This is a genomic window from Lactobacillus acetotolerans DSM 20749 = JCM 3825 (assembly GCF_001436775.1).
Taxonomy (GTDB): domain Bacteria; phylum Bacillota; class Bacilli; order Lactobacillales; family Lactobacillaceae; genus Lactobacillus; species Lactobacillus acetotolerans.
Map to the genome: position 1 here is coordinate 14,509 of NZ_AYZC01000003.1, position 47,191 is coordinate 61,699.

Annotated in this window: 31 protein-coding genes and 1 other RNA gene; 24 read left to right on the forward strand and 8 right to left on the reverse strand. The window is 36.5% G+C overall.

Annotated elements, in window-relative coordinates:
* Window positions 1–150: 150 nt before the first annotated feature.
* The 3 genes from FC77_RS01050 (at window position 151) to FC77_RS01060 (ending at window position 9,772) form a co-directional block, all read left to right on the forward strand.
* Window positions 151–7,362 (forward strand): Rib/alpha-like domain-containing protein, encoded by a 7,212-nt coding sequence (locus FC77_RS01050; RefSeq protein ID WP_156641821.1) that lies wholly within the window; start codon window positions 151–153, stop codon window positions 7,360–7,362.
* Window positions 7,302–7,883 carry an SLAP domain-containing protein gene (locus FC77_RS01055; protein ID WP_225723726.1) on the forward strand — a complete coding sequence of 194 codons (582 nt, stop codon included), beginning with the start codon at window positions 7,302–7,304 and terminating at the stop codon, window positions 7,881–7,883. Before FC77_RS01050 ends, FC77_RS01055 begins: the two co-directional genes overlap by 61 nt.
* A gap of 515 nt (window positions 7,884–8,398) precedes the next feature.
* On the forward strand, window positions 8,399–9,772 hold the full coding sequence (locus FC77_RS01060; RefSeq protein WP_056969648.1) for a cation:dicarboxylate symporter family transporter: 1,374 nt from the start codon (window positions 8,399–8,401) through the stop codon (window positions 9,770–9,772).
* A 77-nt stretch (window positions 9,773–9,849) separates the two neighbouring features.
* On the opposite strand, the gene fni is transcribed toward FC77_RS01060, so the two are convergent.
* From fni to mvk, 4 genes are read right to left on the reverse strand one after another with little or no spacing between them, the layout of a single operon-like run.
* Window positions 9,850–10,866: a type 2 isopentenyl-diphosphate Delta-isomerase gene (gene fni / locus FC77_RS01065; RefSeq protein WP_056969650.1), complete on the reverse strand. Its 1,017-nt coding sequence runs from the start codon at window positions 10,864–10,866 to the stop codon at window positions 9,850–9,852.
* Between the two features lie 14 nt (window positions 10,867–10,880).
* Window positions 10,881–11,963, reverse strand: a complete 1,083-nt coding sequence (locus FC77_RS01070) for a phosphomevalonate kinase (protein ID WP_056969652.1) — start codon at window positions 11,961–11,963, stop codon at window positions 10,881–10,883.
* A gap of 42 nt (window positions 11,964–12,005) precedes the next feature.
* Window positions 12,006–12,968 (reverse strand): diphosphomevalonate decarboxylase, encoded by a 963-nt coding sequence (gene mvaD, locus FC77_RS01075; protein ID WP_056969654.1) that lies wholly within the window; start codon window positions 12,966–12,968, stop codon window positions 12,006–12,008.
* Window positions 12,968–13,876, reverse strand: coding sequence for a mevalonate kinase (gene mvk, locus FC77_RS01080; RefSeq protein WP_056969656.1), 909 nt, complete (start codon window positions 13,874–13,876; stop codon window positions 12,968–12,970). The genes mvaD and mvk overlap by 1 nt, the downstream gene beginning before the upstream one ends.
* Window positions 13,877–13,951: 75 nt before the next feature.
* Here mvk and FC77_RS01085 point away from each other — a divergent pair, with 75 nt between their 5' ends.
* From FC77_RS01085 to nth, 7 genes are all read left to right on the forward strand, one after another.
* Complete coding sequence (locus FC77_RS01085) at window positions 13,952–17,437, forward strand: PD-(D/E)XK nuclease family protein (RefSeq protein WP_056969657.1); 3,486 nt, start codon at window positions 13,952–13,954, stop codon at window positions 17,435–17,437.
* A complete protein-coding gene (gene addA / locus FC77_RS01090) occupies window positions 17,430–21,050 on the forward strand; it encodes a helicase-exonuclease AddAB subunit AddA (RefSeq protein WP_056969660.1) in 3,621 nt (1,206 codons plus the stop codon). The genes FC77_RS01085 and addA overlap by 8 nt, the downstream gene beginning before the upstream one ends.
* A 21-nt stretch (window positions 21,051–21,071) precedes the next feature.
* Window positions 21,072–23,885, forward strand: a complete 2,814-nt coding sequence (locus tag FC77_RS01095; protein ID WP_056969661.1) for a helicase C-terminal domain-containing protein — start codon at window positions 21,072–21,074, stop codon at window positions 23,883–23,885.
* Window positions 23,854–24,351: a hypothetical protein gene (locus FC77_RS01100; protein ID WP_056969664.1), complete on the forward strand. Its 498-nt coding sequence runs from the start codon at window positions 23,854–23,856 to the stop codon at window positions 24,349–24,351. The genes FC77_RS01095 and FC77_RS01100 overlap by 32 nt, the downstream gene beginning before the upstream one ends.
* 52 nt (window positions 24,352–24,403) lie before the next feature.
* Window positions 24,404–25,702 (forward strand): asparagine--tRNA ligase, encoded by a 1,299-nt coding sequence (gene asnS, locus FC77_RS01105; RefSeq protein WP_054681294.1) that lies wholly within the window; start codon window positions 24,404–24,406, stop codon window positions 25,700–25,702.
* A gap of 78 nt (window positions 25,703–25,780) precedes the next feature.
* Window positions 25,781–26,425 carry a DnaD domain protein gene (locus FC77_RS01110; RefSeq protein ID WP_054681295.1) on the forward strand — a complete coding sequence of 215 codons (645 nt, stop codon included), beginning with the start codon at window positions 25,781–25,783 and terminating at the stop codon, window positions 26,423–26,425.
* Window positions 26,426–26,428: 3 nt separating this feature from the next.
* A complete protein-coding gene (gene nth / locus FC77_RS01115; protein ID WP_056969667.1) occupies window positions 26,429–27,067 on the forward strand; it encodes an endonuclease III in 639 nt (212 codons plus the stop codon).
* A gap of 91 nt (window positions 27,068–27,158) precedes the next feature.
* Here nth and FC77_RS01120 read toward each other — a convergent pair whose 3' ends face one another.
* Together FC77_RS01120 and recU are read right to left on the reverse strand one after the other, a co-directional pair.
* Window positions 27,159–29,507 carry a PBP1A family penicillin-binding protein gene (locus FC77_RS01120; RefSeq protein WP_056969669.1) on the reverse strand — a complete coding sequence of 783 codons (2,349 nt, stop codon included), beginning with the start codon at window positions 29,505–29,507 and terminating at the stop codon, window positions 27,159–27,161.
* Window positions 29,497–30,129 (reverse strand): Holliday junction resolvase RecU, encoded by a 633-nt coding sequence (recU, locus tag FC77_RS01125; protein WP_054681296.1) that lies wholly within the window; start codon window positions 30,127–30,129, stop codon window positions 29,497–29,499. The genes FC77_RS01120 and recU overlap by 11 nt, the downstream gene beginning before the upstream one ends.
* Before the next feature lie 69 nt (window positions 30,130–30,198).
* Here recU and FC77_RS01130 point away from each other — a divergent pair, with 69 nt between their 5' ends.
* The 6 genes from FC77_RS01130 to FC77_RS01150 all read left to right on the forward strand — a co-directional run bounded on the left by FC77_RS01130 (window position 30,199) and on the right by FC77_RS01150 (window position 34,442).
* Entirely contained in the window at window positions 30,199–30,768 is a 570-nt protein-coding gene (locus FC77_RS01130; RefSeq protein WP_056969671.1) for an SLOG family protein, read from the forward strand.
* A 91-nt stretch (window positions 30,769–30,859) separates the two neighbouring features.
* Complete coding sequence (locus tag FC77_RS01135; protein ID WP_056969673.1) at window positions 30,860–31,300, forward strand: cell division regulator GpsB; 441 nt, start codon at window positions 30,860–30,862, stop codon at window positions 31,298–31,300.
* Window positions 31,301–31,327: 27 nt separating this feature from the next.
* An RNA gene (gene rnpB / locus FC77_RS07835) (RNase P RNA component class B) lies at window positions 31,328–31,687 on the forward strand.
* A gap of 67 nt (window positions 31,688–31,754) precedes the next feature.
* Complete coding sequence (locus FC77_RS01140) at window positions 31,755–32,879, forward strand: THUMP domain-containing class I SAM-dependent RNA methyltransferase (RefSeq protein ID WP_056969674.1); 1,125 nt, start codon at window positions 31,755–31,757, stop codon at window positions 32,877–32,879.
* On the forward strand, window positions 32,876–34,108 hold the full coding sequence (locus FC77_RS01145) for a metallophosphoesterase (RefSeq protein WP_056969676.1): 1,233 nt from the start codon (window positions 32,876–32,878) through the stop codon (window positions 34,106–34,108). Before FC77_RS01140 ends, FC77_RS01145 begins: the two co-directional genes overlap by 4 nt.
* A 1-nt stretch (window position 34,109) precedes the next feature.
* On the forward strand, window positions 34,110–34,442 hold the full coding sequence (locus FC77_RS01150) for an EbsA family protein (protein WP_063507809.1): 333 nt from the start codon (window positions 34,110–34,112) through the stop codon (window positions 34,440–34,442).
* Between the two features lie 24 nt (window positions 34,443–34,466).
* Here FC77_RS01150 and FC77_RS01155 read toward each other — a convergent pair whose 3' ends face one another.
* Window positions 34,467–35,390, reverse strand: a complete 924-nt coding sequence (locus FC77_RS01155) for a DegV family protein (protein WP_056969678.1) — start codon at window positions 35,388–35,390, stop codon at window positions 34,467–34,469.
* 191 nt (window positions 35,391–35,581) lie between these two features.
* Between FC77_RS01155 and FC77_RS01160 the strand changes: the two genes are divergently transcribed.
* The 5 genes from FC77_RS01160 to FC77_RS01180 are packed head-to-tail and all read left to right on the forward strand — an operon-like array spanning window position 35,582 to window position 42,874.
* Window positions 35,582–37,258 carry a formate--tetrahydrofolate ligase gene (locus tag FC77_RS01160; RefSeq protein WP_056969680.1) on the forward strand — a complete coding sequence of 559 codons (1,677 nt, stop codon included), beginning with the start codon at window positions 35,582–35,584 and terminating at the stop codon, window positions 37,256–37,258.
* Between the two features lie 10 nt (window positions 37,259–37,268).
* Window positions 37,269–37,733 carry a signal peptidase II gene (gene lspA, locus FC77_RS01165; protein WP_056969682.1) on the forward strand — a complete coding sequence of 155 codons (465 nt, stop codon included), beginning with the start codon at window positions 37,269–37,271 and terminating at the stop codon, window positions 37,731–37,733.
* Window positions 37,726–38,634, forward strand: coding sequence for an RluA family pseudouridine synthase (locus FC77_RS01170; RefSeq protein WP_054681298.1), 909 nt, complete (start codon window positions 37,726–37,728; stop codon window positions 38,632–38,634). Before lspA ends, FC77_RS01170 begins: the two co-directional genes overlap by 8 nt.
* Before the next feature lie 4 nt (window positions 38,635–38,638).
* The gene (locus tag FC77_RS01175) at window positions 38,639–39,694 is read left to right on the forward strand and encodes a carbamoyl phosphate synthase small subunit (protein ID WP_056969684.1); all 1,056 of its coding nucleotides are present in this window, start codon (window positions 38,639–38,641) and stop codon (window positions 39,692–39,694) included.
* 3 nt (window positions 39,695–39,697) lie between these two features.
* On the forward strand, window positions 39,698–42,874 hold the full coding sequence (locus tag FC77_RS01180) for a carbamoyl phosphate synthase large subunit (RefSeq protein ID WP_056969686.1): 3,177 nt from the start codon (window positions 39,698–39,700) through the stop codon (window positions 42,872–42,874).
* A gap of 74 nt (window positions 42,875–42,948) precedes the next feature.
* Here the strand turns inward: FC77_RS01180 and FC77_RS01185 are convergent, their stop codons facing one another.
* Window positions 42,949–44,640, reverse strand: a complete 1,692-nt coding sequence (locus FC77_RS01185; RefSeq protein WP_056969688.1) for an Rqc2 family fibronectin-binding protein — start codon at window positions 44,638–44,640, stop codon at window positions 42,949–42,951.
* Window positions 44,641–44,987: 347 nt separating this feature from the next.
* Here FC77_RS01185 and FC77_RS01190 point away from each other — a divergent pair, with 347 nt between their 5' ends.
* The 3 genes from FC77_RS01190 (at window position 44,988) to FC77_RS01200 (ending at window position 47,113) form a co-directional block, all read left to right on the forward strand.
* Entirely contained in the window at window positions 44,988–45,401 is a 414-nt protein-coding gene (locus tag FC77_RS01190; RefSeq protein WP_056969690.1) for a MarR family winged helix-turn-helix transcriptional regulator, read from the forward strand.
* 73 nt (window positions 45,402–45,474) lie between these two features.
* The gene (locus tag FC77_RS01195) at window positions 45,475–46,353 is read left to right on the forward strand and encodes a DegV family protein (RefSeq protein ID WP_056969693.1); all 879 of its coding nucleotides are present in this window, start codon (window positions 45,475–45,477) and stop codon (window positions 46,351–46,353) included.
* 136 nt (window positions 46,354–46,489) lie between these two features.
* The gene (locus FC77_RS01200) at window positions 46,490–47,113 is read left to right on the forward strand and encodes an NUDIX hydrolase N-terminal domain-containing protein (protein ID WP_056969695.1); all 624 of its coding nucleotides are present in this window, start codon (window positions 46,490–46,492) and stop codon (window positions 47,111–47,113) included.
* Window positions 47,114–47,191 lie beyond the last annotated feature (78 nt).

Genomic DNA, 47,191 nt, shown 5'->3' on the forward strand with positions numbered 1-47,191 from the left:
CACTCTCCATCAACTGAGGCTGTAGGCAAAACAATTACTGCATCCTCAAATGACAAGACAGCTGATACTGCCACAAAAAAGAATAAAGAAACAAATAGCACCAGTGTAAGTAACACGGGTGCTATTTCTGGTTCCAATGAAAAGCCAAATTTGAGCACATTTCCAGGTTTGACCTTATTCTTCCAAGCTAACAAGACTGATAATAATTCAGATATTGTTGAACAAAGTAGCTCAGTAAATAATAATCAAACAGCCGCAGAACAAAATAGTACTTCACAAAGTGAGCAGAACCAAGCTAACGAGCGAAATGCTCAAAGTACGGATAACACTGTAACTAATAGTTCCACTCAAAATAATAAGGAAACTAACTCAGTTGCAAATAATAAGCAAGCAAGTTCTACTGATAAAAAGCAGCTAACTAAGCCAGATTTGAGTACATTCCCAGGCCTATCCATGTTCTTCACTGACGTTAAAAATGTAGATGTAAAGGATAACGCCGCCAAGACACCAGCTCAAGATACAAATGCCGATAAAAGTAATCAAGATCAAACAAATGCAGAAAGTAAAACGCCGTCTGCTAGTTTGGTTCCCGCAGAAAAGACGCCAACTGCACCTAAGAAAGATGCTGCATTAACTGCCGCTGCTTCAGATTTACAAAGTGCCATTGAAAAAGGTGATACTTACGTAAATTCAGATAAATTTAACCAGATGACAGCTGAAAAACAAAAGCAGTTACGGGATGCCATTCAAACTGGTAAAGAATTGATGGCTAAGTACAATACAATGCAAGCTGCCATGAATTCTGCTGCCTTGAAAGTAGACCAAAACAATAAAGCTAAAGCAAAAGCAAACGACAATACTCCAGCTTTAACTGCTTTAAGTGTTAATGACAACACACCTGTAGATACTAATGTAAGTGTGGGTAATGCAACAACTGATACAAATTCTAAATCTGATAACGAACAAATTACTGCGCCTGAATTGAGTCAAGCTGCACAAAATATTATAGTTTTGTTGCCAGCACTTAATCCAGAACCAAGTGGGGTTGCAAATATTGGGGCAAATGATTGGGATAGATTCTTATTTGTTCTTGCTGATGACAAAACAGCTACGATTAATCTCACCGATAATCTAACAGCCCCTGATAATTCAGCTGGTACAATTCCAGTTAATTCTACTTATACTGCTGGTACGGATCCTAGTGGTACTCAAATGCATTTATCATTTATTAAAACTATTAATGGTAATGGGCATAATTTAAAACTTAATAATTATACTTTTACAGATGGCCACCCATCATATATGATGGGATGGGGACCTTCTTCAATAGGTTTTAGTGATATTAATATTGATGGTAGTAATACAGTTAAACCTACTTTTGACCGCTATTTTACTAATGTTACTTTAAATAATGCTCATACTACAGGAGCAATAAATTTTAGTGGCTTAGATAGTTCAGGCGCTTGTGGTGTAAGTCTAGTTGGTAATTCATCAATTGACTTTGAAACACCACATACAACTGGTAGTAATGCACTTTTTGATTCACCAGTTAGTATAGGGAGTTATTCTGAATCTGGAATAGTGAATCCGCAAACAAACGTTAGTATTAAAGTGGGTCAGCAAATAGATCGATTATTTGCACCTGTTAAATCTACCGATTTCAACAAAGAACCACAAATAAATTTATTGGATAATGTTGGTGGTTGTGATGTCATAGATAATGCAAGTAATCGAGATCTTACTGCATTAAAAATTAGTATGAGTAGTGTTCCCTTAATATTTTCAATTATAAGTACTAATCAGACTGTAGATACAAAATGGTTCATGTGGGGTGGGAAAACGAATTTTACAAGTAAAATACCTTTCGCTATGCAATATGTGCAAGCATATCCATCGAATAAGTATTTTATGTGGTTACTTAATCCTGTTACTAATATTAATTTAGCTGATACTTCAAATACTGATCCATCAAATGTAAACAATGTAAGCTTAATATCTGGTTCTGAACAAGAGACCCCTAAAGATGAGATTTTGAGTAAAGGTTATACAAATCGTACTTTTAATATATCTGTTGATCAATTGAACGATAAATCAGCTTTAGTGAATTATGATTATTCAAATAAATTCGATTATCTAATGTTTAGAAGAGCTGAAACTGATGCTGGTGGCTATGATGTAACTGCAGCAGATCAAAAAGTTCATAAAGGTGATGTTAATCCGCCTGACCCAAATGATGCTAGTGATAAAGCAATTTTAACATTTAAAGATAACACCATTACAGATGGTGACCAGAAACAAAATATTGCTACTTTAAAAGATACTGCTGATCTTTTTCGCCCTAATAATAAGACTATTCAAACGATCGATTGGGAACCCAATGCCATCATGGATGCTGATGGAGTCGTTAAAACTGATAGTGCTCTTAGTTTTATCAATTCAGATAAGAAATTGAATACTTCAGCCGGTCCTATTGGTGACAATATGAGTAATGCTGTGATTAAAATTACTTATGGTGACGGTACTACTGATGAGGTTCCAGTTAAGTTTTCTATTCAAACTAATGCTGACTTGTATAAGAATGCCAAGCCAACAATTACTACTCACCAAGTAAAAGATGCTTTAACTAGTGATACTGAAGCGATTAATAAGAGTGACTTAACTAGTTTAATCGATACAGATGGTACCGATGTTAAAGACAAAGTAGATAGTGTTAAATGGGATACTTCCACTGGTTTACCGAATTTATCCAGTACTGCACCAACTAGTACGAAATTAATTGTGCATTTTACAGGTGATCCAGCAACTACTTTTTGTACTTATCCAGCTGACCAAGTAACGATTACGACCCAACCAGTTGTAGCGGCTCAAGATAAAATACATACCAGGGTTGGTGTGCTTCCTTCAACAGATGACGCTAAGAAAGCACTTGATAGTACTGATGTTGGTAAATTAACTAAGTGGAATCCCGCGTTCAAATGGGTTAACTACACTACTGGCAAAGATTTAACTGCAGATGATGTAAATGCTGCAACGTCAACTGCTGGTAAAGAGGTTGGCATTAGAATTGATTACTACACTGATTCTAAGCAAAGTGATGGTTACCAAATTGTTCCAGTTAATTTAGTAGTTGATAATGATGCAACTTATTATTCTGATATTGATTCAGTTGATCTTACTGTACATGAAAATGATTTGTGGCCACCAAGGGATACACCAGATACAGCTGAAGCTCTTAGTTCATTAAATGGTCAAGTGACGGCTGCACATTCAACTAGTCATGGTAAGATTGATACTTCGATTATTGGTTATCAAAATGTAAAATATCAATGGCGGGGTACTTCATGGCCTGATCTTACCGGCACTACTGCAAATGTTCCAATTGTGCTTTATTTTGCAGATGGTTCTGTATCTGCTACTATACCGGCCGATAAAGTCCACATCACTGTTAAGAGTGCTAAAGCATCAGATAAAATACAAACAATTAGAACTAATTCTTTGCCAACACTTGATCAGGCAAAAGCTGCAGTAGATTTAACTGATGTGACTGCCTTTAATCCTGAAATTACGGGCAAATTTTCTTGGTATGTCAAAGATGCGACAACTCATAAATATAACCCAATAACGAAAGCTGATACTTTATATGATAAGGCTGATGATAATGGTCAAATTACTGCCTATGTTCTGGTAAGTTATAAAGATACGGCACCTATAGAGGATCAATCTAATGATGGTATTCAATATGTAAAGGTTAAATTAAACCTAACTCCTAATAGTGCCAGTTATGAGGCTGATCCGGTTGCTACTTCGATTGTGACACATGTAAATACCAAAGCTACTAACTTCCAGGATACTTTGAATAAGCATGTGCAAGTTGAAACTAAAGCAGATAGCAAGAAGGAAACTGTCGACCAAATTTGGGATCCAACTACTGCCAAAGTAGTATTCCTTGATAATCAAGGTAAAGTTTCTGCTACTGCTGGCCCAGATTTAACTAAGACCAGTGATAAAACTACTTATCAAGCTAAAGTTGATTACGGTGATGGCTCTTACAGTAATGCCTTTGACATTGATATTACAGTTGAAGGTGCAAGTGAGAAGACGCCAATTCAAAATGTAATCGTTGGTGAGCAGCCAACAGCTACTCAAGCCACAGATGCTGTTACCGTTGATACTACGAATATGCCATATTACAAAGCTGAGTGGTACACCGGTGACAGTGCTGGTGATACCTGGGATCCAACTAATAATCCGTTTAATACGGCAGATGTTAATGCTAATTTGCCTGCTTGGGTAAAGGTTAGTTATTACACTGGTTCAGATAAAACAGCAGCTGATGCCGATGGTTCTGAATATGTTCAAGTTCACTTAAACGTGGAATCACATGCGGATGCATATAAAGATGCTAAACCAGTTATCACTACCCACAAAGTAACAGCTGATGCTGTAGCTAATACAAATGAAGCTATTAGTTTAGCTGATTTGGATAGCTTGAACTTGGGTGATGAAAAACTTAAAGATAAAGTTGATTCGATTAGTTGGGTTGATGGTTCTTTACCTAATTTGTCAACTGGCCCAGTTTCAGCCCAAGTTAAGATCCACTTTACCGGTGATCCCACTGATACTTATCGTGTTTATGACGTTAGCCAGGTTACAGTTAACTTAACAGATGTTAAAGCTAATACCACTAAAGTTCATACAGTAGTGCAAACAATGCCAAATTCTGATTCTAGTGCTGCTGCTACGGAAGCTAATGCTCCGGTTAAGGCACTTAACAGTGATGACGTAAAGAACATAGCTAAGTGGCACCCGAAGTTTAGCTGGGTTAAAGCCGATGGCACTACTTTAAGTACTGCTGACTTAAAGACACCAACTGATAAAGATGGTTTAAAGGTTGGCATTAAGATTGATTATTATACTGACGCTGCCCAACATGATGCCGATGGTTCAGAAATTGTACCAGTTTACTTAATCATTAATAGTAAAGGTACTCAATATAAGGATGCCCAAGCAACAATTACCACGCACCAAGTAACAGGAGATGTGACTAGTGCTACTGAAGCTATTAATCTTAATGATTTGAAGTTAATGAACGGCACTGGTCCAGACGCCGATATTACTGGCGATGTGGACTCGGTTAAATGGGATAGTAGTAGCTATCCAACCTTGTCCGAAACACCAGCTGGGACTAAGATAATTGTGCACTTTAAGAATGACCCTGAAGGAGTAGACCATACTTATCCGGCTAGCCAGGTAACCATTAAGACGCAAGCAGTTGAGGCTGATGACAGTAACATTCAGAAGACGGATCCAAGCACATTGCCAGATGCAACCCAAGCAAAGGCAGCTTTAAAGAGTGCTGATACAGATGCATTAGACAAATGGAATCCGGTTTATAGTTGGGCTAGTGATACTAATGGCACTGCCCTAAAGAAGACTGATATTGCTACACCAACTGGCAAAGATGGCCAGACTGAGTATGTAGTGATTAAGTACTACACTGATCCGCAACATACTGATAGTAGTTTTGACGGCCAGCAAATAGTCAAAGTAAACTTGATCGTGAATAATTTTGCGGATGCGTATAAGAATGCTACAGCTACCATTAATACGCACAAAGTGGCTGGTACAGTCAGTGCCAATGAAGCTATTAATCTTAAAGATTTGAAATTAACGAATGGAACTGGTCCAGACGCTGATATTACTAACGATGTAGATTCTGTCGAATGGGCAGATACGCCAGACTTATCCGGTGCTAATGGTTTAACAGTTCATGCCAAGATCAAAGTGCACTTTAAGAACGATCCAGACGCTGCTTACGCTACTTATGATACGGATCACGTGACAATTAACTTGGCTGATGTTAAAGCCGGAGCCAAAATTCATACTGCCCTGAAGACATTACCGAATAATGACAGTTCAGCTACTGCCACTGCTGCTACAGCTGCAGTTCAAGCCTTGAACAGTACTGATGTAGGTAACTTAAAAGATTGGCACCCGCAGTTCAGCTGGGTCAAGACTAATGGTGGTACCTTAACTTCTGATGACTTAAGTACAGTAACACCAAGTGGTAGCGATGGTACCGCAGTTGGGATTAAGATCAGCTATTATACTGATTCTGACCACACTAAACCAGATGGTTATGAGATTGTGCCAGTTAAGTTAATTGTTGATAGCGATGCGGATACTTATAAGAATGCTACAGCTGTTATTACTACCCACAAGGTAGACGGTACTTTAAATAATGCTAACCAAGCAATTAGCACTGGTGATTTGAACTTAACTGCCGCTGATGGTTCTGATATTAGTGGCGAGGTAGATTCCGTTAAATGGGCTGGCACATTACCAGACTTATCCGGTACTAATACTGCCAGTGCTGAAATTGAGGTCCATTTTAAGGATGACCCAAGTGGCACTACCCAGACTTATACTGCTGAGCATGTCACGATTAAGTTAGTAGACGTAACTGCTGATGACAATAATAAGCAGAATGTAGACGTGAAGTCCTTGCCAACTTCTGACCAAGCCCAGGCAGCCTTGTTAAAGGATGATGTGGCCAACATTTCGAAGTGGAACCCAGTCTTTAGCTGGACTAAAGATAAGCAGGGTACGGCCTTAACAGCAGATGATGTCAAGACGGCAACCGGTGCTTCTGGTCAACCAGAGTATGTCTTGATTAAGTACTACACTGATCCCAGTCATAGTGAAGCTAGTTTTGATGGTGAAGAATACGTACCGGTTATGTTACGAGTTGGTTATAAAGCACCGAAGCCTAATAATGGTAACCATATTCCAGAACCAGACCGAACACCGAAGTTACCAATCCCTGGTGAGGTCGATATTCCACAAGGCACAGACTTAAGTGGCGATACTACTTATGCTGGTGATGCGATTAAGAATAAGGACCAGCTGCCCGATGGTACCAAGTATAGTTGGCAGCCTGCACCGGATACTTCCAAAAAAGGTAAGCAAGAAGGTACAGTGGTTGTAACTTATCCGGATGGGACCAAGACTTCCATTAATGTCACGGTTAATATCGTGGACAAGAATGCCAATGGAACTAGTAATGGCAACAATGGTAATAATCACGGTGAAGCTAAGGAAGAATTGCTCAAGCACAATGCTTACCTGTATGGTCAAGATGGTAAACGTGCTAATAAAGCAGGCTTGAAGGCAGGTTCAACAGTTACTACTTATGGTATGGTTGTCATTAATGGCCGGAAGTTCTTTACTTTGGATAATGACTACTACTTAGCTGCTGGCAACGCTGTTGCTCAGACTAGAAAGCTCAAGTACATGCCTATATCTATAACAAGTATGGTCAACGTGTTGGTAAGAAGGTCGTTAAGACTGGTCAGGATGTAGCTATCTATGGGACAGTTGTTACGATTCGTGGTAAGAAGTATTACACCATTGATCACAATCACTTTATGAAGGCTAATAACTTTACCAAGGTTGCTTATCCAGACTTAGCTAATAGTGAGTTATCACCAAATGCTAAGCAAGATAGTAACAAAGCATTTACAGTTAAAGCCTTGAAGCACAATGCTTACTTGTATAACCAAGAAGGTAAACGTGCTAATAAAGTCATCTTGAACTTGAATTCTAAGGTGAAGACTTATGGCACCAAGACCATCAATGGGCGCAAGTTCTATGTAGCAGATAATAACTATTACATAGCAGCTGGTAACATTGACGCAACTAAGCGTAAGCTTACTCATAATGCCTATGTTTACAGCCAGTATGGTAACAGACTCGGCCGGAAGGTGGTGAAGCAGTACCAAGTAGTTGGAACTTATGGCGATCCCGTTGGAATTCACGGTAAGAGCTATTACATCATTGGTTCCGGTCGTTACCTCAAACGAGCAAATTTTGAAACCCGTTAAAGGTAGAACGTCCTAACATACGTACACAATTATTGGACGCAAAGAAGCGGTTGTTTGGTTGAAAAGATCAAACAATCGCTTTTGTTTATTCAAAATTTTATTTAACTAAAAAGTTAAAAATATTTGTACAAATTCTATAATCAAGGTATACTAATCATAGTTACAAAAAGTAAGGAGATTTATTAAGATGAAAATGTGTTGCTGTATTATGTCAAAATAATAAATGAGTAAATCAATTTGGATTTTCTCATTTATTAGCTAATTCGCTAAATATTTTGGGATAATTCATATTGATCATCAGCAAACATTTAAATTCTTTAATAATCAGAAAATGCTGACATCTATATGAGATAGGTAGCAGCATTTTTTTGTGTTTCTAATGAAGGTGAGAGCTATGAAGAAAAGAATTAATAAAACCTTAGTAACCCTATTCGGCAAATATAGAGGTGGGAGAGCTTGTCAATTTTCATAATTTCGATTCGAATATAAAGTTAATAGATGGGGATTTTTAAATTATGAATGATAATATTTCGACTGTTATAGTCGTCGCTTTAGCCGCAATTATTTTGATTGCCATAGCGTATTTACAGAAGAAAAAGGTTAGTTTTAATAAATTAGTTGTTATCGGACTAATTACAGGGATTGTATTTGGAATCGGCGTCCAACTTATCTTTGGTGCCAAGAGTAAGGTGGCTACAAATGCCACTGATTGGATTTCTATTGTTGGTAATGGATATATTTCCTTACTGCAAATGTTGGTAATACCACTGATTTTAATTTCATTAATTAGTGCCTTTACTAAGCTCAAGACATCAGAAAAATTTGGTAAAATTACCGGTAATATTTTGTTTTTCTTACTTTCAACTACTGCCGTAGCAGCACTAATCGGATTTATTAGTGTAGCTGTCTTTCACTTACAAGGAGCGGCTTTTGCTAGAGGTACAGCTAGCAAAGATAATTTAGCCTTCTTGCAACAACACCAGAACACTTTGAATAAATTATCGGTACCACAAAAAATTGTCAGTTTGTTACCACAAAACATCTTTGCCGATTTAGCAGGGACACGTGCAACTAGCACGATTGCCGTAGTTATCTTTTCAATGTTAGTTGGCTTTGCCTTCATGTGGTTAAAAGATAATAAGCCAGATGCTGCTAAAGTATTTGCTAGTGGCACTAACGCTTTAGACCAAATTTTAGGACGAATAGTAAAGATTATTATCAACTTAACCCCTTACGGTATCTTCTCATTAATGACCCAAACCGTAGCTGTTAACAGCATTAAAACAATCGAAGGCTTAGCAATCTTTATCGTTGCCGTTTACTTCGCTTTAATCTTAGTGTTAATTGGGCATACAATAATTTTGCTTGTTAACCGGATCAATCCGATTACATATTATAAAAAGGTTTGGCCAACATTATTATTTGCCTTCACATCAAGAAATAGTGCTGGTGCACTGCCAATGAACGTTGAAACCCAAACTAAAAAATTAGGTGTTGATCAAGCAATCGCTGACTTTTCAGCCAGTCTTGGATTAAGTATTGGTCAAAACGGTTGTGCTGGTATTTATCCAGCAATGATCGCTACAATCACAGCGCCAATTGTTGGGATTAATATCTTTTCTTTCAAATTTATTCTTACATTAATTCTCGTAGTTACCATTTCTTCCTTCGGTGTAGCTGGATCAGGTGGTGGAGCTACCTTCGCCAGTTTGATCGTATTAGGTACTCTTAATCTGCCAATCGGAGTTATGGCTATCGTATTAGCAATCGACCCAATCGTCGATATGGGTAGGACTGCAATTAACGTTAATGACAGCATTTTAGCAGGATTGATCACCTCTAAAAGAATGAATCTGCTGGATAAGAAGACTCTTGTTAAAAAGCAATAATTATAACTACAAATAAAGAGGAGCGGCAAAATTTTGCTGCTCCTCTTTTTAACTTTAAATAATATAAATTATGTAAACTAAAGCAATTGCTCAATGATACTTTTAAGTGGTAAATCATAGTACTGCTTAATAGAAGTTAAGTCCTTCAAATTATTTTTACCAAAAATTGCTATTAAATTGGCTAATTCTTTCTGCCAATTCTGAATCATATTAAGCAAGTATTCTTCATCATTTTGCATTAAAGCCTGTAAGAAGAAGTTAGAAATACCAACGTATTTACCGCCTAATACAAGGCCTTTCAATATATCTAACGGATTCCGTACGCCTCCAGAAACAATAAAGTTAACTTTTTCCTTCTTAGCCATCATCGCTGAAACCACGGTAGATAATCCAAGAGTTTCTAAGTAAGAAACGTCACTAGCATTACGCGCGTTTTCTATTTGGGCAAAGTTGGTACCGCCACTGCCGGCAACATCAAAGTAATCAAAACCTTCTTTTTTCAAAAGATGGATTGTGGCTTGATCGAGCCCAAAGCCAACTTCTTTAATAATGATTGGTATGGTTACTTTCTGCCGAATTTTTCGTAATTGGTCTAAAGAATGAAAATCTCTTTGCCCTTCAGGCATTGCTATTTCTTGCACGCTGTTCAAATGAACCTGCAGTGCATCCGCATTTAATTCATCAATGATTGCCTGGGCATCATCTGCGGAAGTTTTAGCATTAATATTGGCGATTATAATGCCATCGGGATTTTCCTCACGGGCAATAAGAAAACTGTCTAATTGGCTGTGTTCTTTGACTAAGATACTGGCTGAACCCAGGGCTAGGGCAATCTGAGTCTTATTGGCAATTTTACCTAAACTTTGGTTCACCTTAAACGATTTTTTGGAGCCGCCAGTCATTGCGTTAATAAAAAAGGGTACACTTACTTTTTTACCAAACATTTGCGTTTGAATTGACTTTAAATCTACCGTGCTTTCAGGCAGAGCAGGTCGTAATAAGTGCATCTGATCAAAACTATTTTGTTTCTGGCTATCAAAAAACATCTGAGCTAATGTCAGATGTTCCTCTTTTCTATTAGATCTTATCGACATTTGTTTGCCTCTATTTACTGTGCGAGGGTAATTTGGTGCACACGAAAGTTAAGTGGCCAAATACCATTTCTGCGCCATTCATTTTCAAGTGCTTGGGTATCCGTGTCAGCATCCGTAATAACGATGCCACAGTCACCATTACCGGCACCTGAAGTTTTAGCTGCACCACCAAAACTCTCCGCAATATTGATTAATTTGGATAAACGTGGGATCTCAATTGCAATTTGGTTGATCCGGGCAAAATGTTGTAATAACTTGCGGTTAACACGAATTTGCTTCTTAATTAAAGCAATATTATTTTCTTCAAATCCGGTTACCATCTTTAAAACACACTGCCGGGAATCAGCTAAGAATTTTTTATATTCTCCGTTTAATGCAGCTTTATTGGCATTAGTCTCATCAACTAAGCGTGAAGTGGAGGCTGGTTTTTGACTCCAGCCGATCATCAATTTCATCCCTTTAGGCGGGGTTAATAATTCAATCTTTAAACCTGGCCAAGCTTCATTAACGACTTCTGAAAGTGATTTTTTATTCAGTTCTGCCTCCAACCATTTTTTATCAAAGGTTTGGTAGGCTAACCAACCGCCGTAAACACTGGCTGCAATATCACCGGCTGACCCATTGCCCTGAACGGAGTAGTGGGAGACAGCTGATAACTTGTAGACCAATTCATTGCTGAATGGAACCCCATAAAAGCGCAAAATTGCCTTTACGGTTGCAACTGTGACAGCCGCACTGGATCCCAAACCGTACTTTTTACCGTCGGCTGAGTCTAAGTCAGAGTTGATATGTAAATCGTAAAACTTCATTTTGATATTTTGTTCGATGCAAAAACGCTCAGTAAAAGAGATTGCTGACAAAATATACTCAAATGGGTTGTCACGGTTATCAATTACCATTTTAGAACCACGACGTACCCAATGAATTGAGTCCTGTGAATATTGCTTGGAGTGAATCAAACCGGTGCTTGTTTTACTTTTAGTAATTGAAACGCGGATAAATTGGTCAACTGCCACCAAAATGGCAGGACAATCCTGTTCTAATACGGCGTATTCGCCCGCAATGTATAATTTCCCGGGTGCTTTTTCTGTTATCAAAAGAATTAAATCCTCTAATCTAATTAAGCTTTTAGCAAAATTTTAATTCAAATATGAAATACCTGAGCCAAAACTTGCCTCAATTATCTTAACATTCTTGAATTCTGACTCAAAGTTTTTAATAATTTCTTTTACATTTCTTAACTGGCAAAGGACCTTAACATTTGGTCCGGCATCGATTGTGTAGTAACACTCAATGCCATTTTCCCGTGAACTTTCAACCAGCTTGATTGCGCGGATTGTGTCTGGCTCAAAGTAGGTAAAACCAGGCTGAGCGGTCAAGTTAACAGCGTGCATTTCGTTGGCATTGAGCTCGGCTAAACTACCCAGTTTTGTAAAATCTTCATTACTAATAGCGGAAACCATTTGTTTTAATTCGGAGTCGTTACGTTTAATCCACGGCTTAAAAAAGGGAGAAGTTTGTGCTTCCTTCATCCCTTTAGTTGAAGATAATTTTTTAGGACCGCTATTTAATTCTACTGCTAAGAGCTGTAAATCTATTTTGGGATGTTCATCTAAAGCATAGGCATAGGAGCTCTCATCATCGTGTCCTTTTTGCCAGATTGCAAAGCCACCATAAATTGAACGTGAGGCAGATCCAGACCCTATTCTGGCTAAGCGTGACAGCTCTTTTTTGTCAACATCAATCTGGTAGCATGCACAAAAAGCGGCGGCTAATGCGGCAAAAGCAGAACTAGATGAGGCCAGGCCAGCTGAAGTTGGAACGTGGTTCGTTGAATGCACGATTAAGTTGCCAGCAAGGCTAAATTTAGTTTGCAGTAGGTGTAGATAGTTAAACACCCGTTTAGAATCAGTAGCGTTTTTCTTTTTGCCATTTAAGTAAAAGACATTAGGTCCATCCGTTTTTTCAACGGAAGTATCAGAATAAAAGGCATCTAAAGTCAGCGAAAGACTGGACATAAGCGGAAGGCGCAAACTATTGTCAGCCTTTCCCCAATACTTAATCAGGGCAATATTTGTGTGTGCTCGAGCAGTTTTCTTCATTAAATCTCCTCAATCCAGTAATTACTGATCAATTGTTGGCTATTTTGCGCGATCTCAGTGGCAACTGCCTGATTATCGCAGAGGGCGATAACAATTCCACCTAAACCGCCACCAGAGAATTTAAAGCCTAATGCGCCATGATTTAACGCAATCTTTTGCAATTCATCTATTTTATTGGTTGCAAGGCCAAAAGAATGCAGTATTTTTTCTGCTGCATTAAAGATTTGTCCTACTTTTTTCCTATCTTGTTTAAGCCAAGCAGCTTTAGTTTCATCAGCAAGTTTACCTAATTGCTGAATGTTTAACTTAGCCTTATTTGATGTTTGGATCTGCTTTTGTACCTGGGTTACAGCTTTTTTAGTATTTCCTAACTGGCCTGTATCCATAATTAACAGGGTGGCGTTCAGCTTTGCTTTAAGTTTTTTCGGGCCCATTTTTTTATTAAAAAACACCAGGTAATCGGAGTTAACCGTTGCGGCGTCGAGTCCAGAAGCCTTACCGTGATTAATCATCTCAGCGTGATTCGTGATGGCCATAATTTCATTTTCGGTCATATTCAATTTGAAGTACGCATTCATTGCCTTAGTTGTGCCTAAAGCCACGGTTGCACTCGAACCAAAGCCCCGTTCCATTGGTATTTCACCAGTGTAAGTAATTTTTAAATTGTCATTGCTGTTAGCTTTTTTCAATATTGTTTTAACTACGTACTTTAAGCCGTCATATTCACTTGGTGTTGCAAAAAAGGGCCCGTGGTATCTGGCGGTATCCATCCACATTTTATTGGCTGCTTCAACGGTAGTTTTAATATGCAAAGCAGTGATGGGCATTGCCAAAGCGTCGAAACCATATACTACAGAATGCTCACCAATTAAGATAACTTTTCCGTGTGCTAAATAACTACTTTTCATTTTATTTTCCTTAAGTTTTAATGATTAAAAGATATTTTCCCTATGCTAAAATAAGACACAAGGAGTTACGAACAAATGATCAATATTCTAATAGGTCGTCAAACCGACCCACTACAAGAAAAAATTCTGGACCAAGCGGTCCAAAATTACAAACATTATCCAGAATATGAAACTTTTATTATCGTTCCAAATCACATTAAGTTTACCACAGAAGTTAGGGCAATAAACAAGCTGGCTGTAAGTGAAAAAAAGGCTGAAACTTCAGTTAAAAACTTACAAGTTTTATCGTTTTCGCGGTTAGCCTGGTATTTCTTAAAAGATGCTGAAATGGGTTTGCCCACACGTTTGGATGATGCGGCTGCAGCTATGCTTTTGGCACAAATTATTGAACAAAAACGTGATGAATTAACGCTTTTTAAAAACGTTAATGTGAATTCCGGCTTGGTAAAGCAACTGTATGACACGATTTTGCAGGTTCGTGATGGCAATTTAGATCTCGATGAATTAGATGAAGAAAACCTGGATTTAGAAACTAAAAATAAAATTCACGATTTGCGGATCATTTATGATGCTTTTACAAAGGAAATTGCCGGCAAATTTTCAACCAAGAATGAGGTACAACTGCAATTAAATGAATTGTTAGCAAAGAAAAAGGATTTAGGCAACACTAGTTTTTATTTCAGTGACTTCTCACACTTTTCACTGCAAGAAAGTTTGACAATTAAATTGCTGATGATGCGTGCTAAAAACGTCACTTTAGCCTTTAAAACCAAGATAGGGGAGATTAACCCTAAAGCTGAAGCGGGTGACTATGACTATGTTATTCAGCAAACCATCAAACATTTAACCGATTTTATGCAGGAGCGCAACCTCAATTACAGGGTAGAAACGACCAAATTGGCACCGAAGCAGAGCTCACGTGAGCTACTGAATAGTTTGTGGACCGGAACTATCGGACAAGTTGCTAATTTAAAGCAGGTGCAATTGGTAAAGGCTGATTCACGTTATGCGGAAGCTTATTTTGTCGCGCGGACAATTTATCAGCAAGTTGCACTTAACAATTACCGTTACCGCGATTTTCTGATCTTGGCACCAAACTTACAAGAATATGAAACTTATTTAACGCCGATTTTGCGGCAAAATAAGATTCCGTTCTTCAATGATTTACAGCAAGAAATGAAGTATCACCCCTTAGTTATTTTGATTGGAAATATTGCTGAATTGCTGACCAGGCCGCTACAGACACAAAATTTACTGGCAATCATGAAAACGCGTTTAATCATCCCGTCTTGGTACAAAGATGAGAGTGCGTATGTTCATGATGTTGACGAATTAGAGAATTTCGTCTTAGCCCACGGAATTAATCATAATTTATGGAAACGCGACTTTACGGATTACGTTGACGTGAGTGTGATTAGGTTAGACCAAATGCCCGATGAAGTCGCTAAAATTAACAAGTTACGGCAGTATTTTGTCAGCAAAATAACTACTCTAATAGAAAAAATGAAGAAGGAAAGTAACAGTCAGAAGGAGATCACGCTTTTCTTCAATTTCTTAACTAGTAATGGGGTAACCCAGCAGTTAGACAAGTGGCGTAAAGACGCAAATGATGCTGGAGATTTGCAGCAGGCTCAGCAACCAGAACAGGTTTGGGACCTATTAATTACCCTACTTAAAGATTATTTACTGATTAATCCAAATGATTTTAGTATCGATGCCTTTTTCAATATGCTGATAAATGGTTTTAAAGAGGCTACTTTCTCACAAATTCCGTCAACTTTGGATGCGGTCAACCTATCCGAGATGGGGATGATCCAGACAAGCGGTTATAAGCAGGTCTTTATCATTGGTGCAACCAGTACTAACCTGCCGGCAATTCAAAAGACTCCGGGGTTTTTGAGTACGGAAAACTTACAGAAGCTGCAACAGAGTTTTGGTGAAGAGTCGTACTTAGAAGATAATCAACAGCTTAATAATTTGGATCAGAATTACCAATTTGGAATTTCTCTGGCATTGGCCCAAGACCGGGTCTATATTTCTTATCCGATACTAAATGCCTCAAATGAGGAACTTGAACCATCGATCTACTATGATCGGCTTAAAAATTATGGTGCACCTGAATTTGTTCAACATGATTTGCCAAGTAAATTGCAGGATATTCTATCTTTTTTAACCAATCCTGGTGCTAGCCTTGGTTATTTGGTTTATCTCAACACAATTGAACCCAGCCGTGCTATTTCTAACCTATTAGCATTAACCCAGAAGGAAATACCGGATAAAACCACCGCTGTCATTGCAGCAAGTAAATTTGATAATCGTCCTGAAAATATTGGCTCTGATTTGGCTGAACAATTGTACGGACAGAATTTAAATTCATCCGTATCGCAATTGGAAACCTATTATGAAAATTCATATGAATATTTCTTAACTTATGGTTTGCGTTTAAGGAAACGTTTTGAAAATGAATTTGATGTTATCCAGGCTGGAAATTATTTTCACGAGACTTTTGATCGTTTAGTCAAAGAATTAAATCAAAAACACTTAGATTTGGCTAAGATTGATAATGCAGAATTAGAGAAATTACTTAACCAGGCTCGTTCGAAGATGATGGACGAAGGTAAGTACGCGCAATTGTTAAATGATCCCTTTAACCAATACCTATTTAAGTGTCTGGATCATACTACCTCAAAAGTTGCGCATAACTGGCGGAAATCTTTGAAGGATACGCCCCTACGGGCAAAATATTCAGAGCTTAATTTTGGATTAGGTGAAAAGGTTAAGGGCTTGGATTTTGCTGTACCTAACTTAGCAGGTAACCATAAAATCGACCTGCGCGGGAAGATGGATCGGGTTGATTTGGCCCCAATTACTGGGAAAAAGCAGTTTTTGGCACAAGTAATCGATTATAAGTCATCGGCCAAGAAATTTGATCTAGGGATGTTCTATAACGGGATTGCTTTGCAAATGGTCTCTTACCTGGATGTCTTAGCTAAGAACCGGCAATTTTTTGCTGGCAATGATGAATTGTCGCTTTTAGGGGCGTTTTACCAAACGGTTACTAGGCAATTGGATCGTCTAAATAGCAAGGAATTAATTGGAACTGACATGCAGGTTAAGGATTCGGCACTAGATAGTAAACCAAAGTTAATGTATACCGGCTTAATTAATAATGATCCTACCCTTTTAACTGAAGCAGAGCCGCTGTTAAATGAAAATAAAACTAGTTCGAATTTATATGCCGGTTTGAAAACCAAAGCGAAGGGTGGCTTTTCTCTTCCGTCAAACAGAAACTTTAGCGCGGATGAACTCAAACTTTTGCTTGAGTATGACGAAGATTTAATTAAGAGTGCCTCTAGCCAGATATTATCAGGGGAGATTAAACTAAACCCATACCGTTACGGTAAAGGAACGAGTGCTTTAACGTATTCAGATTACCGCGACGTCTTCTTCTTTGATTCAATGCTTAAACAAAATAAATACCACCAAATTACTAATCTTAATAAGAAAGAATTATTAACCAAAATAAAGGAAAAATTAGGAAAGGAGGATGAAAATGACTAAGTTTACTAAGCAACAAGAAAAAGCAATTAACGATCAAGGGCATGATATTTTGGTATCTGCCTCAGCCGGTAGTGGGAAAACCACGGTTTTAGTACAACGGGTCCTGCGAGAAATCCTTTCTGGAACAGGTGTAGATCAGCTATTAGTGGTAACTTTTACCAAAGCTGCTGCAGAAGAAATGAAGAATAGGATAAAACAATTGCTTACTAAAGCCTTGCAAGAAAATAAGGAGCAAGCTTCATACTTACGTAAGCAATTAAATGCAGTTGATACAGCAAATATTTCAACAATCGATGCCTTTTGTTTGGACGTAATCCGCCGCTTTTACTACGTAATTGATATTGATCCGAGTTTCAGTATTTTAACGGATGAGACCCAAGCTGCATTATTGAAAGAGCGCGCACTGCATGAAATTGAAAGTGAGTACTTAGAAGCAAAAGACAAAGACTTCATTGCTTTTTATGATAATTTTGCGGGTGACAGGGATGCTGAATCACCTAAAGACTTGTTACTTGATTTATATAATTTTGCGATGGCTAAACCAGATTACCGTAAGTGGTTAAAAGGATTAAGCAAAGTGTATGCGATCGGTGATAACGTTGTTGCTTCCAACTTATGGCAGAAGCAGATAAAGCCGTACATGCTTGCCAGTTTTTCAGGTCTTCAAGACAAGGTTGCCCGCTTATTAGGGAGCGGTGCGCTTGCAACTAAAGAATTAAAGAAAGTAAGAGATAGTTTTACTCTTTTTAAGAAAAATTTAGATAATTTTATTAATGCTTTGACCAATGACACTGATTACAACGAACAAAGGGAAATTTTACGTTCCTGTATTTTTACAGGGAATTACCGAAAGTCCAAAAAATGGGATGAAGATCTTTTAGACTTTTACCAAGAGGCCCAGGACCTCAAAAATGAGGCTAAGAACCAAATTTTTGATACCTTCACTTCTTTTTATGCAAATACGGAAAAAGAACAAATTAAAATAATGAAGCAAGGACAAAGGATTATGGCAGCCATTAGCAAGGCTGAATTATCTTTGATCGATCGCTTTAATTCATTAAAGCGGGAAGAAAATCTGCTTGACTACAGCGACATGGAGCAGTTGGCCTACCAGATTCTTAGTCAGGATACGTCTAACGCCCAACTTGCCCGGGATTTTTACCAGAATAAATTTAAAGAAATTTTAGTTGATGAGTATCAGGATATCAATGCCTTACAAGAAAGAATCTTGCAATTAATAAAAAATAAGAAAAAGAATACTTTATTTATGGTAGGGGATGTTAAGCAGTCAATTTATGGTTTTCGGCAAGCGGAGCCGAGCCTATTCTTAAATAAATACCATGCTTTTGCGGAAGATAAAAATGACCATGAAGAACGGATCCTTTTATCAGATAATTTTCGGTCAACTAAGCCAGTAACAGCAATTGTTAACCATATATTTAATGGTGTTTTGAGTAAAAATTTTGGTGGAATTGATTATAAACATGAAGGGCAATTGGTCTATGGGGCTAAATATTATCCGGAGCACCTTGATCAGGCAACCGAGGTTATTTTCCACAAAAAAGAAAGAGGCTCTAAGAAGGATACCGATGATGAAGCTGGCAATTTAGACTTTTCTGAGATTGAAATGGTGATTGCCAGGATCAAGCAGTTTAAAAAAGAAAAATTGCAAGTTTATGATCCCCATAGTGGTGAAAAGCGTCCATTTCGTTATAGTGATATTGCCATCCTTACCAGGAGCCGGAGTGACAACCTTGAAATAATGCAAGAATTTGCTAAGAATAATCTCCCTCTTTTTATCACTGACGCTAAGAATTACTTTCAAACCTTTGAATTAACGGTAATTATGAATTATTTAAAAATTATCGATAATCCGGATCAAGATATTCCGTTAGTAACGGTTTTACGTTCTCCCTTATTTAATTTTAAGGAAACAGATTTAGCTAAAATTCGCATCAAAAATAAAAATAGCAGTTTTTACAGTGCTCTAACTTCCTATGTATCTATTAATGACAAACTTAGTCAACGTGTTAAAAACTTTTTGAATCAACTAAGTGACTTGCGCAAATTTGCAACTAACCACCGAATTTCTGAATTGATTTGGAGTATTTACGAACGGACCAACCTATTAGAAATTATGACTTCTTTACCTAACGGTGAACAGAGAAGGGTTAACCTGGAAGCACTGTATGAACGAGCTTCTTCTTACGAAAGTGCTGGCTTTAAGGGACTTTACCAATTTATTAACTTTATTAACCGTATGCGGCGCAGCCAAAAAGATCTTGCCCAGCCGCTTTTAACGAAGGAAGCAGGTAATGCAATCAGACTGATGACAATTCACGGTTCTAAGGGACTAGAATTTCCAATCGTATTTTATGTGGGATTAGAACACCGGTTTCAGATGCGCGATTTAAGCGGCAACTATGTCATTAATTCAGATAAGGTGGGGTTAACCCTCCGTGAATCGCATTATCGGGCCGATTCGTTAGTTAAAGCGATTGGTAACGTTGAAAAAAAGCGGCAGCAGCTTGAAGAAGAGTCAAGGATTCTCTATGTGGGTTTAACTCGGGCCAAGCAAAAATTAATATTAGTTGCGGACATTCCTAACTTTGATAAGAGCGTTCAGACTTGGGACAGAGAATTGAATCATGATGGCGACCTGCCGCTGGCAGATAAGTTAGCGGCAAAGAGCCCCTTAAATTTTGTGGGTCCAGCACTAAGATTTAACCAGCATGTTAGCCAGAAAATAACTGATATTACGAGTGCTGTAGACCAAAGCCAAAATATTTTATATATTAATTATGATAATCAAGAAAGTCCTACTGCTGTAGAACAACTCAAAGAGCCTAAGAAAGGTGAAGATTTGCAACTTTTGGGTAAAACGGCTAAACGGCTCTACCATTTTGATTATCCGTTTAAGGATGCTAGTAAAACAACGGCTTACCAAGCGGTTTCTGAAATTAAGAAAGCCTTTAATGATCCGCTTGATACCGATCTAGAAAATTCGCATCTTTTGTCTTCAACTAATAGGTATTTGCAACCAATTGACACAAAGCCTAACTTTCTTTTTGAAACTAAGTTTACGGGGGCTGAAATTGGTACCGCCACACACTTGATTTTGCAATATTACGATTATCATGGTGATGGCAGTGAGGAGCAGCTTAATACAGAAATAAAGGATTTAATTCAAAAGAAAAAATTAAATCCTGAGATAGTCGCCAGCTTACCCAAAGATCAAATTCAGTGGTTCGTTCACAGTGATTTTGCCAAACGCTTCTGGAAATATCCCAATAGGCTTAAGCGGGAGGTTGATTTTTCCAGCCTTTTGGCAGCGAATACCCTGTTTGATCATTTTAGTGATCCAAACGCAAAAATTTTGGTACACGGTACGATTGATGGTTATTTCATTGAAAATAATGGTATTATTTTATTTGACTATAAGACCGATCACGTCGATCAAAAGCACTTATCTACAGCAATTGCGGAAATTAAGCAAAAGTATACCGGCCAGCTTCGTTTATATAAGAAGGCTCTTGATGAATTTACTCCTAAAAAAATTAGGCATAAATACCTGATTTTGCTTGACGCTAACAAAGTGGTAGAAGTTAAATAAAGAAGGAAAGGAGGGCAGAAAATGACGAAAGCATTTGCTAAAGATACATTTGCAGTGGTTGACCTAGAAACAACCGGGACACAGCGTGAAAATGATAATCACATTATCCAATTCGGTTGTGCAATTATTAAAAATTTAAAAGTGGTTAAAACTTACTCTTTTATGATTAATCCCCACCGGCCGATTCCATTAGCTGTTCAGAATTTAACGGGGATCCATAATGAGGATGTCAAAAACAAAAAAGATTTTACTTATTATGCACCTAAAATTATTAAAATCCTGAAAGATACTGTGTTTGTGGCTCATAATGTTAATTTTGATTTACCATTTTTGAATTATGAGCTAATGCAACATGGTTATGAAGCTTTGACCAATAAGGCAATTGACACGGTTGAGCTTGCTAAAGTTGCTTTCCCGACCCTGCCTTCGTATAAATTGAGCGACTTGACTTCTCAATTGAAGATCAAACATTTGAATCCCCATAAGGCTGATTCTGATGCCTATGGTACCGCGATACTTTTACTAAAAATTATTGCCAAAATTGAACGGTTGCCCCAAGCTACGTTAAATACTTTAAGTTCGTTAGCGCACGGTTTAATCCGTGATACTTCTTGGGTATTTACAACAATTGCTGACTCATTGCGGAAACAAAAACGACCGCTTGGGGGGAATTATATTCAAGTCCGAAACATTGTTTTACAAAAGCAAAAAACAGATTCCCATACATTTGGCAAAAAGGGCAATAACCAATTTCCAGTTAATGACCATGTAAAGCGCAAATTATTTAAAGGTAAAATTAATTATAGGGGCGCGCAAGTTGATCTGATTAATCATATTCATAAGTTTGTCGATAATCCTGATAAACGGGCTATGCTGGTTGAAGCTCCTAATGGAACCGGTAAAACTTTCTCTTACTTATTTAGTTATGCTTATGAACTCTATTCGAGTAGGAAGTTGGTAATCGCTACCCCAACCAAAGTTTTGCAGGATCAGTTGCTTGAGCAAGAAATACCACAGATGTTAAGGATAACTAAATTAGATTTGACAGCTGAGGTAGTAAAATCGAGCAGCCACTATTTGGATCTAGATGGATTTGTTCAAAGTCTGTTTCAGGGAACGCCCAATAAGCCAACACTGGTTTTACAAATGCAGATTCTGGTTTGGTTAACAGAAACTAAAACTGGGGATCTGGATGAATTACAGTTAACCAACTATAAAGCACCGTTGTTTTCTCAGATTTCACATCCGGGAGACGCGCGGGTTGGTAGCCGTTTTGCCAGTGTTGATTTTTGGAATCTAGCGCGGCAAAAGCAAGAACAAGCTGATATTTTAGTAACTAATCATGCTTATTTGGCCAATCATTATACGGATACAATTTGGGGACAAAATCCTTACTTAGTAATTGATGAAGCCCACCGCTTTGTCGACAATGTAATCACATCAAGAAATGATTCGTTTCGTTTTGAATCACTCTGGGGCGTTTTAAGTCACCTGCGCAACTTGCTTTATTACGCAGATGATAGTGTACAAAATCAATTCACTAATGATGTGCAGTTGAATTTTCTGCTGAAGAAACTCGATCCAGGAATCATAGAATTAATTCATAGTATTAATGAATTGCAAAAAATTTTATACGCGCAACGCAATAAAGCAATCAGCCGCAATATGCTGGCTAACGGTAACTTGCTACTGAGCTTTCAGGGAAAGAGCTTATTTCCTGAAGGAAGCCCATTTATGGCCAAATTAACTGAATTTGAGCATAAATTAGAGCAAATTAGGCAAGAAACTAACCAAATTTTATTCCATTTGTACCAAGAAAAAGATAATTCCTTGTCTAGCACTGATGCTCTGCTAAGCGATATTACGGAACAAATAGATCACTTAGATTACTACACTGAAAAGGGCTACCAGTTATCTGATTTATTAGGGAACCGGGAAAATTTTGCTAAAGAAGGATTTATTTTAGTAATAACCAACCCAGAAGATCCGCTAAGTACGAATCTGGGCTGGTTAATGCTGGATGCTTCAAATGAATTGAAACGTATCTACAGTCGGTTCAGTCATATTCTTTTTGTTAGCGCAACGTTAACGAGCAATAATAATTTCGATTATATTATCAAACAGTTAAATTTAAGTGCGTTAAAGCCAGTTAAATATGTCGGCCGCGGCACTTTTAATATTAAACAACACTTAGAAGTTCTGTCGGTTAAAAACATGCCGGACTATGATACTGAAGAATATAAACAAGTATTGGAAAATATTCTTACTAATGATTTAAAAGGTAAACACCATATCTTGGTTTTGATGACTAATTTAGATAAAATTCGGGATATATTTGTCGCAATTATGAATAATCCAAATTTAGAGGATTTCGAAATTCTGGCTCAAGGACTTTCGGGCTCTACAAAAAGGATGGCAAAAAGGTTTGCAATCGCTAAAAATGCTATAATTTTAGGGGCTGATAGTTTTTGGGAAGGAATTGATTTCCACAAATGTGGTATTGACGTCGTGATCGTCGCTAAATTACCATTTGAGTCCCCAGATCAACCTGAAGTCCGGCTAAGACAAAAAAGACTTGAAGATAATGGGATAAATGTATTTAAAACAGATACAATTCCACGAGCTGTTATTCGTTTTAGACAGGGAATGGGGCGCTTAATCCGTGGTGAGGAAGATCACGGTCAATTTGTTATACTAGACTCACGACTGTGGACTAAAAAATACGGGCAAGCATTTTTAAACGCCATTCCGGTAAGGACCAAAAAAGTTAGTTTAAAAGAATTAAAAAATAAGTTAGAAAATTATGATCAAAGACGACACAAGACAAACAATTAAATTTGTTGCATGGGTAATTGCTATTATTATTGTGGTATATATTGCTGCAGTTATTATTGTATTTATGGCTGGTTCACCATCGCGCAAGAACGATAGGCAAATTAGTCAGGTTGCAAGTCAAAAGACACCAATTAAGAATATTCAGCAGTACTACCATTTAAATCGTGGTACGGATAGTTATGCACTTAAAGGAACGGCTAAAAAAGGCCAAGTTTACTATTTTATTTACCTGCCTAATTCTAAAAAGGCATATTTACTACCATCTAAAAAGGGTGTTAGTGAAAATGAAATTAGAAGAAAATTTAACCAGCAAGATGGTCAGCAAAAGATCTCTAATGTGAACTTGGGTTGGTATAAAGGTCAAGCAGTATGGGAAGTTACCGCCAAAAATAGTCAGGGTAATTACAGTTATACCCTGTATGAATTTAAAAATGGAAGTAAAATATCCGAAGTCGCTAATTTATAAAAACTTTGGTATTATTAAGCTAATTAAAATATGAAGGTGGAATAGGAAATTTATGACAGAATTAATTTCAATCAAAGATTGTTCCAAGCATGTTGATGAAAAAGTTAAGATGCATGTTTGGTTAACTGATAAACGTTCAAGTGGGAAAATTATTTTCTTGCAATTACGTGATGGCACAGCGTTTTTCCAAGGAGTTGTTCGTAAGAATGACGTTTCTGAAGATGTGTTTGAGGCTGCTAAATCATTACACCAAGAAGCTAGTTTTTATCTTACTGGGACAATTCATAAGGATGAACGTTCACACTTTGGTTATGAAATTCAAATTTCAGATTTAAAGATTGTAACGAATAATGAGGGTTATCCAATTGGTAACAAAGAACACGGGATTGACTTTTTGCTTGATCACCGTCACTTATGGTTAAGAAGCCGTCGTCCTTTTGCCATTATGCAAATTAGAAACGTTCTTTTTAAAGCAACGGTCGACTTCTTTGAAAATGAAGGATTCATCAAATTTGATGCTCCTATTTTCATGCATTCAGCTCCAGAAGGCACAACCCAGTTATTCCATACTGAGTACTTTGATACTGATGCATACCTGTCACAATCCGGACAATTATATGGTGAAGTTGGAGCCGAAGCTTACGGTAAAATCTTTACCTTTGGGCCAACGTTTAGAGCCGAAGAATCTAAGACTCGTCGTCATTTAACTGAATTTTGGATGATGGAACCAGAAATGGCTTGGATGCACCAAGATGAATCATTGGATCTGCAAGAAAGATTCCTTGCTTACATTACAAAACAAGTTTTGGATAAATGTCAGTATGAACTGAGTCTACTTGACCGTGATCCTAAGAAACTGGAACCAACAACTGAAGGTCATTTCCAACGACTTTCATATGATGATGCAGTTAAAATGCTCCAAGATGGTGGCCGTGACTTTAAGTGGGGCGATGACTTTGGTGCACCAGATGAAGCATATATTTCAGAACAATATGATCGTCCTGTCTTTGTCGTTAACTATCCAACGACAATTAAGCCCTTCTACATGAAGAAGAATCCGGGTAACCCTAAAGAATACCTGTGTGCTGATGTCTTGGCTCCAGAAGGCTATGGTGAAGTTATGGGCGGTTCTGAGCGTGAAAGTGATTATGATACTATCAAAACACAACTTGATGAAGCTGGCCTAAATGAAAAAGACTACAGTTGGTACCTTGATTTACGTAAGTACGGAAGTGTACCACACTCTGGCTTTGGCATGGGCTTTGAACGTGTAATTGCTTGGATCTGTAAGTTAGATCATATTCGTGAAGCTATTCCGTTCCCAAGAATGATTAATCGTTTGGAACCATAGTTGTTTTTATAATTGAATAAACTAAAAAAGTTGAACTAAAGTTTTTTAGTTCAACTTTTTTTGAAGGGGATAATAAGTTTGCAATACAATGATTATCGTACATTAGGTTTTACAACTTTACAGAACGGGTTAATTGCCTATTACCCGCAGTTGCATATTAGCGATGCGGAATTAATTTTAATTATCCAGTTAGAGGCTTTTAGTCAACATGGTGAAAAGTTTCCTTCTAATGATAAAATTGCTGCTAATACTAACCTTTCAGTTAATGAGGTAGCAAGTTTGATTCAGAAACTAATTGATCAAAATTATTTAACGATTGATCAGATAACTGATTCTAAAGGTAGAATTGGCGACCGTTATAGCTTGGATGCTTTATATAAAAAGTTAGATCAATTTCTGGACAAAAATATTGTTATTCAAGATAAACAAACCAAACAGAAAAGCAAAGTTTCTGATAGTTTAGAAAATAATCCTTTAAACCAATTAGCAAGACAATTTGAAATTGAATTTGGCCGTTATCTAAGTCCAATAGAGCGGGAAGAGATTGCTTCTTGGCTTAATGTGGATCATTATAGTCCAGAGATAATAAAACTTGCTCTAAGGGAAGCAGTGCTATCTCAGGCATATAGTTTAAAGTATGTTGACCGAATCTTACTGAATTGGCAAAGACATAATCTTAAAACTAGTGCAGAAGTTGAGAAGTTTTTACAAAGGAATCGTTAAAAAATGGTAGAAGAAAAATTATTAAGCGATGATGAAGCACGCGATGTTTTAAATCGGATAGACCAAATGTATCCTAACGCGAAGAGTGCGTTGCATTGGGACAATAAATTTCATTTGCTCTGTGCTGTTTTGATGAGTGCACAAACCACAGATAAAATGGTCAACCGTGTGATGCCCAAGTTTATAGCTGATTACCCTAATCCTGCAGCTTTAGCTAAAGCTCCAATTTCAGAAATTGAAAAACATATCGAAAAAATTGGCCTTTATCGTTCCAAAGCTAAACATTTAAAGGCAACTGCCAATATTTTAGTAGATAAGTATGACAGTAAAATTCCTCAGGATAAAAAGACCTTAATGACCTTACCAGGGGTAGGAGAGAAGACAGCCAACGTTGTATTGGCTGATGGCTTCGGCGTACCGGCAATTGCAGTTGATACGCATGTATCGCGAATCTCAAAGAAGTTTCATATTGTGAAGCAAAATGCCAAGCCCCATGAGATTGAAAAGAGGTTGGAAGAATTACTTCCAAAAGATAAGTGGATACATACCCATCACGCCATGATTTTCTTTGGTAGGTATACGATGCCTGCACGAGCTAAAAATGATGATCCGTATTCATATTTACCACCTAAAAAGGTTTAAGAGCACGTAAATTTAAAAATAAAATTGTAGTAAAAAGCGGCAAGTTAAATTTCTAACTTGCCGCTTTTAATTATGTAACTTTTAATTTTAATTATTGACCGTTGCCTTTTCCTTTATTGCCGGTAGACCCATTGTTATTACCAGCAGGTTTATTGGTCTGCGTCGTTGTACTTGACTGTGATGACTGGTTAGTGCTGCTACTAGACTGATTATTATTTACACGGCCAGAATTATGTTCAGTCCGGTTAGATTGCGAGGTAGATCCATTTTCATTATTGGTATCATTACTTGTATTTCTACTTTGGCTATTATTATCCGAATTGGTATTATTTGAATCTGTCTTTTCATCATCTTCATCATAATCCGCATTATTGTCGGTAATGCCAACAGGTGCATGACCGCGGACAAATAGTTGCCAAATACCAGAACCATTTGGTGCTACTTGTGGTGGGTTAGAATTCTTAACAATTTTGGCTCTAATAACTGAATCAGGTTTTTGCCAATCAACGTTTGGCTTATTCTGCATTAAGTAATTCATCATACTCTTATATATAAGTTGAGCAGATAATTCGCCAACACCAGAAATAGTTCCGTCTTTCAAGTTATCGTAACCGGTCCAAACGCCCATAACATAGTTTTGGGTGTAGCCCATAAACCATGAATCTTTTGGTGTTGAATTGTAAGCCGGGAACTTAGCTAAATCTTGATCTGAATACTTAACTGTTCCCGTTTTACCTGCTTGGTATAAGCCCTTGATCTGAGCTTTTTTACCTGATCCAGACTTAATTACACCCTTAAGCATATCTGTGATCATGTAAGCAGTAGATTTCTTCATTACACGAACCCCAGCGGAATCATAGTTACGAACTAATCCGTCAGGAGTTTCAATTTTAGAAACAAATTGCGGCTTATGATAGATACCCATCGTGGCAAACGCACTATAAGCGCCGGCCATCTGCAAACTCGATGCGTTAGCACCAATAGCCACAGATAAACCAGAATTAGTAGGTACATTAATTCCCATTCTCTTCGCGAAGACAGAGGCACGGTTAACCCCAACTTTATTTAAAGTCTTAACAGCTGGTACATTGCGTGATTGCTCCAAAGCATGCCGAATGGTCATCATCCCATCATACTTATTATCCCAGTCATATAACTGAATATTAGTTCCAGGATAAACATATTTACTATCATCAATCATTTTTGCTGTTGACCAGTTTAGGTATTGGATGGCAGGTCCATAATCAAGAACAGGTTTAATTGATGAACCAGTTGAGCGTCCAGTTTGCACGGCACGATCTAAGCCTAATTGAACAGAAGGTAAGTGCCGTCCACCTAAAATGGCGACAACATGGCCGTTCGTCGGATCAACGATCGTTGATCCGATCTGCATTTTGTTGCTCGTAAATGGTACCTGATTACTGTTAGCCAACTGGTAAAGTTTGTTTTGGGCTGCTTGATCTATGTTAACGGTAATTTTCAGGTTATCGTTATAAGGGTCAAAACCTTTTTTCTTTACCTCAGCAATAACCTCTTTAATGTAAGGATCATCAATTTTTCTGATCCTATTTTCGTTATCGGTATGTTGAGGTTGTAAGCCACTCTTTATACTTTCCTTAGTAGCCTGATTGTATTGACTCTGAGTTATTTTCTTATTATCAAGCATTGCACTTAATACCACGTTACGACGGTATTTAGCACGTTGTGGGTATAGATAAGGGTCGTATGCAACAGGCGCATTTGGCATCCCTGCAAGTAGAGCGGTTTGTGCCAGATCAAGCTGACTTAGCGGTTTATTGTAGTAATAGTTGGCCGCAGTACCCATACCGTAATTACCATAATTCATATAAACTTTATTAATGTAAAATTCCAGAATCTGGTCGTGGGTGAATTCTCGTTGTACTTTCATCGCAAGCCATGCTTCTTGGGCCTTCCGTTTCAACGTTCTTTGTGAACTGGCAGTAGAGAAGACCGTCAACTTAACCAGTTGCTGGGTTATGGTTGAACCACCAGCTGCGATACTGTTGCTCTTAGCATTAGTGAGCGTTGAACCGATAATTCTAATTGGATCGATGCCAAGCTTATCCTTATAAAATCGCTTATCCTCAACGGAGACCACCGCGTCCTTTAACCTTTGGGGAATTTTATTACCTCGAACATAAATCCTTTTTTCTGAACCTAAAGATAATAAAAATTTGCCGTTGTCATTATAAAGACTAGAAGTACCGCCACTTTGTAATTGATTCTGGCTGATACTTGGTGCGCTTTTTGCGTAAAAAGCAAACAGACCAATGCCTGAAACAATTAATAATAAAACAATCAATAGACTCCACTTAACTATTCGCGTCCACAAATGTTTTTTTGGTTGTTTCTCTTGATAGTCTTTGCGTGATTCACGTTTCATACTTTCATGATTTGAATCAAAATTATTATTTGCCATTATTTATTTTCCTATCTGCTATAAAACGATCAATTGCGTTGAGGTAAGGAAGGGTAGGACGAAAGCCACTTTTAATCTCAATTGATCGGTCTTCAACTTCTTTTAAAGTCATTGAACTTTTATGCCTTTTTCGCCAAGCAGCGATAATAGAACTGGCTGGTGTGACAAAGTACCTGTCTAAACTAGTAAATCTAATGATGGTAAAACAAATACCTTGTTGCTGCAAGCATTCATCTAAATGGATGATTTGGTGTTCATGAAAATTTTTAAGTGGGAAATTAGTTTTGTTTCTAGTTTCTTTGGCTTCAAAATCCAAATAATATCCATTATATACACCATTATAATCCGTAGTTGATGCCTGTCTAAAATAAGCTTCCCGAATCACTGCTTTCGATCTTTTAGGATAATCCACTTTTACAATCTGAACAGGCGTTGGCTTTTTATGTACAACTGCTATTCCTTCTACACGATAATACTTATTAGATTCATTAATCTGTTGCTCAAGGGTCATTCCTCGATCAGAAAAGTTAACACCTTTCCTATGATGATATGAATGACGAATCTTTGGCTTTTTATCAGGTTTCCTAAATGCGGCTGGACTGCCGCTTGGATATTTGACCATCAACCTCACTCCTGTTAGCATTATACCAATAAAGAAAAGGTTTTTGAATAAGGGAAGTTTCATTGTATTATGCAACGTCTGTGGGTGACTGGCTATCGCAGTTATGAATTAAACACTTTCGGTGATAAAGATCCAAAAATTAAAGTTATTAAATATGTTTTAAAAAATTATTTTATTAACTTATTAGAGAATGGCCAACTTGACTGGATAATAACTGGAGCTAATCTCGGAGTTGAGCAATGGGCTAGCGAGGTTGCTGTGCAGTTAAGGAAAACTTATCCTGTAAGGGTCTCCATTATGACTCCTTATGAGGAGTTTGCCAACAGGTGGAATGAAAACAATCAGCTTAAATTTTTAAATTTAAAAAAAGCGGTCGATTTCTTTGCATCTACATCTAATAATCCTTATCAAAGTCCAGTTCAACTAAGAAATTATCAAAATTTTATGCTTCTTCATACTGATCGAGCTATGATGATTTATGATGAGGAACATCCTGGTAAACCTAAATTTGATTATCACGCAATTAAGAGCTACCAAAAGGAAAATAAGTACCCGTTAGATTTAATAGATTTTTATGATTTACAGGATGCCGCAGAGGAGTATCAGGATACCCAGCAAAGCGATCGTTTTAGTGAATAATTTTAAAAGTTATACTAAAATTACTTTTACTGTTTTAAGCTGTCCTGCTTTTTGCTAGAATAAACATGAATGTAAAGGAGTTGTCAGTCAAATGGCAAATTTAAACGATATCAAACTATCAGCACAAGATATTTTAAAAAAACAATTTAGAAACAAAGTTAAGGGTTATGATCCGGATGAAGTTGACTCATATTTAGACCAAGTAATCACCGATTATGAGACTTTTCACCAAATTATTGAGGATCTGTACGGACAAATTGGAACCCTGCAGCGTCAATTAATGGATGATAATAAGAAGAAAGCACAAACTAACAAGCCACAGCCTGTAGAAGAGGAAAGTAGTAAGCCGCAAGAAAAAGTTAAAACTTATACTCCATCGAGTAAACGGTCGGCTACATTTAATTTCGATAATTCTGAGGATGAAAGCCAAGGTGAAATTTCCACTAATATGGCGATTATTCAAAGGATTTCAACCCTTGAACGTAAGGTATATAATTTAGAACAACATGTTTATGGGTTACAAAAGCAGTGAAGCTTTGCTATAATCATTAATGGTGCGAATTTTGAGCGGTCGCGGTTAACTTATGTTAGCTGAGGAAAGTCCACGCACGCACGAACTGCGAAGTTTGTAGTGTTCGTATTCAGCCTAATAAGCTGGAGAATTTTTGTTACGGCGGAAAAAATGCTAAGTCTTTTGATATGCACTACTATCCTGAAAAGTGCCACAGTGACGAAGCAGAATTGAAAACGATTCTGGTGGAACGAGGTAAACCCTGCGAGCGTGCAACCCAAATTTGGTAGGGGCGTCTCAACCTAAGAAAATGAACTAAAGGTTGGATTACTATTTTATAGTAAAGATAGATGGCTGCTAAAAGTAATTTTTGCCAAAAATTACCGGAACAAAACGTGGCTTATAGAGATTCGCACAGGCAGAGTTGAGCTTCAAAGAAGCTCAACTCTTTTTTTAGAAAATGAAAGAGTTAAGTATGCAGAAATATCAACTTTATACTACTATGGGTGCCGGTTTTGAGAGCGTAGTTGCTAAAGAGTTACAATCTTTAGGTTATCAAACCCGCACAGAAAATGGTCGAGTATTCTTTAAAGGTGATCAGGCAGATATAGTTAAGACTAATTTATGGCTTAGAACAGCTGACCGGGTAAAAATTCTCTTAAAAGAATTTAAGGCCATGGATTTTGATACTTTATATAATGAAACCTATGATTTTGACTGGGCTAAGTTGTTGCCAGTTGATGCAAAATTTCCGGTTCAGGGCAGATCCGTTAGATCCAAGTTACACTCTGAGCCAGGTGTTCAATCAATTGTCAAAAAAGCGATCGTTAACAAGATGGCTGATCAATATCACCGTCGGGGCTTCTTACCAGAAAGTGGTAACGAATATCCACTCGATGTCCATATTTATAAGAATACGGTTCGCTTATCCCTAGATACAACCGGATCAAGTTTATTTAAGCGTGGATACAGGGTTGAACATGGTGGCGCACCGTTAAAAGAGAATTTTGCTGCAAGTTTATTGAAATTGACCCCATATGATGGGACTCACCCGTTAATTGACCCTATGACCGGTTCTGGTACTTTAGCGATTGAAGCTGCTTTAATTGCTAAAAATGTCGCTCCAGGAAGTTGGCGTAAGTTTGCATATGATGGTTTTGACTGGTTTAATCCGCAACTTCATAAAGATGCAGTAGAAGAAGCCAAAACTAAAGTAAAAAAGGTTAACGAGCCGATTGTGGCGAGTGACATTGACCAATCTGTTCTTGAAATTGCGAAGGTTAATGCTCATAACGCTGGCGTCCTACAGGATATTTACTTTAAACAGCTGGCAATTAAGGATTTCGCAACGGATTTAAAAAACGGCATTATTATTGCCAACCCGCCTTACGGTAAACGTTTAAAGGATAGGGAATCTGCTGAAAGTCTGTATAAACAAATGGGTGAAGTATTTAAACCGTATAGTAGTTTTAACCAATATTTCTTAGTTGGTGATCCTAACTTTGAAAAGTGTTTTGGTAGAAGAGCCAATAAGAAGCGTAAATTGTTTAACGGAAATTTACGGGTCGACTTTTATCAATTTTGGGCAAATAAAAAATGATTACAGATAAGCTAAACGCTGAATTTTGGGTAATTTCTGACCCACATTTAATCGCAGATAGTATGCATGATAATGGCCAAGCTTTTTCAAGAATGCAAAAAACAAGTCAAGGTAAAGATCTTTATTACCAAGAAACGGTTTTAAGTTCTTTTATGAAAATGGCTCAAGAGAAGAAGCCGGCAGCTATTATCGTTACTGGCGATATTACCTTCAATGGTGAGCGCGTTTCCGCAGAAAGATTTAGGGATATTTTTCGCCCCTTAAAAGACACCAAATTATTAATTTTACCAGGCAATCATGATATTTATGATGGCTGGTCCCGAGAATTTCGCGGCAAGAAGCAATTTTATGCTGGTCAAATCAGCCCGATGTTTTGGAAAGCAATTTTCGATAAATCATACGGGCATTGTGAAAGTGAAGACCGTAGTTCGCTTGCCTACAGCGTTCAGTTTAACCCGCAATATTTTTTACTCATGCTTGATTCTAATTATTACGGCAGTGAAGAAACGACTGAGGCTCCACATACACGTGGGGGTATAGGTAAAAAGCAGTTAAAGTGGATTGAAGAGCAACTGCGCTGGGCTGAGCAAAATCATTTACGGCCAATTGTTTTTATGCACCATAATTTATATGCGCATAATCCTGCCGTTAACCGTGGTTATGTTTTAGATAATGCACATGATTTACGGAAATTATGTGCCCGTTATAATGTTAAGCTGATCTTTTCGGGTCACATTCATGCGCAAAATATATTAGGACCACAAGGTACAACCCCAACTACAGAAATTGTAACTTCTAGTTTTTGTTCTAATGATCAGGGTTATGGGGTGGTGCGTGTACATCCCAAGCACGTAACTTATATCAGAAAAACATTTAATATGAATCCCTACTTAACAGATAAAGAAAAGCAGAATTATACACTAACGCATTTTCATGACTACCTAGAAAAATTACAGTTGGGTAGTATTGCTGCTGATTTAGTACAAAATGATTTACGAAAAAATCATAATGATATTGATCTTGTACGTAAAATGGGAAACTTGTTTGCAAGAATGAATTATAATTTTTATACGGGACACAACCACATGAAGGCTGGTGAATTAGCCAAAATCCATGCTACTGAAGCCTATAAAACTTTAATTAAACAACATCCTGAGTATCGTTTATACTTAAAGACCTTATATGATACGACTGACCACAGCAATTTGCGGGTTAAGATTAGGTATTAATATGAAAAAGAAATATTTTATTTTTTTAGGTAAGGCCGGTCTAATTTATTACAGTTGGCTTTTTATAATTTTATTTATAAGCCTGATTTTCGGTTATGAAGGTACTGCAAAAATTAATTGGCCAATGATAATTATTGGAAGTTTATTTGTAATATTATTTATTTACACTTTGCTTAATTCTTATTGGAATCAAAATTATTTAAAATTACCTTATAGATTTAAGATTAAAATTAATAGTAAGCCAACTTTAGTTAAAAAATACTGGCTGTTTAAAATTTACCAAATAAAACCGGTAGATTATCAAAAATATTATCTTTTACGGATAGAAAAATAGCGTTTCGTTTGAAACGCTATTTTTTTAGTCATTGACTGTTTTAGAATTAATATTCTCAATGGGATTACCATCTTTATTAAAGTAGGAATTGATATTCCGACACCAGATCATCGCAATCGTATGTTGCCCAACATGGACGCCAACTACCGGTCCAATAATGCTGGTGTAAAATTTATCTGCAGGGAATTTTCTTTCATAATCTTCAAGCCACTCGTCTCGCCTCTTAAGATCCAATGCGTCAAAGATTGTGCTTTGAATCGGGTAGGGCATATTTTGCGTTAGTCGTTTAAAATCAGCTTGAACATGAATATAGGCGCGCTTGTATTGGCGCTCTTTGGCTATCGCTGAAATATGACCTGTCTTTTGCACATCAATCGATAAAATAGGCTTTATCTTAAATAGGGATCCAACAAAACTGGCTGCATTAGATAAGCGACCTGTACGCTTTAAATAGTTCAAATTGTCTACCATGAAGCGGACATCCATCGTATTTCGCAGGTCAACTAAATCATGCATAATCAAATCCACGTTTGCACCACTTTGAATTAAACGACCGGCCAATAATACGGCATCTGCTTGCCCGGCACAGGTAATTCTGCAGTCAAAGGGGTGAATATTAATTCGTTTTTCTTCTTTAGCAGTATTAACAACGGTATTATAGAAACCAGAGAGACCACTAGAAAGTGTAATAACGATTAAATCTGTATAATTATTTTTTATATATTGATTAACGTACTTTTTAAATTCACCAACAGAAGGTTCAGAAGTAGTTGGTAAAACCGTGGCGTTATCTAATTTTTTATAGAAATCTTTATAACTAATATCAATTAAATCGCGGTAGGTTTTACCATCCCAGACAATTGGAATAGGGATAACACCAATATCATATTTCTTACATTGTTCTGTAGTTAAGTATGCAGAACTGTCAGTTAAAATACCAATTTTCATTTTTTATCCTCCATAATGAATTACTCATATTTTAGACGAAAAACTATGGATAAGATAGAGAAAATTTAGAGGGAAATTTGCTATAATAAATTCTGACATATTAAAAAGGTGGGACACAAATTCTAAAATGAAATATTTATCAATAAAAACAAAATTAATACTCTTTTAGACAAAAGAAGGGAGCATGCGCAATGAAATCAGATATTCAAATTGCACAAGAAGCTCAAATATTACCCATTAGTGAAATAGCCAAGAAAATCGGTTTAAAAGCAGAAAATCTTGAACCATTTGGCTATGATAAGGCTAAAATTAACTGGTCAACCATAAAAAAGACCTGTGAAAATAAGCATTTAGGGAAATTAATATTGGTAACATCAATTTCTCCTACCCCAGCAGGTGAAGGTAAATCTACCATCACGATTGGATTGGGAGATGCGATCAGTAATCAATTGCATAAAAAAGCGATGATTACTTTACGGGAGCCATCAATGGGGCCCGTTTTTGGTCTCAAAGGTGGAGCCACCGGTGGCGGGAAGGCACAAGTCATTCCTATGGAAGATATTAACCTGCATTTTACCGGTGACATGCATGCCTTAACCTCTGCAATCGATACCCTAGCTGCACTAATTGATAATTATATTTATCAAGATAACAAATTAGATATCGATCCCAACCGGATTTTATTTAAACGTGGAATTGATGTTAATGACCGCAGTCTTAGACAAATTACCATTGGTCAGGGTTCTAAATTTAATGGAATTGAGCACAAAGCAGGTTTTACTATTACTGTGGCCAATGAATTAATGGCCATTTTATGTTTAGCCAATGATATTAATGACTTGAAACGAAGAATTGGCAATATATTAGTTGCTTTTACTAAAAATAATAAACCTGTATACGTAAAAGATTTAGGATATAAAGGGGCAATCGCAGCAGTTTTGTCCAATGCCTTGAAACCTAACCTGGTTCAAACGATTGAACACACGCCAGCCTTAATTCACGGTGGCCCGTTTGCTAATATCGCCCACGGCGCTAATTCGGTAATGGCAACTAATTTAGCCTTACACTTAAGCGACTATACTTTAACTGAAGCTGGTTTTGGTAGTGATCTAGGTGGTCAGAAATTCATGGATTTTGTCTCTAATCATTTAGACAAAGGGCCAGATGCTAGTGTTGTTGTGGCAACAGTGCGTGCTCTTAAATACCAGGCAGAGGGTACAACCAAGCACTTGGATGAAGAGAATTTAACCGCTCTTCGTAATGGATTTAAAAACTTAGAGCGGCACATGAATAATATGCGTTCGTATAATGTTCCCGTTATCGTTTTGATTAATCGTTTTGCCAGTGATACAAAAGCTGAACTTAATTTACTGAAAACTTTGGTAGAAGAACAAGGAATTAAGGCAGAAATAGTTAATTACCATGGTGAAGGTTCAGTAGGCGGAATCAAAGCCGCCCAAGCCGTAGTTGCACTTGCTAATTCTGGGAAAGCCGATTTAAAAGCAACTTACAGTGCGAATGATGATATTAAGACTAAGGTTAAAAAAGTAGCAAAAAAGATTTATCACGCAGATAAAGTCGAATATACTGAAAAAGCTGAGAAGCAAATTCAAGAACTAGAAAAGATGGGAAAAGACAAACTTCCCGTTATTATTGCCAAAACTCAATATTCATTTACTGATAATAAAAAATTATTAGGTGCTCCAACTGGTTTCACTTTGCACGTAAAAGGTGTTAACTTGAAAAACGGTGCAGGTTTTATCGTAATCACCACTGGTCATGTTTTAGATATGCCAGGTTTACCTAAACATCCTGCAGCTCTGGATATCGACGTTGACAATGATGGCAAAATAAGTGGTTTGTTTTAGAAAATGATTTATGCAATTTTTATATTTAATTATTAGTTTACTAGTTGTAGTGGCAGATCAAGGGTTAAAATCCTTTATCATTAATAACTATTCCGTGGGCGAAGTTCACCAAATAATTCCTGGTATTCTTTCATTTAATTATTTACAGAATAATGGAGCTGCTTGGAATATTTTAACCGGTCAGATGTGGTTGTTTTATATCATCAGTACCTTAGCCATAATCATATGTTTATATTTTTTGTTTAACAAAAAGTATAAAAATCCGCTTTTTGATGTCGGTATTTCCCTAGTTTTGGGTGGTATAATTGGCAATTTTATTGATCGCTTGCATTTAAAATATGTTATTGATATGCTTCAACTTGACTTTATGCATTTTAATATTTTTAACATTGCTGATTCCGCAATTACGGTTGGGGTAATTTTGGTTTTCATTTATCTGATTTTCTTTGATGAAGGAGACCATAAGAATGCCTAGTAAATATCAGATTCAGGTTAAAGATGAAAAAGGCAGATTAGATAAATTTATAGCAGAAGAAATTAATGATTTATCGCGTACTAGGGTTAAAGAACTCATTCAGGATAAAAATATTTTGGTTAACGGTAAAAGTGCAAAAGTTTCCTATAAAATTCAAAGTGGGGACCAGATCTCGGTTACGGTACCTAAATTGAAACCACTGAATGCTGAACCTGAAGATATCCCTTTGGACATAATTTATGAAGATCAAGATGTAATTGTGGTTAATAAGCCTCAGGGTATGGTGGTTCATCCAGCAGCCGGGCATCCTGATCATACATTGGTTAACGCTCTTTTATACCATACTAAGGATTTAGCAGCTAGCCCCGAAGGCTTTCGTCCAGGTATTGTTCACCGAATTGATAAAGATACCTCCGGTTTATTGATGGTTGCCAAAAATAGTAAGGCACGTAAAAGTTTAGAATCGCAGTTAGCTCATAAAACTAATAAAAGGCAGTATTTAGCAATTGTTCACGGAAATTTTGGTGAAGATGCTGGGACTATAGATGCACCAATTGGCCGCAATCCATATCACCGAAAGAAAATGGGGATTATCGATAATGGTAAAAATGCTGTAACCCATTTTAAAGTTTTAGAACAATTTAAAAAGTATAGTTTAGTTCGTTGCCAGCTTGAAACTGGGAGAACGCACCAAATCCGTGTTCACATGGCTTATATTGGTCATCCTGTGGCAGGTGATCCACTTTATGGACCAAGAAAAACTCTAAAAGGGAATGGTCAATTTTTACATGCCCAGGTCCTTGGCTTTAAACAGCCATCTACAGGGGAATGGCTTGAATTCAAAGTTAAACCGCCTGCAATTTTTGAGCAAAGATTGACCGAATTAAGAAGAAATAAGTGATAAAATGAAACGTTATTTGATTCTTGAAGATGGAAGTTCATTTCCAGGCGAAGGAATCGGGGCAACAATTATCTCTACGGGAGAACTCGTTATTCAAACGAGCAATTTTGGTTACCAAGAAGCTTTAACTGATCCCACGAATGCCGGAAAAATTTTAGTTTTTACCACTCCCATGATTGGTAGCACTGGTATTAATGCTATTGACTATGAAAGTATCGATCCAACAGTAAAAGGTATTATTGCTAACGATGTTGCTTGGAATATTTCAGACAGCGAAACTTTCCAAGATTTGGACTCCTTTTTAAAAGAAAAAAATATACCCGCAATCTTTAACGTAGATACACGGGCATTGGTTCATCGTTTGATGGAAGAAAATACGATTAAAGCGTCAATTATGGATACAAACGATGAACATGCTTTTGACCAGATTAAAGCTTTGGTCCTTCCAAAGAATAAATCGGCAATGGTTTCAACTAAAAATGCCTATGCAGCACCTAATGTTGGTAAAACAGTCGCTGTATTAGATTTAGGTTTAAAGCACTCAATGTTAAGGGAACTTTCTTTACGTAAAATTAACGTGACAGTTCTACCATATGATGCTTCGGTAAGGGATATTGAGAATTTGCGGCCTGATGGAATAATAATTTCTAATGGTCCAGGCAAAGCAGATGAGGTTGAAACAAATTTGGCTCCTATTTTTGACCATTTTTATAGTAAACAACCTATTTGGGGGATTGGTTTAGGCTTTTTAGCGTTAAGTAATTACCTTAATTTTGAATTAGTTACCCTACCAGAAGAATTTAACGGTACTAACTATCCTGTCATTGAGCAAAATTCCAACCAAATTTGGCAAGTTGCAATGAATATTGATCAATTGGTTTTACCAGACAGTGTACAGTTACAGATGGATCAAGAATACTTTGATCTACACAGTGAATTATTGGCTGGCTTTAGTAATAACAAAGAGAAAGTTATTGCAACGGCATTTAATGCCGAAGGTGCACCTGGTAGCCTGGACGCACAGGTGATTTTTGATGATTTTGTAAAAATGATGGAGTAAAAAATGCCTTTAGAAAATGATTTAGATAAAATTTTAATCATTGGATCAGGTCCAACCTTGGTTGGCAGTGTTGCTGAAATGGACCTTTTAGCAACTGATGCAATCAATGCGTTAGTCGAAGAAGATATTCACGTAGTCTTAGTAAATCCTAATCCAGCAACGATATCAACTGATAAGCGTCCTGGTGTGACAGTCTACCTTGAACCCATGTCTTTGGATTTTTTAAAGAGAATAATTCGCATGGAAGAACCTGACGCGATTATGACAGCTTATGGTTCTACAACGGCATTAAAGGTAGCGCATGAGTTATCCCAAGATGGTATTCTTCAGCAAATGGGTATCAAACTGCTTACGTTAAACAAACGTACATTGATGATGGATGATCAACAGAAAAGGGCTGCCTTTTTAAAAAATATTGGTATAGATGTTAATCAATATTGGCAGCTATCTGAAGACATTGATGAAAATCTAATAAAGAAACTAAAAGAAAATGTGTCTTTTCCGGTTCTGGTTACAAAACATCAGCAATATCTTCATAATTTACACCTTAATTTTAATAATTTTGATGATTTAATTACTTATTTCAAAAAAGAGAGCCAAAGTGAGACCTTTTCGTGGAGGCATTATAGCTTAACTGAAGATCTTTCTTCTTGGGAAGAAGTAATCGTTAATATCATTAGGGATAGTGCGGGTAACGTAGCTTTTGTTAACTTTTCTGATTCAATCGAACCCGTTGCAATAAACTCTGGCGATTCCGTCACCGTCATGCCGTCATTAACTTTAAATAATGATCAGGTGCAACAGTTACGGGCAATTGCTAAGAAAATAGCAGATAATTTGAAAGTAGTTGGAATCTTAAGTATACATTTTGCAATTAACCACCACGGTACACAAATTGATACTAAGGTTTTGGCAATTAATTCACGAATAACAAGAAGTGCAGTTTGGTCACAAAGGGCAGGTCTCTATAGTGTCGGTTATATAGTAAGTAAGGTAGCAATTGGTTATCACTTAAATGAAATAACTGATCCCATGTCTGGCTTAAATGCTGCAATTGAACCTGTGCAAGATAAAATTGCGGTTAAAATGCCATACTGGTCTTTGTCGGAATCTGGATCTAACCACTACAGTTTGGGCAAAAGAATGCAAGCCAGTGGAGAAGCCTTAGGAATCGGGCAAAATTTTGAAACTGCATTTTTAAAGGGGTTAGATTCTATGACAAATACACGTCTTGCTTTGTTTATATTTAAATCTGAATTGAAAAAAAGCAAAGAAGAAATTAAAAAAGATTTAATTCACCCCGATGAAATGCATATGATTAAGTTATTGGCTGCAATTGCAAAAGGATTTACTTTTCAAGAATTGCACCCAATAATTTACTTACATCCAATTTACTTTCAAAAATTTCAACATATTATAAAAATTGGTAAGAAATTATGTACTGAAGATAAAATTAGCGATAATTTGTTATTAGAAGCAAAAAAGCGGGGTTTTTCAAATAAATTAATCTCCTACTTAAGAAATACAGATATATCTAACGTTGATAAACGATTAAACAAAAGCAACCTAACACCATCATATTTACAAGTTGATGGTTCAGCTGGTATGTATCGTCCTAAAGTAAATGTTTTTTATAGTGCTTACGGTAGTCAAGATGAATTTACTCCGCTCAAAGCGAAGAAAAAGGTACTTATAATTGGCATGTTGCCATTACAGGTCTCCGTCACCAGTGAATTTGATTACATGATTAGCCACGCGATTAAAACTTTACATAAGAATAATTATGCAATTATTTTACTATCCAATAACGGCGAATCGGTTGCAGCAAGGTATAAAGATGTTGACCGCATGTACTTTGATCCTATTACTGCAGAAAATATTATCAAAATTGCCAGAAAAGAAAATATTAAAGATGTATTGCTGCAATTCTCTGGTAAAAAGATTAATGCTTTAGGACAAACTTTAATTGATAATGGTTTACATATTTTGGGCCGACCAGACGTAAACCCAAAGGATAATATAAAAAGGTTACTAAGGTTCCCAATCAGGGGACTAAAGCAGAACCCTTCATTAACAACTACTGATAAAAACATGGCAATTAAATTTATTAAAGCACACGGTTTTCCGATTTTAATTGGTGGTATCAGCAAAGAAGTTAAACAAAAATCAGCCGTTATTTATGATATGCCAGCCTTTGAAAAATATTTAACAGAAAATCAACTAGATAAAATTTCTGTTTCGCACTTTATTGAAGGCAATAAATACGAAATCACAGCCATTTCTGACGGAAAAGAAGTTACTATTCCTGGTATAATCGAACACCTTGAACAGTCCGGTTCTCATGCTTCAGATTCAATAGCAGTATTCAGACCGCAAAATCTGTCAAAAAGGGGACAAAAGAGACTCACGGAATGTTCAACTAAGTTGATCAAGAAAGTAAAAATGCGTGGTATTTTTACTCTGCATTTTTTGAGTGTAGGAAAGTCTTTATATTTATTGCAAATTAAGCCGTATGCTGGACATAATGTTGCCTTTTTATCCCAGTCATTGGGTAAGGATATCACCGCGTGTGCAACCGAAGTTTTAATTGGAAAGAATTTAAAAGATCTCGATTACGATAAAGGTTTATGGCCAACAAATAATTTTATTCACGTAAAGATGCCTGTCTTTTCATATATTGACTACAACAGTGGGAACACGTTTGATTCGAAGATGAAATCTTCTGGTTCGGTTATGGGACGTGATACACAGCTAGCTAAGGCACTGTACAAAGGTTATGAAGCAAGTGACTTACACATACCTAGCTATGGAACTATCTTCATATCAGTTCGTGATGAGGATAAAAAGCGGGTTACTCAATTAGCCCATCGCTTTGATCGATTAGGTTTTAAAATTGTGGCTACTGAAGGTACTGCCAATATGTTTGCGGAAGCGGGCATTACTACTGGCATTGTGACCAAAGTCCATAATAATCCCCATAATCTGCTTGAAAAAATTCGGCAACATAAAATCGTGATGGTAATCAATGTAACCAACTTATCCGATGTAGCTAGTGAAGATGCGATCAGGATTCGTGATCAAGCTTTAAATACGCATATTCCTGTTTTTTCAAGTATTGAAACGGCGGAATTAATTTTGGATGTTTTAGAGTCATTATCGTTAACAACACAACCGATATAAATTAGTTAAAAACAAATAAACCGAGGATGTTTTTGTAGACATCCTCGGTTTTTATTTACCAAATTTATTACTAATTAATCAATTTTTTTAGATAAAACACTATCTTTTTCTGGTGTAACTTCAGTGGAATTCTGTCCCCGATAAATTACAAATCCAGGTTTAGCACCTTTTGGCTTCTTAACACGTTTATCTTGAACATAATCCACCTGAACGTGAGCAGATGCTCTACCTTTAGAGAAATAGGCCGCTATTTCGGCTGCTTCTGCTATATCTTCATCACTTGGATTAGAATCGCGCAAAATAACATGTGACCCAGGCATATTTTTGACGTGGAACCAATAATCAGTTTTATTTGCTTTTTTCAAGGTTAACCAATCGTTTTGGTAATTATTTTTTCCGACTAAAACCACCTTACCTGATGATAATTTAAACTTATTCAGATTACGCTCAGTGATCTTCTTACGTCGCTTTTGTTTATGTTGCCGCCGAATATAACCTTGATTAACCAATTCATCATTAATCTGATCAATATCTTGTGGATCCGCATTATCAATAGCTGTTTGGATAGAATCAAAGTAAGCAAGATCGCTCTTTGCAATTTTAACTTGCTGTTTAACGTGTTTGATAGAATCTCGCAATTTCTTATAACGGGTGAAGTACTTTTGAGCATTTCGAGCAGGGGACAAAGCAGCATCAAGGTGAATATCAATAGCTTTATTGTTATCGTAGTAATTTGGTAAAGCTATTTTTGTCATACCTGGTTTTACTTTATTTAAATTAGCATTTAAAATTTCACCACGAATACGGTAACCTTCAGAGTTTTCAGCTAACTTTAACTGCTTGTTTAATTTAACAATCTTCTTTGAAAGCTTTTTTTGCTCATTTTTGACTACGCGTTCAACCTTACCTGATTTCTGTCTAACCCAATCACGGTTTGCTTGATATTCATAGAATTCATCTAGTGCATGATTTAAATCAGGATCTGAATTCTCTTTTTCAAGATTCAAATGGTAGGGAAGGTAAGGAAAGATTTTTCTTCTGTTTCTAGGAGTCTTTAAGACAAAGGCACGCGGATTATCAAATTGATTAAAAAAAGTCTTAAATGATGAATATGAATAATCATCATTTAAATAGCCAGTTAGCTCATTTCGATCATCACGATCAAGCCCATCTATTTTCTTGGCTAAATCCGCAGGATTATCATTAGCAACTTTTTCTTTCTTAAACTCTGCCTCTGACATTATTAATCCATTTAAACCAGGTTTAAGTGGTGGTAATTCATATTTAGCTTTGGGTAAAAGAATACGAGCCCGGTTTTCATCAGGATTGATTCTCTTAAGCAAGTCAATAATGTGATTAGATTTTTCGCCATAAAGAATAACGTTGCTGTGCCTACCCATTAATTCAACAGATAAAATTAATTCAACCTGATCGCCTAATTCATTCCAATTGCTGAAATGAAAGTTCACGATTCGATCTACACCTACTTGATCAATAGATAGTAGAACAGATCCCTCTAAATACTTCCTCAGCACCATAGCAAAAGTGGGTGCTTTATCAGGATTAGAAATAGTTTGTTTAGTCAAATACATTCTAGGGTATTGTGCATTTGCAGAAATAAATAGTTGATAGTTTTTCCTATTTTTCCTAAAAGTTAAAATTAAATCCTGACTAAACGGTTGGTAGATTTTGGATAAGCGTCCGTCCGTTAGGGCAGGTCGTAAAGTCTTCAAAAGACTATGGATAAATACACCATCAAAAGCCATAATATCACCTCAAAACACGGATTCTATTATATCAATTTTTTAAGAATAAGTATAAAGTTTTATTTTACACTGTATCTTAAAATAGAGTACTGGTATTAATATAATAATAACTGTGATTTTTATAAAGAAAAGATAAGTAAAAACTGCTATACTAATATTATAAATAATATAAGCTATTTTCTATTAGCAATGACTAATATATAAGGTAAAACTAATAAACTATACTGTTTCACAGCATTTATTATTAAAATCTTTATTTTTGTTTCACGATCATATATACAATTAAATTCATTGATTAATGATAGAATATTGCTTGTAATTTTTACTTTGGAGAAAAGGTTGAGTAGATGGACATTTTATCTTTTAGCACAATTGCAGATCAGATTAAAAGAGAAGTTAATCATAAATGTGGCTTGAATATTTCACAAACTAGGATCTTATTATTTTTTGATAAAAATAATAATAAAGCCCTAACAATGGGTAACTTGGCTAATGAGCTTAATATTTCTTTATCCACTTTAAGTCGTCAACTTCAGCAGAAAAAAACTCAAAATTTTATTAAAGTTAATAAATCTGAAAAAGATTCTAGTAAAAGCGTCAAACTCAATAATAGGGGTCTTAAAAAAGCTTCAGAATTAAAAACTGCTCTGAAACAAATTGAAACAATCCTTTTTTCATTTTTAGATGAAGAAGAATTTAATAATTTTACTAAGCAGCTCTCTACGGTAGCAAAAAGCTCAAATGAAATAAGTACTGATTAACTATTGGTCGTATACCATGTTTTTTTATGCTATAATTTTTCTATACATATTGAAAAATTGAAAGGTTAATTAGATGAAAATTGCATTAGTTACTGATAGTACTAGTGTCTTAACTGAACAAGAAGTTAAAGAAAATAATGTAATCGTGGTTCCTATTCCTATCATCATTGGTAAGAAGGAATATTTGGAAGGCGTGAATATTACTTCCGAAAAGCTTTTTGAAACTCAAAGACAAGGTGCAGCTTTTCCAAAAACTTCTCAACCAAGTATGGGTGATATGATTAGTCTTTTTAATAAATTGCATAAAGAGGGCTATGAAGCTATCATCGTAATTACTTTGTCGAGTGGTATTTCGGGATTCTATCAAACATTACAAAATATAGCTCATGACAATCCAGAATATGGTTTATATCCATATGATTCTCAAATAACGGTCCATTTACAAGGTGATCTTGTACTAGCCGCTGCAAAAATGATCAAAAATGGTTTAAAGCCGGAAAAAATTATTAAAAAACTTGATAAGATTCGCGCTACTATTGATGAATTATTTGTAGTCGACGATTTGAATAACCTCAACCGTGGAGGAAGATTAAGTAACGCTGGAGCCTTTATTGGTACCATGTTACATATCAAACCATTACTTACTTTTAAAGATGGTAAAATCGTCGCTTTTGATAAAATTCGTTCATTAAAGCGTGCGGTTTTAAAAATTGAGAATCTAGCTTTAGAAAAAATTAATAAACTTCCATATAGAAATAAACTAAAACTCTTTGTTCTTGATTCAAACGATGCGCAACAAGCTGAGGGCATTAAAGAATTTATTATCAAGAATTTCCCTGGTAGACCAGTTGAAGTTACAAAATTCAGTCCTGTAATTGCTACACACTTAGGTGAGAAATCAATTGCTATTGCTTGGATGATTGATATTAATGATATTGATTTAACTAAATAATCAAAAGCAGTCTTAATCGACTGCTTTTTTATTAAAGTTTTTAATAGTAAAAATATTATAAGCAGAAAGCCACCTTACCAATTTATAATAAAATTATTATCGAATATTTATTTAATTTTATAAATAGGAAAAAGACATGAAAACAAATGATCAATTTACTAATTGGGCAATTGAATTACAAAGTCTAGCTCAGGCAGGCCTTGAATATGGACATGATAAATTTGATTTAGAAAGATATAATCGAATTCGTGAAATTGCCACTGAGATGATGTCTGAAAAGACTGAATTACCAATCAAAAAAATTAAAACTCTTTTTAGTAGTGAAGATGGTTATCAAACTCCCAAAATTGATACGAGAGCAGCTATCATCAAAAACAATCAGATATTACTTGTTAAAGAGAAAAGTGATAATAGCTGGTCTTTACCAGGTGGATGGTGTGAAGTTAATCTTTCAGCTAAAGAAAATTGTATTAAAGAAGCCAAAGAAGAATCAGGCAGATACATTAAAGTAGAACGATTAATAGCAATTCAAGACCGTAATCGTCACAATAAACCAATTCGTGCAGTTGGTATTTGCAAAATATTTTTCTTATGTCATGCAATCGCTGGTAGTTTTAAGCAAAATACTGAAACTGCTGACTGTAAATATTTTTCGCTGAATGCTTTACCCCAATTATCTGAGAGCAGAAATACAAGGGAACAAGTAAAAATGTGTTTTGATGCTTATCATGATCCTGACTGGCAAGCAAAATTTGATTAAAAAAATAAGCTTGAGGTGAATAATGAAGTGAGACCTAAAAGTGAGACACTTTTAGGTCTTTTACTATGTCTAAATTTA

Excerpts from the sequence above, each read along its gene's own strand:
- recU (WP_054681296.1), bottom strand. The coding sequence starts at position 30,129 with ATGGTCAAATATCCAAGCGGCAGTCCAGCCGCATTTAGGAAACCTGAT.
- FC77_RS01095 (WP_056969661.1), top strand. The coding sequence starts at position 21,072 with ATGACGAAAGCATTTGCTAAAGATACATTTGCAGTGGTTGACCTAGAA.
- FC77_RS01170 (WP_054681298.1), top strand. The coding sequence starts at position 37,726 with ATGCCTAGTAAATATCAGATTCAGGTTAAAGATGAAAAAGGCAGATTA.
- FC77_RS01100 (WP_056969664.1), top strand. The coding sequence starts at position 23,854 with ATGATCAAAGACGACACAAGACAAACAATTAAATTTGTTGCATGGGTA.
- FC77_RS01120 (WP_056969669.1), bottom strand. The coding sequence starts at position 29,507 with ATGGCAAATAATAATTTTGATTCAAATCATGAAAGTATGAAACGTGAA.
- FC77_RS01130 (WP_056969671.1), top strand. The coding sequence starts at position 30,199 with ATGCAACGTCTGTGGGTGACTGGCTATCGCAGTTATGAATTAAACACT.
- FC77_RS01145 (WP_056969676.1), top strand. The coding sequence starts at position 32,876 with ATGATTACAGATAAGCTAAACGCTGAATTTTGGGTAATTTCTGACCCA.
- FC77_RS01190 (WP_056969690.1), top strand. The coding sequence starts at position 44,988 with ATGGACATTTTATCTTTTAGCACAATTGCAGATCAGATTAAAAGAGAA.
- mvaD (WP_056969654.1), bottom strand. The coding sequence starts at position 12,968 with ATGAAGAAAACTGCTCGAGCACACACAAATATTGCCCTGATTAAGTAT.
- FC77_RS01140 (WP_056969674.1), top strand. The coding sequence starts at position 31,755 with ATGCAGAAATATCAACTTTATACTACTATGGGTGCCGGTTTTGAGAGC.
- FC77_RS01195 (WP_056969693.1), top strand. The coding sequence starts at position 45,475 with ATGAAAATTGCATTAGTTACTGATAGTACTAGTGTCTTAACTGAACAA.
- FC77_RS01185 (WP_056969688.1), bottom strand. The coding sequence starts at position 44,640 with ATGGCTTTTGATGGTGTATTTATCCATAGTCTTTTGAAGACTTTACGA.
- asnS (WP_054681294.1), top strand. The coding sequence starts at position 24,404 with ATGACAGAATTAATTTCAATCAAAGATTGTTCCAAGCATGTTGATGAA.
- mvk (WP_056969656.1), bottom strand. The coding sequence starts at position 13,876 with ATGAAAAGTAGTTATTTAGCACACGGAAAAGTTATCTTAATTGGTGAG.
- FC77_RS01175 (WP_056969684.1), top strand. The coding sequence starts at position 38,639 with ATGAAACGTTATTTGATTCTTGAAGATGGAAGTTCATTTCCAGGCGAA.
- FC77_RS01135 (WP_056969673.1), top strand. The coding sequence starts at position 30,860 with ATGGCAAATTTAAACGATATCAAACTATCAGCACAAGATATTTTAAAA.
- fni (WP_056969650.1), bottom strand. The coding sequence starts at position 10,866 with ATGTCGATAAGATCTAATAGAAAAGAGGAACATCTGACATTAGCTCAG.
- FC77_RS01180 (WP_056969686.1), top strand. The coding sequence starts at position 39,698 with ATGCCTTTAGAAAATGATTTAGATAAAATTTTAATCATTGGATCAGGT.
- addA (WP_056969660.1), top strand. The coding sequence starts at position 17,430 with ATGACTAAGTTTACTAAGCAACAAGAAAAAGCAATTAACGATCAAGGG.
- nth (WP_056969667.1), top strand. The coding sequence starts at position 26,429 with ATGGTAGAAGAAAAATTATTAAGCGATGATGAAGCACGCGATGTTTTA.
- FC77_RS01060 (WP_056969648.1), top strand. The coding sequence starts at position 8,399 with ATGAATGATAATATTTCGACTGTTATAGTCGTCGCTTTAGCCGCAATT.
- FC77_RS01155 (WP_056969678.1), bottom strand. The coding sequence starts at position 35,390 with ATGAAAATTGGTATTTTAACTGACAGTTCTGCATACTTAACTACAGAA.
- FC77_RS01160 (WP_056969680.1), top strand. The coding sequence starts at position 35,582 with ATGAAATCAGATATTCAAATTGCACAAGAAGCTCAAATATTACCCATT.
- lspA (WP_056969682.1), top strand. The coding sequence starts at position 37,269 with ATGCAATTTTTATATTTAATTATTAGTTTACTAGTTGTAGTGGCAGAT.
- FC77_RS01150 (WP_063507809.1), top strand. The coding sequence starts at position 34,110 with ATGAAAAAGAAATATTTTATTTTTTTAGGTAAGGCCGGTCTAATTTAT.
- FC77_RS01085 (WP_056969657.1), top strand. The coding sequence starts at position 13,952 with ATGATCAATATTCTAATAGGTCGTCAAACCGACCCACTACAAGAAAAA.
- FC77_RS01200 (WP_056969695.1), top strand. The coding sequence starts at position 46,490 with ATGAAAACAAATGATCAATTTACTAATTGGGCAATTGAATTACAAAGT.